41 protein-coding genes, 6 tRNA genes, 6 rRNA genes and 2 riboswitches (2 of these 55 only partly in view) are annotated in these 57671 nt (G+C 52.0%); of the genes, 13 read left to right on the top strand and 40 right to left on the bottom strand.

The window, feature by feature from the left end:
* The 4 genes from aceK to metA form a co-directional block, all read right to left on the bottom strand.
* Positions 1–1099 carry the 5' portion of a bifunctional isocitrate dehydrogenase kinase/phosphatase gene (gene aceK, locus QUE74_RS24930; RefSeq protein ID WP_001137226.1) on the bottom strand. Its footprint begins 626 nt before the window's first position, so 1099 of the gene's 1725 nt are visible here — the first part of the coding sequence; it begins with the start codon at positions 1097–1099; its stop codon lies off the left edge, out of view.
* Positions 1100–1322: 223 nt separating this feature from the next.
* The gene (gene aceA, locus QUE74_RS24925; RefSeq protein ID WP_000857849.1) at positions 1323–2627 is read right to left on the bottom strand and encodes an isocitrate lyase; all 1305 of its coding nucleotides are present in this window, start codon (positions 2625–2627) and stop codon (positions 1323–1325) included.
* A gap of 29 nt (positions 2628–2656) precedes the next feature.
* The gene (gene aceB, locus QUE74_RS24920) at positions 2657–4258 is read right to left on the bottom strand and encodes a malate synthase A (RefSeq protein WP_000138924.1); all 1602 of its coding nucleotides are present in this window, start codon (positions 4256–4258) and stop codon (positions 2657–2659) included.
* 268 nt (positions 4259–4526) lie between these two features.
* On the bottom strand, positions 4527–5456 hold the full coding sequence (gene metA / locus QUE74_RS24915; protein WP_001122782.1) for a homoserine O-acetyltransferase MetA: 930 nt from the start codon (positions 5454–5456) through the stop codon (positions 4527–4529).
* A gap of 156 nt (positions 5457–5612) precedes the next feature.
* Between metA and QUE74_RS24910 the strand changes: the two genes are divergently transcribed.
* Positions 5613–6056 (top strand): acetyltransferase, encoded by a 444-nt coding sequence (locus QUE74_RS24910; RefSeq protein ID WP_000236983.1) that lies wholly within the window; start codon positions 5613–5615, stop codon positions 6054–6056.
* A gap of 63 nt (positions 6057–6119) precedes the next feature.
* Here QUE74_RS24910 and QUE74_RS24905 read toward each other — a convergent pair whose 3' ends face one another.
* The 5 genes from QUE74_RS24905 to QUE74_RS24885 all read right to left on the bottom strand — a co-directional run bounded on the left by QUE74_RS24905 (position 6120) and on the right by QUE74_RS24885 (position 11678).
* Positions 6120–6503, bottom strand: a complete 384-nt coding sequence (locus QUE74_RS24905; RefSeq protein WP_001353546.1) for a YjaA family stress response protein — start codon at positions 6501–6503, stop codon at positions 6120–6122.
* Positions 6504–6579: 76 nt separating this feature from the next.
* Positions 6580–6695 (bottom strand): 5S ribosomal RNA (gene rrf / locus QUE74_RS24900).
* 95 nt (positions 6696–6790) lie between these two features.
* A 23S ribosomal RNA gene (locus tag QUE74_RS24895) occupies positions 6791–9695 on the bottom strand.
* 194 nt (positions 9696–9889) lie between these two features.
* Positions 9890–9965 (bottom strand) — tRNA-Glu (locus QUE74_RS24890).
* A gap of 171 nt (positions 9966–10136) precedes the next feature.
* A 16S ribosomal RNA gene (locus tag QUE74_RS24885) occupies positions 10137–11678 on the bottom strand.
* Together the 16S, 23S and 5S rRNA genes with 1 tRNA gene alongside form the textbook arrangement of a ribosomal RNA operon.
* A 616-nt stretch (positions 11679–12294) precedes the next feature.
* Between QUE74_RS24885 and purH the strand changes: the two genes are divergently transcribed.
* Positions 12295–13884 carry a bifunctional phosphoribosylaminoimidazolecarboxamide formyltransferase/IMP cyclohydrolase gene (gene purH, locus QUE74_RS24880; protein WP_001187581.1) on the top strand — a complete coding sequence of 530 codons (1590 nt, stop codon included), beginning with the start codon at positions 12295–12297 and terminating at the stop codon, positions 13882–13884.
* 11 nt (positions 13885–13895) lie between these two features.
* Positions 13896–15185 (top strand): phosphoribosylamine--glycine ligase, encoded by a 1290-nt coding sequence (purD, locus tag QUE74_RS24875; RefSeq protein WP_000866832.1) that lies wholly within the window; start codon positions 13896–13898, stop codon positions 15183–15185.
* On the opposite strand, the gene zraR is transcribed toward purD, so the two are convergent.
* Together zraR and zraS are read right to left on the bottom strand one after the other, a co-directional pair.
* Positions 15182–16507, bottom strand: coding sequence for a sigma-54-dependent response regulator transcription factor ZraR (gene zraR / locus QUE74_RS24870; RefSeq protein ID WP_000148560.1), 1326 nt, complete (start codon positions 16505–16507; stop codon positions 15182–15184). The genes purD and zraR overlap by 4 nt on opposite strands.
* On the bottom strand, positions 16504–17880 hold the full coding sequence (gene zraS / locus QUE74_RS24865) for a two-component system sensor histidine kinase ZraS (protein ID WP_001211884.1): 1377 nt from the start codon (positions 17878–17880) through the stop codon (positions 16504–16506). Before zraS ends, zraR begins: the two co-directional genes overlap by 4 nt.
* Positions 17881–18117: 237 nt before the next feature.
* Here zraS and zraP point away from each other — a divergent pair, with 237 nt between their 5' ends.
* Positions 18118–18537 carry a zinc resistance sensor/chaperone ZraP gene (gene zraP, locus QUE74_RS24860; RefSeq protein WP_001296714.1) on the top strand — a complete coding sequence of 140 codons (420 nt, stop codon included), beginning with the start codon at positions 18118–18120 and terminating at the stop codon, positions 18535–18537.
* A gap of 1 nt (position 18538) precedes the next feature.
* On the opposite strand, the gene QUE74_RS24855 is transcribed toward zraP, so the two are convergent.
* From QUE74_RS24855 to nudC, 6 genes are all read right to left on the bottom strand, one after another.
* Positions 18539–19234 (bottom strand): DUF1481 domain-containing protein, encoded by a 696-nt coding sequence (locus tag QUE74_RS24855; protein ID WP_001300651.1) that lies wholly within the window; start codon positions 19232–19234, stop codon positions 18539–18541.
* A 12-nt stretch (positions 19235–19246) separates the two neighbouring features.
* Positions 19247–19519, bottom strand: coding sequence for a nucleoid-associated protein HU-alpha (hupA, locus tag QUE74_RS24850; RefSeq protein ID WP_001044513.1), 273 nt, complete (start codon positions 19517–19519; stop codon positions 19247–19249).
* A gap of 186 nt (positions 19520–19705) precedes the next feature.
* Positions 19706–20296 carry a YjaG family protein gene (locus QUE74_RS24845; protein ID WP_000941119.1) on the bottom strand — a complete coding sequence of 197 codons (591 nt, stop codon included), beginning with the start codon at positions 20294–20296 and terminating at the stop codon, positions 19706–19708.
* A gap of 42 nt (positions 20297–20338) precedes the next feature.
* Entirely contained in the window at positions 20339–21010 is a 672-nt protein-coding gene (gene nfi, locus QUE74_RS24840; RefSeq protein ID WP_000362376.1) for a deoxyribonuclease V, read from the bottom strand.
* Positions 21011–21166: 156 nt separating this feature from the next.
* The gene (gene hemE, locus QUE74_RS24835) at positions 21167–22231 is read right to left on the bottom strand and encodes a uroporphyrinogen decarboxylase (RefSeq protein WP_000137657.1); all 1065 of its coding nucleotides are present in this window, start codon (positions 22229–22231) and stop codon (positions 21167–21169) included.
* A gap of 39 nt (positions 22232–22270) precedes the next feature.
* The gene (nudC, locus tag QUE74_RS24830; protein WP_000373940.1) at positions 22271–23044 is read right to left on the bottom strand and encodes an NAD(+) diphosphatase; all 774 of its coding nucleotides are present in this window, start codon (positions 23042–23044) and stop codon (positions 22271–22273) included.
* A gap of 94 nt (positions 23045–23138) precedes the next feature.
* Between nudC and rsd the strand changes: the two genes are divergently transcribed.
* The 7 genes from rsd (at position 23139) to thiH (ending at position 29212) form a co-directional block, all read left to right on the top strand.
* Complete coding sequence (gene rsd, locus QUE74_RS24825) at positions 23139–23615, top strand: sigma D regulator (RefSeq protein WP_000934302.1); 477 nt, start codon at positions 23139–23141, stop codon at positions 23613–23615.
* 51 nt (positions 23616–23666) lie between these two features.
* Positions 23667–23767: riboswitch (TPP riboswitch) on the top strand.
* Positions 23768–23847: 80 nt separating this feature from the next.
* On the top strand, positions 23848–25743 hold the full coding sequence (thiC, locus tag QUE74_RS24820; RefSeq protein ID WP_001276913.1) for a phosphomethylpyrimidine synthase ThiC: 1896 nt from the start codon (positions 23848–23850) through the stop codon (positions 25741–25743).
* Complete coding sequence (thiE, locus tag QUE74_RS24815; RefSeq protein ID WP_000284575.1) at positions 25743–26378, top strand: thiamine phosphate synthase; 636 nt, start codon at positions 25743–25745, stop codon at positions 26376–26378. Before thiC ends, thiE begins: the two co-directional genes overlap by 1 nt.
* On the top strand, positions 26371–27126 hold the full coding sequence (thiF, locus tag QUE74_RS24810) for a thiazole biosynthesis adenylyltransferase ThiF (RefSeq protein WP_000999746.1): 756 nt from the start codon (positions 26371–26373) through the stop codon (positions 27124–27126). Before thiE ends, thiF begins: the two co-directional genes overlap by 8 nt.
* Positions 27110–27310, top strand: coding sequence for a sulfur carrier protein ThiS (gene thiS, locus QUE74_RS24805; RefSeq protein WP_001166248.1), 201 nt, complete (start codon positions 27110–27112; stop codon positions 27308–27310). Before thiF ends, thiS begins: the two co-directional genes overlap by 17 nt.
* 1 nt (position 27311) lies before the next feature.
* Complete coding sequence (thiG, locus tag QUE74_RS24800; RefSeq protein WP_000944128.1) at positions 27312–28082, top strand: thiazole synthase; 771 nt, start codon at positions 27312–27314, stop codon at positions 28080–28082.
* Entirely contained in the window at positions 28079–29212 is a 1134-nt protein-coding gene (thiH, locus tag QUE74_RS24795; protein ID WP_000847470.1) for a 2-iminoacetate synthase ThiH, read from the top strand. Before thiG ends, thiH begins: the two co-directional genes overlap by 4 nt.
* A 409-nt stretch (positions 29213–29621) precedes the next feature.
* Here the strand turns inward: thiH and yjaZ are convergent, their stop codons facing one another.
* The 14 genes from yjaZ to QUE74_RS24725 all read right to left on the bottom strand — a co-directional run bounded on the left by yjaZ (position 29622) and on the right by QUE74_RS24725 (position 44560).
* The gene (yjaZ, locus tag QUE74_RS24790) at positions 29622–30161 is read right to left on the bottom strand and encodes a stationary phase growth adaptation protein YjaZ (RefSeq protein WP_001306870.1); all 540 of its coding nucleotides are present in this window, start codon (positions 30159–30161) and stop codon (positions 29622–29624) included.
* 212 nt (positions 30162–30373) lie between these two features.
* Complete coding sequence (gene rpoC / locus QUE74_RS24785) at positions 30374–34597, bottom strand: DNA-directed RNA polymerase subunit beta' (protein WP_000653947.1); 4224 nt, start codon at positions 34595–34597, stop codon at positions 30374–30376.
* A gap of 76 nt (positions 34598–34673) precedes the next feature.
* Entirely contained in the window at positions 34674–38702 is a 4029-nt protein-coding gene (gene rpoB / locus QUE74_RS24780) for a DNA-directed RNA polymerase subunit beta (protein ID WP_001353730.1), read from the bottom strand.
* A 319-nt stretch (positions 38703–39021) separates the two neighbouring features.
* Positions 39022–39387, bottom strand: coding sequence for a 50S ribosomal protein L7/L12 (rplL, locus tag QUE74_RS24775; protein ID WP_000028878.1), 366 nt, complete (start codon positions 39385–39387; stop codon positions 39022–39024).
* A 66-nt stretch (positions 39388–39453) separates the two neighbouring features.
* Entirely contained in the window at positions 39454–39951 is a 498-nt protein-coding gene (gene rplJ, locus QUE74_RS24770) for a 50S ribosomal protein L10 (RefSeq protein WP_001207201.1), read from the bottom strand.
* 412 nt (positions 39952–40363) lie between these two features.
* Positions 40364–41068 (bottom strand): 50S ribosomal protein L1, encoded by a 705-nt coding sequence (rplA, locus tag QUE74_RS24765; protein ID WP_001096680.1) that lies wholly within the window; start codon positions 41066–41068, stop codon positions 40364–40366.
* Between the two features lie 3 nt (positions 41069–41071).
* Entirely contained in the window at positions 41072–41500 is a 429-nt protein-coding gene (gene rplK, locus QUE74_RS24760; protein WP_001085926.1) for a 50S ribosomal protein L11, read from the bottom strand.
* Between the two features lie 159 nt (positions 41501–41659).
* Entirely contained in the window at positions 41660–42205 is a 546-nt protein-coding gene (gene nusG / locus QUE74_RS24755) for a transcription termination/antitermination protein NusG (RefSeq protein WP_001287516.1), read from the bottom strand.
* Between the two features lies 1 nt (position 42206).
* Entirely contained in the window at positions 42207–42590 is a 384-nt protein-coding gene (secE, locus tag QUE74_RS24750) for a preprotein translocase subunit SecE (protein WP_001275702.1), read from the bottom strand.
* A gap of 229 nt (positions 42591–42819) precedes the next feature.
* Complete coding sequence (tuf, locus tag QUE74_RS24745; protein WP_000031784.1) at positions 42820–44004, bottom strand: elongation factor Tu; 1185 nt, start codon at positions 44002–44004, stop codon at positions 42820–42822.
* A 114-nt stretch (positions 44005–44118) separates the two neighbouring features.
* A tRNA-Thr gene (locus tag QUE74_RS24740) sits at positions 44119–44194 on the bottom strand.
* A 6-nt stretch (positions 44195–44200) separates the two neighbouring features.
* Positions 44201–44275: transfer RNA gene (locus QUE74_RS24735), tRNA-Gly, on the bottom strand.
* A gap of 116 nt (positions 44276–44391) precedes the next feature.
* Positions 44392–44476 (bottom strand) — tRNA-Tyr (locus QUE74_RS24730).
* An 8-nt stretch (positions 44477–44484) separates the two neighbouring features.
* Positions 44485–44560, bottom strand: a tRNA-Thr gene (locus QUE74_RS24725).
* A gap of 361 nt (positions 44561–44921) precedes the next feature.
* Here QUE74_RS24725 and coaA point away from each other — a divergent pair.
* Positions 44922–45872 carry a type I pantothenate kinase gene (coaA, locus tag QUE74_RS24720; protein ID WP_000023085.1) on the top strand — a complete coding sequence of 317 codons (951 nt, stop codon included), beginning with the start codon at positions 44922–44924 and terminating at the stop codon, positions 45870–45872.
* A 28-nt stretch (positions 45873–45900) separates the two neighbouring features.
* On the opposite strand, the gene birA is transcribed toward coaA, so the two are convergent.
* The 8 genes from birA to btuB form a co-directional block, all read right to left on the bottom strand.
* On the bottom strand, positions 45901–46866 hold the full coding sequence (gene birA, locus QUE74_RS24715) for a bifunctional biotin--[acetyl-CoA-carboxylase] ligase/biotin operon repressor BirA (protein WP_000654643.1): 966 nt from the start codon (positions 46864–46866) through the stop codon (positions 45901–45903).
* The gene (murB, locus tag QUE74_RS24710) at positions 46863–47891 is read right to left on the bottom strand and encodes a UDP-N-acetylmuramate dehydrogenase (protein ID WP_001016657.1); all 1029 of its coding nucleotides are present in this window, start codon (positions 47889–47891) and stop codon (positions 46863–46865) included. The genes birA and murB overlap by 4 nt, the downstream gene beginning before the upstream one ends.
* A 136-nt stretch (positions 47892–48027) precedes the next feature.
* Positions 48028–48143, bottom strand: a 5S ribosomal RNA gene (gene rrf, locus QUE74_RS24705).
* Between the two features lie 95 nt (positions 48144–48238).
* A 23S ribosomal RNA gene (locus QUE74_RS24700) occupies positions 48239–51143 on the bottom strand.
* 194 nt (positions 51144–51337) lie between these two features.
* A tRNA-Glu gene (locus QUE74_RS24695) sits at positions 51338–51413 on the bottom strand.
* 171 nt (positions 51414–51584) lie between these two features.
* Positions 51585–53126: ribosomal RNA gene (locus QUE74_RS24690) — 16S ribosomal RNA — on the bottom strand.
* A 372-nt stretch (positions 53127–53498) separates the two neighbouring features.
* Positions 53499–54356: a glutamate racemase gene (murI, locus tag QUE74_RS24685; RefSeq protein ID WP_001696387.1), complete on the bottom strand. Its 858-nt coding sequence runs from the start codon at positions 54354–54356 to the stop codon at positions 53499–53501.
* Positions 54301–56145 carry a TonB-dependent vitamin B12 receptor BtuB gene (gene btuB / locus QUE74_RS24680; RefSeq protein WP_001355358.1) on the bottom strand — a complete coding sequence of 615 codons (1845 nt, stop codon included), beginning with the start codon at positions 56143–56145 and terminating at the stop codon, positions 54301–54303. The genes murI and btuB overlap by 56 nt, the downstream gene beginning before the upstream one ends.
* A 65-nt stretch (positions 56146–56210) precedes the next feature.
* Positions 56211–56400: riboswitch (cobalamin riboswitch) on the bottom strand.
* Positions 56401–56513: 113 nt separating this feature from the next.
* Here btuB and trmA point away from each other — a divergent pair.
* Positions 56514–57614, top strand: a complete 1101-nt coding sequence (gene trmA / locus QUE74_RS24675; protein WP_000187034.1) for a tRNA (uridine(54)-C5)-methyltransferase TrmA — start codon at positions 56514–56516, stop codon at positions 57612–57614.
* Positions 57615–57653: 39 nt separating this feature from the next.
* Here the strand turns inward: trmA and QUE74_RS24670 are convergent, their stop codons facing one another.
* Positions 57654–57671, bottom strand: the 3' portion of a protein-coding gene (locus QUE74_RS24670) for a YijD family membrane protein (protein WP_000806411.1). It continues 342 nt past the right edge of the window; only the last 18 of its 360 coding nucleotides appear in the window; the start codon falls outside the window, past its right edge — the gene reads right to left on this strand; the stop codon is at positions 57654–57656.

Here is a 57671-nt window from a genome sequence, read left to right as displayed (position 1 = left end):
CCACGCGATCGTGCTCTTTAACCAGTTGGTAGCAGGCACGAACGTGAGCGGCAGACATCTCTTTCTGCGGCGCGAACTTGTCTTTAATCACTTTGAACACCCGGTCAAAACCTGGCAGCGTGAACACCAGCATCACCATCCCACGAATACCCGGCGCTTCAATAAACTGCTCATTACAGCCCTGTAGATAAACGAGATATTCGCGGTAGCTCTCGGTTTTAGCGTGCTTCTGGCAGCCGATAGCCATATACAATTCTGCGGTCGTTTTACCTGGCAGAATTTCCCGTAGCCACTCGACCAGTGCTGCGGGCAGCGGTGCATAAACCATAAAATAGGAGCGTGCGAAGCCAAAGACGATGCTCGCTTCGGCGGTCGTCGTCAGGCAAGTATCAATAAATAACTCGCCGTCGTCCGTCTGGTGGATCGGCAGCAAAAATGGCAATGTGCCGAAAGGCGTGATCAGTTTGCCCACCAGCCAGGCGGCTTTATTGCGATAAAACAGTTCGTTCGCCACCTGTAAATGGCTTTCCGCGAGGTTGTCTGTCCCCAGCGTTTCCGTCAGATGGCGAACGATGTAATGAATGTCACGGCTTTTATTTTGCCAGCGCAGACGCAACGGCAGATCGCTGATAACGCGCATCAGCAGAGATTCCCAGCCGTGATCGGGGTGAAAGTCTTTCGCCAGCGGGCGGGGAATGGTACGAAAACGGCGCTCTGGCTGGGAGCTAAAGATAAAAAGCCGCTCGGGAGTAAGCGAGCGGTGGTCAAATAACCGACAGTACACGGAGTTAAAAAAGCTCTCCGCAATCTCGAAACGCGGGTAGTCCGGCAACAGCCGGGTGTAATGCTCTTTAACGCGCAGTAAAAATGCCGCGTCCGTGCTTTGACCGTTAGTAATGCAGCGCAGTTGCTCCACCACCAGACCCACGTGATGATCGTAAAGATGGATACGGTTTTTCATCGCCTGCTGGACAGCGTGCCAGTCGGCTTGTTCGAAACGCTGCTGCGCCCCGGAAGTCACTTCGAGGAATCGACCATACTGAGCGTCGAAGCCTTGCAGAATGGTTTGTGCAATCAGTAATTCCAGGCCACGCGGCATTTATTGCCCTCATCAGGAGCAGTGAATTGCCGGATAAGACGCGCAAATCGTCGCATCAGGCGTTGATTGCCGGATGCGGCGTGAACGTCTTATCCAGCCTACGGTCAGCAACGGTTGTAGGCCTAATAAGACGCGCAAGCGTCGCATCAGGCATCGTGCACCGATTGCCGGATGCGGCGTGAACGCGTTATCCGGCCTACAATCAGCAACGTGTATCAGTTGCTTAGAACTGCGATTCTTCGGTGGAGCCGGTCAGCGCGGTGACTGAAGACGTGCCGCCCTGAATAATGGTCGTCACTTTATCGAAATAACCTGTACCCACTTCCTGCTGGTGAGATACGAAGGTGTAGCCATCTTTCGCGGCGGCAAATTCCGGTTGCTGCACTTTTTCAACATAGTGCTTCATACCTTCGCCCTGGGCATAGGCGTTTGCCAGGTCGAACATGTTAAACCACATGCTGTGGATGCCTGCCAGGGTGATGAACTGGAACTTGTAGCCCATATCCGACAGCTGCTGCTGGAAGCTGGCAATAGTTTTGTCGTCGAGATTTTTCTGCCAGTTGAAGGACGGCGAGCAGTTATAAGCCAGCAGTTTGCCTGGATATTTCGCGTGGATAGCTTGTGCAAAGCGACGCGCCAGTTCCAGATCCGGCGTAGAGGTTTCACACCAAACCAGGTCAGCATATGGCGCATACGCCAGGCCACGGCTGATTGCTTGCTCAATGCCTGCATGAGTACGGAAGAAGCCTTCGTTGGTGCGCTCGCCGGTAATAAATTCGCTGTCATACGGGTCGCAATCGGAGGTGATCAAATCCGCCGCATCAGCATCGGTACGTGCAACCAGCAGGGTTGGAACGCCCGTAACGTCGGCAGCCAGACGCGCCGCAACCAGTTTCTGGATTGCTTCCTGAGTTGGCACCAGTACTTTACCGCCCATATGACCGCATTTCTTCACTGATGCCAGCTGATCTTCGAAGTGAACTGCCGCTGCACCGGCTTCAATCATCGCTTTCATCAGTTCAAAGGCATTCAGGACACCGCCAAAACCGGCTTCCGCATCGGCAACGATCGGCAGGAAGTAATCGACATAGCGCGGATCGCCCGGCTCAATGCCCGCGGACCATTGGATCTGATCCGCACGGCGGAAGGTGTTGTTGATCCGCTCCACCACAGCTGGCACCGAGTTTGCCGGATAGAGCGACTGATCCGGATACATGCTGGCCGCCAGGTTAGCGTCCGCCGCTACCTGCCATCCCGACAGATAGACTGCTTCAATACCCGCTTTCGCCTGTTGCAGCGCCTGACCGCCAGTCAGTGCACCGAGGCTGTTGATGTAGCCTTTTTTCGACTCGCCATGCAGCAGACGCCACATTTTCGCCGCGCCCAGTTGCGCCAGCGTGCATTCAGGATTGACTGAACCGCGTAATTTCACCACATCTTCCGCGCTGTATGGGCGAGTAATGCCTTCCCAACGCGGTTGAGTCCACTCTTTCTGTAATTCTTCAATTTGTTGTGTACGGGTTTTCATGTGCAGATGCTCCATAGTTATGTGGTGGTTTACGCTAACAGGCGGTAGCCTGGCAGGGTCAGGAAATCAATTAACTCATCGGAAGTGGTGATCTGTTCCATCAAGCGTGCGGCATCGTCAAAACGCCCCTGGGAGAAACGTTCTTCGCCCAGTTCGCTGGCAATGACTTTCATCTCTTCGCCCAGCATCTGGCGGAACAAGGCTTTGGTCACCGGTTTGCCATTACTCAACGTTTTTTGGTGATGGATCCACTGCCAGATGGAGGTACGGGAAATTTCAGCCGTCGCCGCATCTTCCATCAGGCCATAAATCGGCACGCAGCCGTTGCCGGAGATCCATGCTTCGATGTACTGCACAGCCACGCGAATGTTGGCGCGCATACCTTCTTCGGTGCGTTCACCATCACAAGGTGCCAGCAGCTGATCGGCAGTAATCGGCGCGTCTTGTTCGCGCATCACTTCAAGCTGATTTTTACGGGAGCCGAGAATGTCGTTGAATACCGCCATTGCCGTATCCGCAAGGCCCGGGTGGGCAATCCATGTGCCATCGTGACCGTTATTGGCTTCCAGCGATTTATCCGCTTTTACTTTGTTGAGCACCTGGTTATTGCGCTCTTCATCTTTGCTCGGAATAAACGCTGCCATGCCGCCCATCGCAAATGCGCCGCGTTTATGGCAGGTTTTGATTAACAGGCGTGAATAGGCATTAAGGAACGGTTTATCCATCGTCACAGCCTGTCTGTCTGGCAGGACGCGATCGGGATAGTTTTTCAACGTTTTGATATAGCTGAAGATGTAATCCCAACGACCGCAGTTCAGACCAACAATATGGTCACGCAGCGCGTGAAGGATTTCATCCATCTGGAACACGGCGGGCAGCGTTTCAATCAGCAACGTCGCCTTGATGGTGCCGCGCGCCAGATTAAAGCGATCTTCTGCATAGCTGAAGACTTCGCTCCACCAGGCCGCTTCCTGCCAGGACTGGGTTTTTGGCAGATAGAAATAGGGGCCACTGCCTTTTGCCAGTAAGGCCTGGTAGTTGTGAAAGAAGTAGAGCGCAAAATCAAACAGGCTGCCAGGGATTGCCTCACCACGCCAGGTGACATGTTTTTCCGGCAAGTGCAGACCGCGTACCCGACAAATCAACACCGCTGGATTGGGCTTGAGCTGGTAAATTTTGCCTGCTTCATTGGTGTAACTGATGGTGCCATTAACTGCATCGCGCAGGTTAATTTGCCCATCGATCACTTTGTTCCAGTCCGGGGCCAGTGAATCCTCAAAATCGGCCATAAAGACTTTCACATTGGCGTTGAGCGCGTTGATCACCATCTTGCGCTCTACGGGTCCGGTAATCTCTACCCGACGATCTTCTAAGTCCGCAGGAATACCACGAATTTTCCAGTCAACATCACGAATGGAAGCTGTTTCCGAAATAAAATCAGGCAATGTTCCGTTATCGATATCCTGCTGCTGCTGAATGCGCGCTGCCAGAAGTTTATTGCGTTGTGGCGTAAAATGCGTCACCAGCTCAGTCAGAAACTCTACCGCTTCGGCAGTAAGAATTTGCTTCTCCTGCTCGCCATACGGCCTTGTGAAAACCAGTTCATCGGTTGTTGTTGCCTGTTCAGTCATCGTGCTGCTCCTCGTCATGGATCCGAAAACTTCCCCACTGTGAACGAAGGATCGTTGTGCGCTTTTCGTTCAGCACAACTAAGACTACTCATTTAAAATGCAAAATCAAAAACAATTTCCATTTTAATTAAAAATACTTAATAACTTATTGATAACAATATAAATAAAATTTGTTCACCTACTAAGGTGCGTTTCGGAAATAAAAAAGGCACCCGAAGGTGCCTGAGGTAAGGTGCTGAATCGCTTAACGATCGACTATCACAGATGATTAATCCAGCGTTGGATTCATGTGCCGTAGATCGTATGGCGTGATCTGGTAGACGTAATAGTTGAGCCAGTTGGTAAACAGCAAATTACCGTGACTACGCCAGCTCGCTCGCGGTGTATTTTGCGGATCATTATGCGGGAAATAGTTATACGGTACATCCGGGTCTAGTCCGGCTTCCACATCGCGGAAAAATTCCTGCGCCAGCGTTTGCGCATCATATTCGGGATGGCCCGTCACAAAGGCAATGCGCTTATCTTTGCTGGCAAACAGATAGGCATCCCCTTCTTCTGTCTCCGCCAGAATTTCCAGATCGGTGTAATCACGAATCAGCGCTGCCGGAAAGTCAGCATAGCGCGAATGCGGTGCCAGGAATGAATCATCAAAGCCACGCGTCAGAAGCGCATGAGGATGGAGAATATGATGCTCGTAAACGCCAGATAGTTTGTCGGTGCGGGTTTGCTTAGGAATGCCGTAGAGGATATTGAGCGCGGCCTGGACCGCCCAACAGACAAACAGCGTCGAGGTGACGTGATCTTTCGACCACTCCAGCACCTGTTTGATCTGCGGCCAGTAAGCGACATCATTAAACTCCACCAGGCCCAGCGGCGCGCCGGTAACTATCAGACCGTCAAAGTTTTGTTCCTGAATATCTTCAAAGTTACAGTAGAAGTTATTCAGATGCTCTGCGGGCGTGTTGCGCGATTCACGGGAATCGATGCGCAACAGCTGAATATCGACCTGCAAAGGTGAGTTTGAAAGCAGGCGCAGAAACTGATTTTCAGTTTCGATCTTCTTCGGCATCAGGTTAAGGATAAGCACCTTTAGCGGACGAATTTCCTGACCAGACGCGCGAGAAGTTGTCATCACAAAGACGTTTTCTTCACGCAAGAAATTGACGGCGGGTAGCTCGTCCGGCACACGAATCGGCATAACCTGATTACCTCACTACATACGCTTATACGTTTAGACATCCAGATAGCTGAAGATAACCAGAAAATTTGCCAATGTCGAGCCTGCATGTTGAAGGTGAGAAAGTTTCAAGGAAAAGGCTACGTTAGAATATAAGAATGACGAAAAGGAGAGAAAATGGTTATTAGTATTCGCCGCTCACGGCATGAGGAAGGGGAAGAACTGGTTGCGATTTGGTGCCGTTCTGTCGATGCCACTCACGATTTTTTATCAGCAGAGTATCGGGCCGAGCTGGAAGAGCTGGTACGTTCCTTCCTGCCGGAAGCGCCGTTGTGGGTCGCGGTTAATGAGCGGGATCGGCCGGTTGGGTTTATGTTGTTAAGTGGGCAGCATATGGATGCGCTGTTTATCGATCCTGATGTGCGCGGCTGCGGCGTGGGTCGGATGCTGGTGGAACATGCGCTCTCGATGGCACCGGAACTGACAACCAATGTTAATGAGCAAAATGCCCGGGCGGTAGGGTTCTATAAGAAGTTGGGATTTAAGGTTACGGGACGCTCTGAGGTGGACGATTTGGGGAAACCGTATCCGTTGCTGAATCTGGCGTATGTGGAGGCGTAGGCATTTTTTTTCTCATCCCGGTGAGCTGAACTTCAGGTTTCGTACCCACCAATGGTGACATGATTATTTCTGCTTAAGCATTGCCATGACCGCACTATCACTGAGCACCACTGATTGCGCATGGATGTGGAAATGGCGATATTTCATTAACGTTGCACCAGCGACCACTTCATGAAGAATGCGTTCCTCAACCTGTGACAAACCGCCCTCATTCATTTCCAGCGCGCTCACAACAATATCCATACGTTTTGCTGGCAAAAAAGAGTACCAGGGTGAACGTGGGTGGAGTTGCAAAACAAGATCTTGCAGAACTTTTTCTGCAACAAAGAAATTGGCGATTAACAGGCGCTGGTTACTGAAGGCAGCCTCTCCTGACACTTCACGTTTGCTTTCAAGATCGCGAACAGTAATTTGATTACGACGAATTTGGATATACAGAACTGACATGAGATTCCCTTCATCATGCAAATAATTGATATGCAAAAAACCCCGGCCTTATGGACCGGGGTTTTTCTAATTTGATGCCTGGCAGTTCCCTACTCTCGCATGGGGAGACCCCACACTACCATCGGCGCTACGGCGTTTCACTTCTGAGTTCGGCATGGGGTCAGGTGGGACCACCGCGCTAAGGCCGCCAGGCAAATTCTGTTTCATCAGACCGCTTCTGCGTTCTGATTTAATCTGTATCAGGCTGAAAATCTTCTCTCAATCCGCCAAAACATCTTCGGCGTTGTAAGGTTAAGCCTCACGGTTCATTAGTACCGGTTAGCTCAACGCATCGCTGCGCTTACACACCCGGCCTATCAACGTCGTCGTCTTCAACGTTCCTTCAGGACCCTTAAAGGGTCAGGGAGAACTCATCTCGGGGCAAGTTTCGTGCTTAGATGCTTTCAGCACTTATCTCTTCCGCATTTAGCTACCGGGCAGTGCCATTGGCATGACAACCCGAACACCAGTGATGCGTCCACTCCGGTCCTCTCGTACTAGGAGCAGCCCCCCTCAGTTCTCCAGCGCCCACGGCAGATAGGGACCGAACTGTCTCACGACGTTCTAAACCCAGCTCGCGTACCACTTTAAATGGCGAACAGCCATACCCTTGGGACCTACTTCAGCCCCAGGATGTGATGAGCCGACATCGAGGTGCCAAACACCGCCGTCGATATGAACTCTTGGGCGGTATCAGCCTGTTATCCCCGGAGTACCTTTTATCCGTTGAGCGATGGCCCTTCCATTCAGAACCACCGGATCACTATGACCTGCTTTCGCACCTGCTCGCGCCGTCACGCTCGCAGTCAAGCTGGCTTATGCCATTGCACTAACCTCCTGATGTCCGACCAGGATTAGCCAACCTTCGTGCTCCTCCGTTACTCTTTAGGAGGAGACCGCCCCAGTCAAACTACCCACCAGACACTGTCCGCAACCCCGATAAGGGGCCTACGTTAGAACATCAAACATTAAAGGGTGGTATTTCAAGGTCGGCTCCATGCAGACTGGCGTCCACACTTCAAAGCCTCCCACCTATCCTACACATCAAGGCTCAATGTTCAGTGTCAAGCTATAGTAAAGGTTCACGGGGTCTTTCCGTCTTGCCGCGGGTACACTGCATCTTCACAGCGAGTTCAATTTCACTGAGTCTCGGGTGGAGACAGCCTGGCCATCATTACGCCATTCGTGCAGGTCGGAACTTACCCGACAAGGAATTTCGCTACCTTAGGACCGTTATAGTTACGGCCGCCGTTTACCGGGGCTTCGATCAAGAGCTTCGCGTTACCGCTAACCCCATCAATTAACCTTCCGGCACCGGGCAGGCGTCACACCGTATACGTCCACTTTCGTGTTTGCACAGTGCTGTGTTTTTAATAAACAGTTGCAGCCAGCTGGTATCTTCGACTGATTTCAGCTCCACGAGCAAGTCGCTTCACCTACATATCAGCGTGCCTTCTCCCGAAGTTACGGCACCATTTTGCCTAGTTCCTTCACCCGAGTTCTCTCAAGCGCCTTGGTATTCTCTACCTGACCACCTGTGTCGGTTTGGGGTACGATTTGATGTTACCTGATGCTTAGAGGCTTTTCCTGGAAGCAGGGCATTTGTTGCTTCAGCACCGTAGTGCCTCGTCATCACGCCTCAGCCTTGATTTTCCGGATTTGCCTGGAAAACCAGCCTACACGCTTAAACCGGGACAACCGTCGCCCGGCCAACATAGCCTTCTCCGTCCCCCCTTCGCAGTAACACCAAGTACAGGAATATTAACCTGTTTCCCATCGACTACGCCTTTCGGCCTCGCCTTAGGGGTCGACTCACCCTGCCCCGATTAACGTTGGACAGGAACCCTTGGTCTTCCGGCGAGCGGGCTTTTCACCCGCTTTATCGTTACTTATGTCAGCATTCGCACTTCTGATACCTCCAGCATACCTCACAGTACACCTTCGCAGGCTTACAGAACGCTCCCCTACCCAACAACGCATAAGCGTCGCTGCCGCAGCTTCGGTGCATGGTTTAGCCCCGTTACATCTTCCGCGCAGGCCGACTCGACCAGTGAGCTATTACGCTTTCTTTAAATGATGGCTGCTTCTAAGCCAACATCCTGGCTGTCTGGGCCTTCCCACATCGTTTCCCACTTAACCATGACTTTGGGACCTTAGCTGGCGGTCTGGGTTGTTTCCCTCTTCACGACGGACGTTAGCACCCGCCGTGTGTCTCCCGTGATAACATTCTCCGGTATTCGCAGTTTGCATCGGGTTGGTAAGTCGGGATGACCCCCTTGCCGAAACAGTGCTCTACCCCCGGAGATGAATTCACGAGGCGCTACCTAAATAGCTTTCGGGGAGAACCAGCTATCTCCCGGTTTGATTGGCCTTTCACCCCCAGCCACAAGTCATCCGCTAATTTTTCAACATTAGTCGGTTCGGTCCTCCAGTTAGTGTTACCCAACCTTCAACCTGCCCATGGCTAGATCACCGGGTTTCGGGTCTATACCCTGCAACTTAACGCCCAGTTAAGACTCGGTTTCCCTTCGGCTCCCCTATTCGGTTAACCTTGCTACAGAATATAAGTCGCTGACCCATTATACAAAAGGTACGCAGTCACCCCATAAAGAGGCTCCCACTGCTTGTACGTACACGGTTTCAGGTTCTTTTTCACTCCCCTCGCCGGGGTTCTTTTCGCCTTTCCCTCACGGTACTGGTTCACTATCGGTCAGTCAGGAGTATTTAGCCTTGGAGGATGGTCCCCCCATATTCAGACAGGATACCACGTGTCCCGCCCTACTCATCGAGCTCACAGCATGTGCATTTTTGTGTACGGGGCTGTCACCCTGTATCGCGCGCCTTTCCAGACGCTTCCACTAACACACACACTGATTCAGGCTCTGGGCTCCTCCCCGTTCGCTCGCCGCTACTGGGGGAATCTCGGTTGATTTCTTTTCCTCGGGGTACTTAGATGTTTCAGTTCCCCCGGTTCGCCTCATTAACCTATGGATTCAGTTAATGATAGTGTGACGAATCACACTGGGTTTCCCCATTCGGAAATCGCCGGTTATAACGGTTCATATCACCTTACCGACGCTTATCGCAGATTAGCACGTCCTTCATCGCCTCTGACTGCCAGGGCATCCACCGTGTACGCTTAGTCGCTTAACCTCACAACCCGAAAATGTTTCTTTCGATTCATCATCGTGTTGCGAAAATTTGAGAGACTCACGAACAACTTTCGTTGTTCAGTGTTTCAATTTTCAGCTTGATCCAGATTTTTAAAGAGCAAATATCTTAAACATGACTCGTAAGTCATCTTTAACGATATCAAGGTCGGCGACTTTCACTCACAAACCAGCAAGTGGCGTCCCCTAGGGGATTCGAACCCCTGTTACCGCCGTGAAAGGGCGGTGTCCTGGGCCTCTAGACGAAGGGGACACGAAAATTGCTTATCACGCGCTGCGTGATATTTTCGTGTAGGGTGAGCTTTCATTAACAGAAAGCGAACGGCCTTATTCTCTTCAGCCTCACTCCCAACGCGTAAACGCCTTGCTATTCACTTTTCATCAGACAATCTGTGTGAGCACTGCAAAGAACAGTTCTTTAAGGTAAGGAGGTGATCCAACCGCAGGTTCCCCTACGGTTACCTTGTTACGACTTCACCCCAGTCATGAATCACAAAGTGGTAAGCGCCCTCCCGAAGGTTAAGCTACCTACTTCTTTTGCAACCCACTCCCATGGTGTGACGGGCGGTGTGTACAAGGCCCGGGAACGTATTCACCGTGGCATTCTGATCCACGATTACTAGCGATTCCGACTTCATGGAGTCGAGTTGCAGACTCCAATCCGGACTACGACGCACTTTATGAGGTCCGCTTGCTCTCGCGAGGTCGCTTCTCTTTGTATGCGCCATTGTAGCACGTGTGTAGCCCTGGTCGTAAGGGCCATGATGACTTGACGTCATCCCCACCTTCCTCCAGTTTATCACTGGCAGTCTCCTTTGAGTTCCCGGCCGGACCGCTGGCAACAAAGGATAAGGGTTGCGCTCGTTGCGGGACTTAACCCAACATTTCACAACACGAGCTGACGACAGCCATGCAGCACCTGTCTCACGGTTCCCGAAGGCACATTCTCATCTCTGAAAACTTCCGTGGATGTCAAGACCAGGTAAGGTTCTTCGCGTTGCATCGAATTAAACCACATGCTCCACCGCTTGTGCGGGCCCCCGTCAATTCATTTGAGTTTTAACCTTGCGGCCGTACTCCCCAGGCGGTCGACTTAACGCGTTAGCTCCGGAAGCCACGCCTCAAGGGCACAACCTCCAAGTCGACATCGTTTACGGCGTGGACTACCAGGGTATCTAATCCTGTTTGCTCCCCACGCTTTCGCACCTGAGCGTCAGTCTTCGTCCAGGGGGCCGCCTTCGCCACCGGTATTCCTCCAGATCTCTACGCATTTCACCGCTACACCTGGAATTCTACCCCCCTCTACGAGACTCAAGCTTGCCAGTATCAGATGCAGTTCCCAGGTTGAGCCCGGGGATTTCACATCTGACTTAACAAACCGCCTGCGTGCGCTTTACGCCCAGTAATTCCGATTAACGCTTGCACCCTCCGTATTACCGCGGCTGCTGGCACGGAGTTAGCCGGTGCTTCTTCTGCGGGTAACGTCAATGAGCAAAGGTATTAACTTTACTCCCTTCCTCCCCGCTGAAAGTACTTTACAACCCGAAGGCCTTCTTCATACACGCGGCATGGCTGCATCAGGCTTGCGCCCATTGTGCAATATTCCCCACTGCTGCCTCCCGTAGGAGTCTGGACCGTGTCTCAGTTCCAGTGTGGCTGGTCATCCTCTCAGACCAGCTAGGGATCGTCGCCTAGGTGAGCCGTTACCCCACCTACTAGCTAATCCCATCTGGGCACATCCGATGGCAAGAGGCCCGAAGGTCCCCCTCTTTGGTCTTGCGACGTTATGCGGTATTAGCTACCGTTTCCAGTAGTTATCCCCCTCCATCAGGCAGTTTCCCAGACATTACTCACCCGTCCGCCACTCGTCAGCAAAGCAGCAAGCTGCTTCCTGTTACCGTTCGACTTGCATGTGTTAGGCCTGCCGCCAGCGTTCAATCTGAGCCATGATCAAACTCTTCAATTTAAAAGTTTGATGCTCAAAGAATTAAACTTCGTAATAAATTACGTGTTCACTCTTGAGACTTGGTATTCATTTTTCGTCTTGCGACGTTAAGAATCCGTATCTTCGAGTGCCCACACAGATTGTCTGATAAATTGTTAAAGAGCAGTTGCGACGCGGCTTTCAGCTCACTGTCGCGAGGTGGCGTATATTACGCTTTCCTCTTTCAGAGTCAACCCTGAATTTCAGGATTTTTCTCTTCAACCGAACCGGCTGTTTGTGTGAAGTGATTCACATCCGCCGTGTCGATGGAGGCGCATTATAGGGAGTTCTCCGCAGGCCGCAATAGAAAAATTGCAGAAAAATGACTGACTGCTGCATTCCCCAGCAAAACCCCGCTTTATACCTTTTTACGCACAGAGTTATCCACAACCATCAATGTAATTTCTGTATTTTTCCCACGGTAAACACTGTCAAAATTGTGATCACCATTGAAAGAGAAAAATTCGCGAGCGTTGCGCAAACGTTTTCGTTACAATGCGGGCGAAAAATAAGGATGCCCCGTTAGGGGCGTTAGCTGAGTTTTTCGCGAAAAATTCAGCTAACGCTCTCTGTAATAGTCAAATCCAGGGGATTTACCATGCAACAACGTCGTCCAGTCCGCCGCGCTCTGCTCAGTGTTTCTGACAAAGCCGGTATCGTCGAATTCGCCCAGGCACTTTCCGCACGCGGTGTGGAGCTGCTGTCTACAGGGGGCACTGCCCGTCTGTTAGCAGAAAAGGGTCTGCCGGTAACCGAAGTTTCCGATTACACCGGTTTCCCGGAGATGATGGATGGACGCGTGAAGACCCTGCATCCGAAAGTGCATGGTGGCATTCTGGGCCGTCGCGGCCAGGACGATGCCGTTATGGAAGAACATCAGATCCAACCTATCGATATGGTGGTTGTTAACCTCTATCCGTTCGCCCAGACCGTGGCCCGTGAAGGTTGCTCTCTGGAAGATGCGGTTGAGAACATCGATATCGGTGGTCCAACGATGGTGCGCTCCGCCGCCAAGAACCATAAAGATGTCGCAATCGTGGTGAAGAGCAGCGACTACGACGCCATTATTAAAGAGATGGATGCCAACGAAGGATCGCTGACGCTTGCAACCCGTTTCGATCTCGCTATCAAAGCCTTTGAACATACCGCCGCCTACGACAGCATGATTGCCAACTACTTCGGCAGCATGGTTCCGGCTTATCACGGTGAAAGCAAAGAAGCCGCCGGTCGCTTCCCGCGTACGCTGAACCTGAACTTCATTAAGAAGCAGGATATGCGCTACGGCGAGAACAGCCACCAGCAGGCTGCCTTCTATATAGAAGAGAATGTGAAAGAAGCCTCCGTTGCCACCGCAACCCAGGTTCAGGGTAAAGCCCTCTCTTATAACAACATCGCCGATACCGATGCGGCGCTGGAGTGCGTGAAAGAGTTCGCCGAGCCGGCATGTGTGATTGTGAAGCACGCCAACCCTTGCGGTGTGGCTATCGGCAATTCCATTCTTGATGCTTACGATCGCGCGTATAAAACCGACCCCACCTCGGCGTTCGGCGGCATTATCGCCTTTAACCGCGAGCTGGATGCTGAAACCGCACAGGCCATCATTTCTCGTCAGTTTGTTGAAGTGATTATTGCGCCGTCCGCCAGCGAAGAAGCGTTGAAAATCACCGCCGCTAAACAGAACGTACGTGTCCTGACATGTGGTCAGTGGGCCGAGCGTGTTCCAGGCCTTGATTTCAAACGCGTGAACGGCGGTCTGCTGGTTCAGGATCGTGACCTGGGGATGGTTGGTGCAGAAGAACTGCGCGTCGTCACCAAACGTCAGCCGACCGAACAGGAGCTGCGTGATGCGCTATTCTGCTGGAAGGTGGCGAAGTTCGTGAAATCTAACGCCATTGTCTACGCCAAAAACAATATGACCATCGGTATTGGCGCAGGCCAGATGAGCCGCGTGTACTCCGCGAAAATCGCCGGTATTAAAGCTGCCGATGAAGGCCTGGAAGTGAAAGGTTCGTCAATGGCTTCTGACGCATTCTTCCCGTTCCGCGACGGTATTGATGCCGCGGCCGCTGCGGGCGTGACCTGCGTAATCCAGCCTGGCGGTTCTATCCGTGATGACGAAGTGATTGCCGCCGCCGACGAGCACGGTATTGCGATGCTCTTCACCGACATGCGCCACTTCCGCCATTAATGGAGCGACAGATGAAAGTATTAGTGATTGGTAATGGCGGGCGCGAGCACGCGCTGGCCTGGAAAGCGGCCCAGTCGCCGCTGGTTGAGACTGTTTTTGTTGCTCCGGGTAACGCAGGCACTGCACTGGAACCCGCGCTGCAAAACGTCGCTATCGGCGTGACCGATATCCCGGCACTGCTAGATTTCGCGCAAAATGAAAAGGTAGATTTAACCATCGTCGGCCCGGAAGCGCCGCTGGTGAAAGGCGTGGTCGATACCTTCCGCGCCGCCGGGCTGAAAATCTTCGGACCAACCGCAGGCGCCGCACAACTGGAAGGCTCGAAAGCGTTTACCAAGGATTTCCTGGCCCGCCATAAGATCCCTACGGCGGAATACCAGAACTTCACCGAGGTAGAACCTGCACTGGCGTATCTGCGTGAGAAAGGCGCGCCAATCGTCATTAAAGCGGACGGTCTGGCTGCCGGGAAAGGCGTTATCGTAGCGATGACGCTGGAAGAAGCCGAAGCGGCCGTTCACGACATGCTGGCAGGCAACGCTTTTGGCGACGCGGGTCATCGTATTGTTATCGAAGAGTTCCTCGACGGCGAAGAAGCGAGCTTTATCGTGATGGTGGACGGTGAGCATGTGCTGCCAATGGCCACCAGCCAGGATCACAAACGCGTAGGCGATAAAGATACCGGGCCGAACACGGGCGGTATGGGCGCTTACTCCCCTGCGCCAGTGGTGACCGATGAAGTTCATCTGCGCACGATGGAACGTATCATCTGGCCAACCGTGAAAGGTATGGCGGCGGAAGGCAACACCTACACCGGTTTTCTCTATGCGGGCCTGATGATCGACAAACAGGGTAATCCGAAGGTTATCGAATTTAACTGCCGCTTTGGCGATCCGGAAACCCAGCCGATTATGCTACGCATGAAGTCCGATCTGGTTGAGCTTTGCCTGGCGGCCTGTGAAGGTACGCTTGACGAGAAAACGTCCGAGTGGGATGAACGCGCTTCTCTCGGCGTGGTGATGGCTGCGGGTGGATATCCGGGCGATTACCGCACCGGCGATGTGATCCACGGCCTGCCGCTGGAAGAAGTGTCTGACGGCAAAGTGTTCCACGCGGGCACAAAACTGGCGGATGACGAGCAGGTGGTAACCAGCGGCGGGCGCGTACTGTGCGTCACCGCGCTGGGTCATACCGTGGCAGAAGCGCAGAAACGCGCTTATGCCTTAATGACCGATATCCATTGGGACGATTGCTTCTGCCGGAAGGATATCGGCTGGCGCGCCATCGAACGCGAGCAGAACTAACGCGACAGTTTTGCCAATAGCGTTTTGCGCGTAATCCCTAACTGACGGGCGGCTTCGGTTTTGTTGCCGCCCGTTTTCTCCAGCGCCGCCAGAATCACTTCCTTTTCGACTTCCACCAGCGGCTGAATATCCTGACTTTGCACCAGCGGGATCGGCGTACTGGCAATCGCCAGCGGCAGCTCGCGTTCGGAAATATATTCCCCGGTCAGCAGCACCACCGCCCGTTCCACCGCGTTTTCCAGTTCACGAATATTTCCCGGCCAGTCGTAGTGAATCAGCAGATCCATCGCCTGGGGAGTAAACCCTTTTACCGCCTTGCGATTGCGTTCGGCAAAGCGCTGCAGAAAATGGTTAGCCAGCAGTGGAATATCTTCCCGCCGTTGCCGTAGCGAAGGTACTTCAATCGCCACCACATTCAGGCGATAGTAGAGATCCTGACGAAAACGCCCGGCCTTTACCTCAGCGGCAAGATCGCGATGAGTCGCCGCAATCAGCCGGACATCAACCGAGATAGTCTGATTGCTACCGACACGCTGGACTTCGCGCTCCTGAATCGCACGCAGTAGACGAACCTGCATCATCAGTGAGATATCGCCAATTTCATCGAGAAACAGCGTGCCGCCGTCTGCCTCCACAAAGCGCCCTTCCCGCCGTTTGTCGGCTCCGGTAAACGCCCCTTTTTCGTGACCGAACAATTCAGATTCCAGTAAGGATTCGTTGAGTGCCGCACAGTTGAGCGTTACCAGCGGCTTTTCACTCCGTGCGCTACTGGCGTGAATCGCCCTGGCGACCAGCTCTTTACCGGTGCCGGAATCGCCGTGGATCAGCACCGTGGCTTCCGATGGCGCGACAAGGGCGATTTCACTGAGCAGGTGTTGCATCGCCGGGCTTTTACCGACCATACCGAACTGGCTGGCAGACACCGCAGGCGTTTCAGCATCAACACTGTGCGTATGCGCAAGCGCCTTTTCCAGGGTTGCCTGCAGGTTATCGAAATCCAGCGGCTTGATGAGATAATCCAGCGCCCCGGTTTTCAACGCCTCTACCGCCGTCTCGACGCTGGAGTACGCGGTCATAATCAGTACCGGAATTGCCGGATTTAACGCTTTGATCTCTTTCAGCGTGGCGATGCCATCCATCTCTGCCATTCGCACATCACAAAGCACAAGATCAAAAACCTGTTCCCGCACTTGCTCCAGCGCCTGTCGCCCGCTGTTTGCCAGCACGACGTTATAGCCCCAGCCGCGCAGCAATGCCTGCAAGATAGTGCAGTGGCTAATGTCATCATCCACCACCAGAATATCGATATTATCGTGCGTCATCCTTGTGGGTCCTTACGCGTAATATTGACCGGAAGCCAGAGGGTGAACGTTGCACCTTTCCCCTCCTGGCTTACGACCTGAATTGTACCACCGTGTTGTTCAACAATATTATGCACAACCGCCAGCCCCAGTCCGGTGCCTTCGGCTTTGGTGGTGAAGTACGGGGTGAAGATGGCTTCAAGCTGATCCGCCGCAATTCCCTTACCGCTGTCGGTTACGTTTATTTTAACGCCTGCGCTGCTTTCGCTGGCCGTCACGCTAATCACGCCATGCTGACCAATAGCCTGAATAGCATTGAGATAGAGATTCAACAGGACCTGAGTCAGTCGGTCCGGATCGGCCTGTATCTTCGGCAATGCGTCGTTGGCGGTAAAGCGTAATTGGATCTCCCTACTGTTTGCATCCTGGCTTACCAGTTGTAATGAGTGGTTAATCAGCGTGTTGAGATCCACCGCCTTCAAAGCAAGATGCGTTGGCTTAACCAGCTCCAGCAGCTCGCTTACCACGCGGTTTAAACGGTCGGCTTCTTTCGCCATCACCTGCGCCAATTGATGTGCTTCTCCTCCTGCTGGTGCGCGTTCGGCAAAATATTTCGCCAGCCCTTTAATCGAGGAAAGCGGGTTACGGATTTCATGGGCGACGCCTGCGGCCAGATGTCCCAGCGCCACCAGCTTCTCTTTGCGCTTCATTTCATCCTGTAACAGCTGGCGCGAGCGAAGATAGCGGCGATACCAGAAGAATGACAACACGCTTGCCAGCAAGACCGTCGCCAGGGCGAAGAGGATAATCAGGGTGTTTCTCTGCTCACGCTCTTCGGCACTCACAATGTTACTGGCGTCGAAAGCGATAAAAATTGCTTGTGGTGTCGTGGCATACTGCTGCATATGGCGCATCCGGTGCATTCCAGCAGCAAACATCGGTTGAAACTGGCGATAAATTTCCAGAACAGGCTCGCCGTCTGCGCTATCGATCCGCCGCCACGCTTCTTCGTCTCCCGGATGTAACTGCTGCATTTCCTGCGGGGAATAAAGCTGTTTTCCCACCATGCCGGAGTTGCTATGCATCACGATTGTTCCTTGTTCATCCGTGACCGCAAACCAACGCACTCCTGGCTGCCCAGCCATTTCTTCCAGTAAAGCCTGCTGCTGCGCATGATGCATGCGCATCCCCATACCGACGCGCGAGCCGGATTCGAGAGCGCGGATAAGTACACTGCCTTTTTCCAGCAGAGTTTGTCTGGCGGCGGCAGTCTCGCGCCCATAATCGCGAATCACGGTCACCGCAAACAACCCCACCAGTCCAACAATGACTACGGGAAGGATCGCGCTTAACCATTTTGCTGAGGCATCTTTTGATCGCTGCATAAAACGCATCTTCTTCTTTGCCTGTTCATCCCTTTTTGACAGCAGAAATCATGCCATCTTTTATTAGCACTTACCCTGCGCTTTAACACAAAGGCTTAAGTTTCAATGAGTAAAAATGACTCGCTACACACAGCTGGCGAGTCATTTTTACTCGTTTATCATGTCATATTGCCCGTCATATCAGCGTTTCGCCGTTGGCACGAAAGATGCAATACACAAAGTAAGACAACCACTGGAGGATTAACCATGAAACGGAACACGAAAATTGCCCTGGTGATGATGGCGCTTTCAGCAATGGCGATGGGATCGACATCTGCATTTGCTCACGGCGGACACGGTATGTGGCAGCAAAATGCCGCGCCTTTGACCAGCGAACAACAGACAGCGTGGCAGAAAATCCATAATGACTTTTACGCTCAAAGCAGCGCACTGCAACAGCAACTGGTGACGAAGCGTTATGAATACAATGCCCTGTTAGCCGCGAACCCACCGGATAGCAGCAAAATTAACGCGGTCGCCAAAGAGATGGAGAATTTGCGTCAGTCGTTAGATGAGTTACGGGTGAAACGAGATATTGCGATGGCTGAAGCGGGTATTCCGCGCGGTACCGGAATGGGTTACGGCGGCTGCGGTGGTGGCGGTCATATGGGTATGGGCCACTGGTAAATCAGAACGTTTTCTCGTTGGGTTGCCAGCGACAGAAATCAGAGTTTGCCACTAACAGTAATTGCGAACCTTCGGGCGCTTCCAGCCATGCCACGCTGACATCAACAGAAGAGCGGCTCTGGCGGCGCTCGATATGCGCTATCGCCTGCGAATCTAAATCAGGTTTAATGGTTTGCCCTTCGCAGGTGGTCACGGTCTGTTCCATCGCATGCCAGCGCCCCTGGCGCAGCACGACTCTCCCCTGACGTAAGGCATCGCTAATCTGGCGGATCTGATCAGCACGATAACGGTATAAATCGATTTGGTCGTTAGAAAGCTGCTGCTTTTCCCCATCGGATTCACGTTGCATAAAGCTCAGATCGCCGCGATCGTCAAAACGCGCGCGAATGTTCACCGGCGGTTTGCTGTAAACATTGATATTGATGAGCGTGAGGTTATCGCCCTGCCAGCGATACTCTCGCGTCGTGGTATCGCCACTGCGCCACGGGCTAAACACAGCAAGCAGATGCACATTATCGCCACTGTCTTTTCGCCAGATACGTACCGCGCCCTGATCTTCAGCAAATCCACTGGCGGTAAAGGGAGGAAGTGAAGAGTTGTGGCTACAGGCAGTGAGAAACAGAGCGCCCGCCAGCATCAATGATCGACGCCAGAAAGACAAAAGGGGTGAAACCACCCCTTCGTTAAAACTGTTCACTGCCACGCAATCTTACTTAACTGCGTCTTTCAGTGCCTTGCCAGAAACAAATGCCGGCACGTTAGCTGCGGCAATTTTGATTTCTTTACCGGTCTGCGGGTTGCGGCCAGTACGCTCAGCGCGGTGGTTCACTTTGAAGGTACCGAAACCAACCAGTTGTACAGCATCGCCTTCTTTCAGAGACTCAGTAATTGCAGCCAGAGTGGACTCCAGAGCAGCTTTAGCCTGGGTTTTGGACAGTTCTGCTTTCTCTGCAATTACATCAATCAGTTGAGTCTTGTTCATAAGTTATCCTTACAATGTGTTTATCGCTTGCTAAGCATCGAGTGCGACGGAAATGCCAGAATAGCACTCTCCTGCATACACGCACCGATAGCCACTTTTTTTCGCCCCCCAAATGTAGACCAGACGGGGGGCGAAAGGGAAGACTCCAGGTATGACAAATCAGGCGTTAAATCACGTTTTCTGGTCTTATTGCTGAAAAATTATACCAATATTGCTCTCGCCCGCCTCACGCAGGTCTGCCCTAAGGCCTTTTATCAGCTCGATATCGCGTTCTTCGCACTCAGCTAAAAGTCGGAATATTTCCCACTGAATGTCCCACTCTTGCTCTACAGCTGGGTTTTCTTTGAGCTCTTCATCGCTCATTTCACGGCCAGCCTGAGTCATTTCCAGCATCGCCACGGTCGTGATGGAGGTCTTACTCACTTCTACCGCGTGTTCGAGCGTTTCGCCACTTAAACGCGAATGGACCAGTTCACTTAACGCCACGCAAGCATCGATTGCCGGATAAACGCCGTACAGATCGAAATCGTCGGCTGAAGGAATCGCTTCTTCAAATTTCTCCAGTTGGCTGTCGAAATTTACTTTTGCGTCTTTGACGGTCAGCGTTTCCCAGATGAGATCGAGAATACGGCGGTAAATTTGCCCATCACCAAAACCAGTTTGCTGACAGAATACGGCGTAATTAGGGTACATACGTTCGCATAAGCAGGCCATAAAAGTGACGTGCTGCCAGCTTTCCAGGCGCTCCAGACGCAGATGAATTGGGTTTTGTAACATGTTGAGTTCTCAAATACGGAAATTATCCGCAGTTTACCTGAATTAGGGCTGATTTGCTGTATAGCGCACGAATGCAGGACGTTCCGAGGCCACCGCGTCTGCCCAGCGCGTTGGCTCCGGCAGACGATAGCCTTTCATGCAGCGTTGTACCCAGGCCAGCGCACTATCCATGCTGACACGATGGCCAGTTGCGATAAATAGCGGGTTACAGCGCGCTTTACTGCGCCAGACCCAGGCCAGCTGCTCGCCTTTATCCATCAACGGTGCCAGCGCGCCCGGTTCGCTGGAGAGCGGCTCGAATTTACCGCATAACCGCTTTTTCGCTACGCCAATGGTCGGCACATCCACCAGCAAACCAAAGTGGCTGGCGACGCCAAGACGGCGAGGATGCGAGATCCCGTGACCATCGACAAACACTAAATCCGGCTTTTGCGACAGCATCTCCCACGCTGCCAGCAGCGCAGGATATTCGCGGAAGGAAAGAAAACCTGGAATGTAAGGCATGGTGGTGGCGATGCGTGCCACTTTATACTCCACCAGCTCAAGAGAGGGGTATTTCAGCAGCACCATCGCCGCTCGCGTCACGTCTCCGCCCTGCTCAAACCCGACATCGGCTCCGGCGATCAGATCCGGCGGATCTTTATCAAGTCGATCCTCACGGATCACAGAGGAAGCCAGTTCGATTTGTTGAGCGCGTAATGACGCGAGATCCATAATCGCTCCTTAGAGCCTGGTTCAACAGGCGTAATTGTTGAAGGCAGTTTGAGGCCGGACAGCGCGGAAAAACCGGAGCGTACACGTAGTACGTGAGGATTTTGAGCACTGCCCGGCCTCAAAATGGCAAATAAAATAGCCTGATGGACCAGGCTCTTAGCGGTGATACTGTTCAGACAGTCGATGCACAGCCTCCACAAACACGCCAGCATGTTCTGGCGGCACATCCTGGTGAATGCCGTGACCAAGGTTAAATACATGACCTTCGCCGTGACCGAAACCTGCAAGTATAGTCGCGACTTCTTCTTCAATGCGGGCAGGTGGCGCGTATAGCATCGACGGATCCATATTACCCTGCAGCGCGACTTTATTGCCCACGCGGCGGCGCGCATCGGCGATATCCGTTGTCCAGTCGAGACCCAGCGCATCGCAACCCGTTTCCGCCATAGCTTCCAGCCACTGTCCACCGCCTTTGGTAAACAGGGTGACCGGTACACGGCGACCGTCGTTTTCACGCAGTAAACCATCAACTATTTTATGCATGTAATAGAGCGAGAACTGTTGATAATCGCGCCCGGTGAGCACGCCGCCCCAGGTATCGAAGATCATCACGGCCTGAGCACCAGCTTTAATTTGCGCATTCAGATACAAAGTGACGCTTTTCGCCAGTTTATCGAGCAGAGCGTGCAGCGCCTGTGGATCGGCATACATCATCTTTTTGATCACGGTGAACGCTTTGCTGCTGCCACCTTCCACCATATAGGTCGCCAGCGTCCACGGGCTGCCGGAAAAACCAATCAGCGGCACTTCGCCTTTCAGTTCGCGGCGAATAGTACGCACCGCGTTCATCACATAGCCCAGCTCATCTTCCGGGTCCGGAATTGGCAGTTTATCAACGTCAGCTTTGCAGGTGACTGGCGAGGTAAAACGCGGACCTTCTCCGGCTTCAAAATAGAGCCCTAACCCCATCGCGTCCGGCACGGTGAGGATATCGGAAAAGAGGATTGCCGCATCCAGCGGATAGCGACGCAGCGGTTGCAAAGTCACTTCGCACGCCAGCTCTGCATTTTTGCACAGCGACATAAAATCGCCCGCCTGGGCGCGCGTGGCTTTATATTCCGGTAGATAGCGACCCGCCTGGCGCATCATCCATACTGGAGTGACATCAACGGGCTGGCGCAGCAGCGCCCGCAGATAACGATCGTTTTTGAGTTCGGTCATTTTGGCTGTTCCTTAGTGCGTCAGGCGGTCAGTGTATCATCACTCATACTCTGCCCGACACATCGCCACCGTATCTTCTATCAGACGGCGCGCCACGGTGCCGGGCGGCGGAAGTAACGGTAAATCATCGTAGCGATACCAGTTCGCCTCGAGCAGCTCTTTCGGATCAATCACGATGTCGCCGCTGTCATATTCCGCCATAAATGCGGTCATCAGCGACTGGGGAAACGGCCACGGCTGGGAAGTCACGTACCGCAAGTTTTTAACTTTAATTCCGCTCTCTTCCATCACTTCCCGCGCGACCGCCTGCTCGAGGGTTTCGCCCACTTCGACGAATCCGGCAAGTACCGTATGGACACCGTTACGATGGCGGGTATGCTGGGCGAGGAGGATCGAATCATCGCGACGGATGGCAACAATAATGCAGGGGGCGATTTGCGGGTAGTAACGCTCACGGCAATGGCTGCACAGCATCGCCCATTCGGTTTTGCTTGGATACATTTCATGCCCGCAGTAACCACAGTATTTATGCGATCGGTAAAACTCCGCCAGTTGCACGCCACGTCCGGCCAGTTGAAACAGCCCAACATCGAGATCAATGACCTGACGTACCGACCCCATATCGTGACGCCGCTGCTGTTGTACTAACCAAACAGGTTCCCCCTGCCATTCGCCGATTTGTAGTGCGCGCTGACCCACAAGATCGAAATTTGCCGCTTCGCCATATGGCAATTCTCCCTTCGGCAACCATAATTTTTGTTCATGGCTGACGACCCACCAGCCGTGATCTAATTTTTCAATTATACGATCCATAGCTCTTGCACTACCTTTGCATCACTGGCATGTTTAACATGGTTTTTACATTTCTCACTGAGCAGTTTTTGAATACAAACTTGCGGAGTCAATCATGCTTAACCAGCTCGATAACCTGACGGAGCGCGTCAGAGGAAGTAACAAACTGGTTGATCGCTGGCTACATGTACGTAAGCATCTGCTCGTGGCTTACTACAATCTGGTTGGCATTAAGCCTGGCAAAGAATCGTACATGAGGCTAAACGAAAAAGCCCTTGATGATTTTTGTCAGAGCCTGGTCGATTACTTGTCTGCCGGACATTTCAGTATTTATGAGCGCATTCTTCATAAACTGGAAGGCAATGGGCAACTCGCACGCGCCGCGAAGATTTGGCCACAACTCGAAGCCAATACCCAACAGATTATGGATTACTACGATTCCAGCCTGGAAACCGCTATCGATCATGATAATTACCTTGAGTTTCAACAGGTTTTATCTGACATCGGCGAGGCCCTGGAAGCGCGCTTTGTGCTGGAAGATAAGCTGATTCTGCTGGTGCTTGACGCCGCCCGCGTCAAACATCCTGCTTGAGTTCTGCGCTGTTAACGCGTAATTTACATTCAACGCCCCGTTTGCGGGGCTAATTTCTTGTCGGAGTGCCTTAACTGGCTGAGACCGTTTATTCGGGATCCGCGGAACCTGATCAGGCTAATACCTGCGAAGGGAACAAGAGTTAATCTGCTATCGCATCGCCTTTGCGGCGATCGTCTCTTGCTTCATCCGTCGTCTGACAAGCCACGTCCTTAACTTTTTGGAATGAGCTATGTCTGCAACAAAACTGACCCGCCGCGAACAACGCGCCCAGGCCCAACATTTTATCGACACCCTGGAAGGCACCGCCTTTCCGAACTCAAAACGCATTTACATCACTGGCACACAACCCGGCGTGCGCGTGCCGATGCGTGAGATCCAGCTTAGCCCGACGCTAATCGGCGGTAGCAAAGAACAGCCGCAGTACGAAGAAAACGAAGCGATTCCGGTCTACGACACCTCCGGTCCGTATGGCGATCCACAGATCGCCATTAACGTGCAGCAAGGACTGGCAAAACTGCGCCAGCCGTGGATCGATGCGCGCGGCGATACCGAAGAACTTACCGTGCGCAGTTCCGATTACACTAAAGCGCGACTAGCAGATGATGGCCTCGACGAGCTACGTTTTAGCGGCGTATTAACCCCAAAGCGCGCCAAAGCAGGACGCCGCGTCACCCAACTGCACTACGCCCGCCGGGGCATCATCACGCCCGAAATGGAATTCATCGCCATTCGCGAGAATATGGGTCGCGAGCGCATACGTAGCGAAGTTTTGCGCCACCAGCATCCGGGAATGAGCTTTGGCGCACGTCTGCCGGAAAATATCACTGCGGAATTTGTCCGTGATGAAGTTGCTGCCGGACGTGCGATTATCCCGGCCAACATTAATCATCCGGAATCGGAGCCAATGATTATTGGCCGTAACTTCCTGGTAAAAGTTAACGCCAATATCGGCAACTCGGCGGTCACCTCTTCCATCGAAGAAGAAGTGGAAAAGCTGGTATGGTCTACGCGCTGGGGGGCGGATACAGTGATGGATCTTTCCACCGGTCGCTATATTCACGAAACTCGCGAATGGATTTTGCGTAACAGCCCGGTACCGATTGGTACAGTGCCGATCTACCAGGCGCTGGAGAAGGTTAATGGGATCGCTGAAGATCTTACCTGGGAAGCGTTCCGCGACACGCTGCTGGAACAAGCCGAGCAAGGTGTGGATTACTTCACTATCCATGCGGGCGTACTGCTGCGCTATGTGCCGATGACCGCGAAACGCCTGACTGGTATCGTCTCTCGCGGCGGTTCGATTATGGCGAAATGGTGCCTCTCCCATCATCAGGAAAATTTCCTCTATCAACACTTCCGCGAAATTTGTGAAATCTGTGCCGCTTATGACGTTTCGTTGTCGCTGGGCGACGGCCTGCGCCCTGGTTCTATACAGGACGCCAACGATGAAGCGCAGTTTGCCGAGCTACATACGCTGGGCGAACTGACCAAAATCGCCTGGGAATATGACGTGCAGGTGATGATTGAAGGTCCAGGCCACGTGCCGATGCAGATGATCCGCCGCAATATGACCGAGGAGTTAGAGCACTGCCACGAAGCACCGTTCTATACCCTCGGGCCGCTAACTACTGATATTGCGCCGGGTTATGACCACTTCACATCGGGGATTGGCGCGGCGATGATTGGCTGGTTTGGCTGCGCGATGCTCTGTTACGTAACGCCAAAAGAGCATCTGGGTCTGCCTAATAAAGAAGATGTTAAGCAGGGGCTTATCACCTATAAGATTGCCGCCCACGCCGCCGACCTGGCGAAAGGGCATCCGGGCGCGCAAATTCGCGATAACGCCATGTCGAAAGCCCGCTTCGAATTTCGCTGGGAAGACCAGTTTAATCTGGCCCTCGACCCGTTTACCGCCCGCGCTTATCACGATGAAACCCTGCCACAAGAGTCCGGTAAAGTCGCCCATTTTTGCTCCATGTGTGGGCCGAAATTCTGCTCGATGAAAATCAGCCAGGAAGTGCGTGACTATGCCGCCGCGCAAACCATTGAAGTGGGAATGGCGGATATGTCGGAGAACTTCCGTGCCAGTGGTGGAGAAATCTACCTGCGTAAGGAGGAAGCGTGATGTATCAGCCTGATTTTCCTCACGTACCTTTTCGTTTAGGACTGTACCCGGTAGTGGACAGCGTACAGTGGATCGAACGTCTGTTGGATGCAGGCGTGCGTACTCTCCAGCTGCGCATCAAAGATCGGCGCGATGAAGAGGTGGAAGCCGATGTCGTAGCAGCAATTGCGCTGGGCCGCCGCTATAACGCACGGCTGTTTATCAACGATTACTGGCAGCTGGCGATTAAGCATCAGGCGTATGGCGTCCATTTGGGGCAGGAAGATTTGCAATCTACCGATCTCAATGCCATCCGCGCGGCAGGCCTGCGGCTGGGCGTTTCGACACATGATGATATGGAGATCGACGTCGCGTTGGCAGCACGTCCTTCTTATATCGCGCTAGGACATGTGTTCCCGACGCAAACCAAACAGATGCCTTCTGCACCGCAGGGGCTGGAACAGCTGGCACGGCATGTTGAGCGCCTGGCGGATTATCCCACCGTGGCGATTGGCGGTATCAGTCTGCCGCGCGCGCCTGCGGTGATAGCAACGGGTGTCGGCAGTATCGCCGTTGTCAGCGCCATTACTCAAGCCGCAGACTGGCGTTTGGCAACAGCACAGTTGCTGGAAATTGCAGGAGTTGGCGATGAATGACCGTGACTTTATGCGTTATAGCCGCCAAATCCTGCTCGACGATATCGCTCTTGACGGGCAGCAAAAACTGCTCGACAGCCAGGTGCTGATTATCGGTCTGGGTGGGTTGGGTACACCTGCTGCGCTATACCTGGCGGGAGCTGGTGTCGGGACGCTGGTACTGGCAGATGACGACGATGTGCATTTGAGCAATCTGCAACGACAAATCCTCTTTACGACTGAAGATATCGATCGCCCGAAATCGCAGGTCAGCCAACAGCGACTGACACAGTTGAATCCCGACATTCAACTGACAGCATTACAACAACGGTTAACGGGTAAGGCGTTAAAAGATGCGGTAGCACGGGCCGATGTGGTACTCGACTGTACCGACAACATGGCGACTCGCCAGGAGATTAATACCGCCTGCGTAGCACTTAACACACCGCTTATCATCGCCAGCGCGGTCGGATTTGGTGGTCAGTTGATGGTGCTGACACCGCCCTGGGAACAGGGGTGTTACCGCTGCCTGTGGCCGGATAACCAGGAGCCAGAACGCAACTGCCGCACGGCGGGCGTGGTTGGCCCGGTGGTCGGGGTCATGGGCACGTTACAGGCACTGGAAGCAATTAAGCTATTGAGTGGTATAGAGACCCCTGCGGGATATCTTCGACTGTTTGACGGTAAATTAAACCAATGGCGCAACCTGGCGTTGCGCCGTGCCAGCAGTTGCCCAGTATGCGGAGGAAGCAATGCAGATCCTGTTTAACGATCAACCGATGCAGTGCGTCGCCGGACTAACTGTTCACGAACTGCTGGAGCAACTCGATCAACAACAAGCAGGTGCGGCACTGGCAATTAATCAGCAAATCGTCCCGCGGGAGCAATGGGCGCAACATATCGTGCAGGATGGCGACCAGATCCTGCTTTTTCAGGTTATTGCAGGGGGTTGAGATGTTACGTATTGCGGGCAAAACGTTTGATTCACATCTGTTTACCGGCACCGGGAAATTCGCCTCTTCACAATTGATGGTGGAGGCGATCCGCGCTTCCGGCAGCCAACTGGTGACGCTGGCGATGAAACGTGTCGACTTGCGCCAACACAACGATGCTATCCTCGATCCACTTATCGCGGCGGGTGTGACACTACTGCCAAATACTTCTGGGGCGAAAACTGCGGAAGAAGCCATTTTCGCCGCTCATCTGGCACGTGAAGCGTTAGGCACAAACTGGCTAAAATTAGAGATTCACCCTGACGCCCGCTGGCTGTTGCCCGATCCCATCGAAACCCTGAAAGCCGCCGAAATGTTGGTGCAACAGGGATTTGTCGTGCTGCCTTACTGCGGTGCCGATCCAGTGTTGTGCAAACGTCTGGAGGAAGTGGGCTGTGCAGCAGTAATGCCGCTCGGCGCACCAATTGGCTCTAATCAGGGACTGGAAACCCGCGCCATGCTGGAGATTATTATCCAGCAAGCCACGGTTCCGGTGGTCGTTGATGCTGGCATTGGCGTTCCCAGCCATGCCGCGCAGGCGCTTGAAATGGGAGCCGATGCGGTGTTAGTGAATACGGCGATTGCCGTCGCGGACGATCCCGTCAACATGGCGAAGGCATTTCGTCTGGCGGTAGACGCCGGCCTGCTGGCACGTCAGTCCGGGCCGGGCAGTCGCAGTCATTTTGCTCATGCCACTAGCCCGCTGACCGGATTTCTGGAGGCATCGGCATGAAAACCTTCAGCGATCGCTGGCGACAACTGGACTGGGACGACATCCGCCTGCGTATCAACAGCAAAACGGCTGCTGACGTAGAGCGGGCGCTCAATGCCTCGCAACTCACTCGCGACGATATGATGGCATTGCTATCACCTGCCGCCAGTGAATACCTGGAACCACTGGCTCAACGGGCGCAGCGTCTGACCCGTCAGCGATTTGGCAACGTCATCAGCTTCTACGTCCCGCTTTATCTCTCTAATCTTTGCGCTAACGACTGCACTTACTGCGGATTTTCCATGAGCAATCGCATCAAGCGTAAAACGCTGGATGAAGCGGATATCGCCAGGGAAAGCGCCGCTATCCGGGAGATGGGCTTTGAACATCTATTGCTGGTCACTGGTGAACATCAGACGAAAGTGGGGATGGATTACTTTCGTCGTCATCTCCCTGTCCTGCGTGAACAGTTCTCTTCACTACAGATGGAAGTACAGCCACTGGCGGAAGCGGAATACGCCGAGTTAAAGCAACTTGGTCTGGATGGGGTGATGGTTTATCAGGAGACATATCACGAGGCGACATACGCCCACCATCATCTGAAAGGGAAAAAACAGGACTTCTTCTGGCGGCTGGAAACGCCGGATCGGCTGGGCCGTGCGGGGATAGATAAGATAGGCCTCGGCGCGCTAATCGGCCTTTCCGACAGCTGGCGCGTTGACTGCTATATGGTTGCCGAACATTTGCTATGGCTGCAACAACATTACTGGCAAAGCCGTTACTCTGTCTCCTTCCCGCGCCTGCGCCCGTGTACTGGCGGGATTGAGCCAGCGTCGATTATGGATGAACGCCAGTTAGTGCAAACTATCTGCGCCTTCCGCCTACTTGCGCCGGAGATTGAACTGTCACTCTCCACGCGGGAATCACCGTGGTTTCGCGATCGCGTTATTCCGCTGGCGATCAATAACGTCAGCGCCTTCTCGAAAACGCAACCAGGTGGTTATGCCGACAATCATCCCGAGCTGGAACAGTTCTCACCGCACGACGATCGCAGACCAGAAGCGGTGGCCGCCGCGTTAACCGCTCAGGGTTTGCAGCCGGTGTGGAAAGACTGGGACAGCTATCTGGGACGCGCCTCGCAAAGGACATGAGACAAAATGTAAGAACGTAAATTTATTCCGAGCAGCTACGGAAGATGAAAAACGCAAGGTTGTTGAAAGCGTTGCGTTTTTTTATGTTAGTACCGTCAGCAGGAATGTTGTCCAGGGCGAAAAGCTTCTTCCTCGTTTCGCCCTGCCTTTCTTAAAAATTCCGTAATGCAAAGTCTGAAGCCATCGCCTGTTGAGCAATGAAAGAGATCTGATTGTAAGAGAGTAAATACTCAACTATCATAGAGACGAAAATAAGAACACATGTTCTCATCTTCCAGGATGCAGCAGACTGAAGAAATTCAGACATCCCGCAACCTGCGATTATCGCAAGGTCAAGGCAAAGTCCGGTAATGGCGTTCTGAATACCAGAGATAATTCTCTGGCGAAACCCACCTTAAGGTGGGTTTTGTTATTTTGATGGCTGAGGAAGCTGCTTATTTCTCAATAAGTTGTAGGCAATGGTGAAAAATTTCACTGATTTACCTTTCTGTTTTTCAGAAATGGGATAAGCGCTAGTTACATGCAAACGAAGTTTTTTCTTTTCCCTGAAAGCCCTGAACGCAACAAAGTAAAATGCCTTGTCTCCTCCGTTTAAATCCACTTCAATCACGGCATAGCTACCATACCCAGCATGAATAACGTTGCTTTCTGGCAGCGCCAAAATGGTTCTTTTTAAGTGTATGCGCGCTAAGTTATAACGGTGCTGGCAGAAGGGACGAGATTCTTTAGGCGCGTGGTACATTAACGATTGTTTTTCTTCGTTAGTCTGATGTTCATAATCTTTTGTGAAGCAGTGAAGAGAGTAGGTAACCCAGAAGCGATACTCTAAAGGCTCTTTGCCCTCATGATGCTGAACGTAGACAGCCTGATGAGCATCAAGAAATGATAAATCACGAATATCACCATCCGGATGTCCAAAAGGTCGCCACTTCTCCACTTCCTGTTTCATTATCGTTCCTTAAGAAAGTCACACAGGAATAGTATCGAATTCTTGCCGAGCTTGACTCAATTAGTTCAGTCAGTTTCAGGATATTAGTCATCTCTACATTGATTATGAGTATCCAGAAATTCATTAAATATTCTGACAAATGCTCTTTCCCTAAACTACCCCCATAAAAAAACCCGCCGAAGCGGGTTTTTACGTTATTTGCGGATTAACGATTACTCGTTATCAGAACCGCCCAGACCTGCGTTCAGCAGTTCTGCCAGGCTGGCAGATGCGTCTTCTGCAGTCACCTGCGGTGCAGCCGGAGCTTCACCCGCAGCACGGCGACGCATACGATCCTGGTGGTACGCGTAACCGGTACCTGCCGGGATCAGACGACCCACGATAACGTTCTCTTTCAGGCCGCGCAGTTCGTCGCGTTTGCCCGCAACGGCTGCTTCGGTCAGCACGCGAGTGGTCTCCTGGAACGATGCCGCGGAGATGAAGGACTCGGTTGCCAGAGACGCTTTGGTGATACCCAGCAGATCGCGGGAGTAAGTTGCACCCACTTTGCCGTTCGCTTCCAGTTCGCGGTTTGCGATCTTGACGCGAGAGTATTCAACCTGTTCGCCTTCCAGGAAGTCGGAGCTGCCCGCGTTAACGATGGTAGCTTTACGCAGCATCTGACGAACGATAACTTCGATGTGTTTATCGTTAATCTTAACGCCCTGCAGACGGTATACGTCCTGTACTTCATTAACGATGTAACGAGTCACAGCATGAACACCACGCAGACGCAGAATGTCATGCGGCGCTTCCGGACCGTCGGAAATTACGTCACCACGTTCTACACGTTCACCTTCGAACACGTTGAGCTGACGCCATTTCGGAATCATCTCTTCATACGGCTCGCTACCGTCTACCGGGGTGATAACCAGACGACGTTTACCTTTGGTTTCTTTACCGAAGGAAACCACACCGCTGATTTCAGCCAGGATTGCCGGCTCTTTCGGACGACGTGCTTCGAACAGGTCCGCAACGCGTGGCAGACCACCGGTGATGTCCTTGGTACCGCCAGATTCTTGCGGAATACGCGCCAGGGTGTCACCGGAGCTGATCTGTACGCCATCTTCCAGCTGAACAATCGCTTTACCCGGCAGGAAGTACTGCGCAGGCATGTCGGTACCCGGGATCAGAACGTCGTTACCCTGAGCATCAACGATTTTCAGTGCCGGACGCAGATCTTTACCACCTGCGGTACGTTCTGCGGAATCCAGAACCACCAGCGAAGACAGACCGGTCAATTCGTCGGTCTGACGAGTAATGGTCTGGCCGTCGATCATGTCAGTAAAGCGTACAAAACCGCTTACTTCGGTGATAACCGGCATGGTGTGCGGGTCCCAGTTTGCAACGGTCTCGCCGCCAGCAACCTGTTCGCCATCGCCTTTCGCCAGTACTGCACCGTAAGGCACTTTATAGCTTTCTTTGGTACGACCGAATTCGTCGATCAATTTCAGTTCGGTGTTACGGGAAGTGATAACCAGTTTACCGCTGGAGTTCACAACCGACTTCACGTTGCTGAGCTTGATGCTACCTTTGTTTTTCACCTGGATGCTGGATTCAGCAGCCGCACGAGATGCCGCACCACCGATGTGGAACGTACGCATGGTCAGCTGTGTACCCGGTTCACCGATGGACTGTGCCGCGATAACACCGATTGCTTCACCTTTGTTGATGATGTGGCCACGTGCCAGGTCACGACCGTAGCAGTGCGCACATACACCAAAGTCGGTGTCACAAGATACAACAGAACGTACTTTAACCGCGTCGACAGAGTTCTCTTCCAGCAGGTCACACCACTGTTCGTGCAGCAGCGTGTTGCGCGGAACGAGGATATCAGCAGTACCCGGCTTCAGAACGTCTTCAGCAGTTACACGACCCAGTACGCGATCGCGCAGCGGCTCTTTAACGTCACCACCTTCGATAACCGGAGTCATCATGATACCTTCATGAGTACCACAATCGTCTTCGGTAACCACCAGGTCCTGCGCCACGTCAACCAGACGACGAGTCAGGTAACCGGAGTTCGCAGTTTTCAGTGCGGTATCCGCCAGACCTTTACGAGCACCGTGGGTTGAGATGAAGTACTGGAGTACGTTCAGACCTTCACGGAAGTTCGCGGTGATTGGCGTTTCGATGATGGAGCCATCCGGCTTCGCCATCAGACCACGCATACCCGCCAGCTGACGAATCTGTGCCGCAGAACCACGCGCACCGGAGTCGGCCATCATGTAGATGCTGTTGAAGGAAACCTGCTTCTCTTCCTGACCGTCACGGTTAATAACGGTTTCAGTTTGCAGATTATCCATCATCGCTTTGGATACACGATCGTTCGCCGCAGCCCAGATATCGATAACTTTGTTGTAGCGTTCGCCCGCAGTTACCAGACCAGACTGGAACTGCTCCTGAATCTCAGCAACTTCAGCTTCTGCCTCGGAGATGATTTCGTGTTTCTTCTCCGGGATGACCATGTCATCGATACCAACAGATGCACCAGAACGCGCTGCATATGCAAAGCCGGTGTACATGATCTGGTCCGCAAAAATAACGGTCGGTTTCAGACCGAGAATGCGGTAGCAGGTGTTCAGCATTTTGGAGATTGCTTTCTTACCCAGCGCCTGGTTGACGATGGAGTAAGGCAGACCTTTCGGTACAATCATCCACAGAATAGCACGGCCAACGGTCGTATCTTTCAGGCTGGTTTTCGCTACTAATTCACCGTTAGCATCTTTTTCATACTCGGTGATACGCACTTTAACGCGCGCATGCAGAGAAGCCAGACCAGAGCGATACAGACGTTCTGCTTCTTTCGGGCCAGTCAGCACCATGCCTTCGCCTTTGGCGTTAACACAGTCGCGGGTCATGTAGTACAGACCCAGTACAACGTCCTGAGACGGAACGATGATTGGTTCGCCGTTCGCCGGGGACAGGATGTTGTTGGTAGACATCATCAGCGCACGCGCTTCCAGCTGGGCTTCCAGCGTCAGCGGTACGTGAACAGCCATCTGGTCACCATCGAAGTCGGCGTTATATGCCGCACAAACCAGCGGGTGCAGCTGGATAGCTTTGCCTTCGATCAGTACCGGTTCAAATGCCTGGATACCCAGACGGTGCAGAGTCGGTGCACGGTTCAGCAGTACCGGGTGTTCGCGGATAACTTCGTCCAGGATATCCCAAACGACAGCTTCTTCGCGCTCAACCATTTTCTTCGCAGCTTTAATGGTGGTAGCAAGACCACGCAGTTCCAGCTTGCCGTAGATGAACGGTTTGAACAGTTCCAGTGCCATTTTCTTCGGCAGACCGCACTGATGCAGACGCAGGTATGGACCTACGGTGATTACAGAACGACCGGAGTAGTCAACACGCTTACCGAGCAGGTTCTGACGGAAACGACCCTGTTTACCTTTGATCATGTCGGCCAAAGATTTCAGAGGACGCTTGTTAGAACCAGTGATCGCACGACCACGACGACCGTTATCCAGCAGGGCGTCTACCGCTTCCTGCAGCATACGTTTTTCGTTACGTACGATGATGTCCGGCGCAGCCAGATCCAGCAGACGTTTCAGACGGTTGTTACGGTTAATGACGCGACGATACAGATCGTTCAGGTCAGAAGTCGCGAAACGACCACCATCCAGCGGAACCAGCGGACGCAGATCTGGCGGCAGTACCGGCAGAACGGTCAGGATCATCCACTCTGGTTTGTTACCAGACTGAACGAACGCTTCCAGCAGTTTGATACGCTTGGTCAGCTTTTTACGCTTGGTTTCGGAGTTGGTTTCGTTCAGCTCTTCACGCAGCTGTTCGCACTCTTGCTCCAGATCCATGCTCTTCAGCAGAGCCTGGATTGCTTCCGCACCCATTTTCGCGTCGAATTCGTCACCGAACTCTTCCAGCGCGTCCAGATACTGCTCTTCAGTCAGGATCTGCTGACGCTCCAGGTTGGTCATACCGCCTTCGATAACCACATAGGATTCGAAGTACAGTACGCGTTCGATATCGCGCAGCGGCATATCGAGCAGCAGGCCGATACGGGACGGCAGCGATTTCAGGAACCAGATGTGCGCAGTCGGGGAAGCCAGTTCGATGTGGCCCATACGCTCACGGCGTACTTTAGTCTGGGTCACTTCAACGCCGCACTTCTCACAGATGACGCCACGGTGTTTCAGGCGCTTGTACTTACCGCACAGGCACTCGTAATCTTTTACCGGCCCAAAGATACGGGCGCAGAAAAGGCCGTCACGTTCTGGTTTGAACGTACGGTAGTTGATGGTTTCCGGCTTTTTAACTTCACCGAAAGACCATGAACGGATCATGTCTGGCGAAGCCAGAGCAATTTTGATCGCATCAAACTCTTCGGTTTTAGTCTGCGCTTTCAGAAACTTTAATAAATCTTTCACGGATTTGCTCCCGTCGGAGTTAGCACAATCCGCTGCCGGGTTTTACCCCGACAGCAGTGACCTGTTTGAGCGAGAATTACTCGTCTTCCAGTTCGATGTTGATACCCAGCGAACGAATCTCTTTCAACAATACGTTGAAGGATTCTGGCATGCCCGGCTCCATCTGATGGTTGCCGTCCACGATGTTTTTATACATCTTGGTACGACCGTTCACGTCATCAGACTTAACGGTGAGCATTTCCTGCAGGGTGTATGCTGCGCCGTATGCTTCCAGCGCCCACACTTCCATCTCCCCGAAACGCTGACCACCGAACTGTGCCTTACCACCCAGCGGCTGCTGAGTAACCAGGCTGTAAGAACCGGTGGAACGCGCGTGCATCTTGTCGTCGACCAGGTGGTTCAGTTTCAGCATGTACATGTAACCCACGGTTACCGGACGTTCGAACTGTTCACCAGTGCGACCGTCGTACAGGCGGATCTGACCAGAAGTCGGCAGGTCGCCAAGTTTCAGCAGTTCTTTAATTTCTGCTTCTTTCGCACCGTCGAAGACCGGCGTTGCGATTGGCATACCTTTGCGCAGGTTTTCAGCCAGACGCATAACTTCTTCATCGCTGAAGGTACTCAGGTCAACTTTCTGACGAACGTCAGCGCCCAGATCGTAAGCACGCTGGATGAATTCGCGCAGTTTCGCGACTTCTTGCTGCTGTTTCAGCATGGCGTTGATCTTGTCGCCGATACCTTTCGCAGCCATACCCAGGTGGGTTTCGAGGATCTGACCGATGTTCATACGAGACGGTACGCCCAGCGGGTTCAGTACGATGTCTACCGGCGTACCGTTTTCATCGTAAGGCATATCTTCGATCGGGTTGATCTTAGAAATTACACCCTTGTTACCGTGACGACCTGCCATCTTGTCACCAGGCTGGATACGGCGTTTAACCGCCAGATATACCTTAACAATCTTCAGCACGCCCGGTGCCAGATCATCGCCCTGGGTGATTTTGCGGCGTTTCGCTTCGAGTTTCTTCTCGAACTCGTGTTTCAGTTCGTCATACTGCTCAGCCAGCTGTTCCAGCTGATTTTGTTTCTCTTCGTCGGTCAGGCCCAGCTCCAGCCAGCGATCGCGCGGCAGTTTGTCGAGCTTCTCAGCTTCAACGCCACCGGCTACCAGCACAGCACGGATACGGCTGAACAGACCCGCTTCGAGGATCTGCAGTTCTTCAGACAGGTCTTTCTTCGCCTGTTTGAGCTGCATTTCTTCGATTTCCAGCGCACGTTTGTCTTTTTCTACGCCATCGCGAGTAAAGACCTGAACGTCGATAACCGTACCGGATACACCGTTTGGTACGCGCAGAGAAGAGTCTTTAACGTCAGACGCTTTCTCACCGAAGATCGCACGCAGCAGTTTTTCTTCTGGGGTCAGCTGAGTTTCACCTTTCGGCGTTACCTTACCAACCAGAATGTCGCCACCGGTTACTTCCGCACCAATGTAAACGATACCGGATTCATCCAGTTTGGAGAGCGCAGCTTCACCCACGTTCGGGATGTCAGCGGTGATCTCTTCTGGCCCCAGCTTGGTGTCACGGGACACACATGCCAGTTCCTGAATGTGAATGGTGGTGAAACGATCTTCCTGAACAACACGCTCGGATACGAGGATGGAGTCTTCGAAGTTGTAACCATTCCACGGCATGAACGCTACACGCATGTTCTGACCGAGCGCCAGTTCACCGAGATCGGTGGACGGACCGTCTGCCAGCACGTCGCCGCGCTCTACCGGTTCACCCAGAGACACACACGGCATCTGGTTGATACAGGTGTTCTGGTTAGAACGGGTGTATTTGGTCAGGTTGTAGATGTCGATACCCGCTTCGCCCGGATACATCTCGTCTTCGTTAACTTTGATAACGATACGGGAAGCATCCACGTACTGAACGACACCACCACGTTTAGCAACCGCAGTTACACCGGAGTCAACGGCAACAGCACGTTCCATACCCGTACCAACCAGCGGCTTATCAGCACGCAGAGTCGGAACGGCCTGACGTTGCATGTTCGCACCCATCAATGCACGGTTGGCGTCATCGTGTTCAAGGAACGGGATCAGGGACGCACCGACGGATACCACCTGCTGGGTGGATACGTCCATGTAGTCAACCTGGTCGCGGCTGAACAAGCTGGATTCGCCTTTGCTACGGCAAGTTACCAGGTCTTCTACGAAGTGGCCTTCTTCATCCAGGTTGGAGTTCGCCTGGGCGATAACGTAGTTGCCTTCTTCGATAGCAGACAGGTAGTGAATTTCGTCGGTTACAACACCGTCGATCACTTTACGGTACGGCGTCTCAAGGAAGCCATATTCGTTAGTCTGTGCGTACACGGACAGGGAGTTGATCAGACCGATGTTCGGGCCTTCAGGAGTTTCGATTGGACATACGCGACCGTAGTGAGTCGGGTGTACGTCTCGAACTTCGAAGCCTGCACGTTCACGGGTCAGACCGCCTGGGCCGAGTGCGGAGATACGACGCTTGTGCGTAATCTCAGACAGCGGGTTGTTCTGGTCCATAAACTGAGACAGCTGGCTGGAACCAAAGAACTCTTTCACTGCTGCGGAAATCGGTTTGGCGTTGATCATATCCTGAGGCATCAGGGTATCCAGATCGCCCAGAGACAAACGCTCTTTCACCGCACGCTCTACACGTACCAGGCCAACGCGGAACTGGTTTTCCGCCATTTCGCCAACGGAACGGATACGACGGTTACCGAGGTGGTCGATATCATCGACTTCGCCTTTACCGTTACGGATATCGATGAGCTTTTTCATAACATCAATGATGTCGTCTTTGCTCAGGATACCGGAACCTTCGATTTCGTCGCGCAGCAGAGAACGGTTGAACTTCATACGACCAACCGCAGACAAGTCATAGCGGTCTTCGGAGAAGAACAGGTTCTCGAACAGGCTTTCAGCGGCTTCACGAGTCGGCGGCTCGCCAGGGCGCATCATGCGGTAGATTTCTACCAGTGCGCTCAGACGATCGTTAGTTGGGTCGACACGTAAGGTTTCAGAGATATACGGGCCGTGATCCAGATCGTTGGTGAACAGCGTTTCGATACGCTTGTGACCAGACTGGCTCAGCTTAGCCAGCAGATCCAGGCTCAGCTCCATGTTCGCAGCACAGATCAGCTCACCAGTAGACTCATCAATGTAGTCTTTAGCAACCACTTTACCTGCGATGTACTCAACCGGGACTTCGATCAGTTTGACGTCGTCTTTTTCCAGCTGGCGAATGTGGCGCGCAGTAATGCGGCGGCCTTTTTCTACGTACACTTTACCGTTAGCTTCGATGTCAAAAGATGCGGTTTCACCACGCAGGCGTTCCGGCACCAGTTCCATCTGCAGCTTGTTATCACGGATTTCAAAGATAACTTTTTCAAAGAACAGGTCGAGGATCTGCTCTGTGGTGTAGTTCAGGGCACGCAGAATGATGGTCGCAGGCAGTTTACGGCGACGGTCGATACGTACGAACAGGTTGTCCTTCGGATCGAATTCGAAGTCCAGCCAGGAACCACGGTAAGGGATGATGCGCGCGTTATACAGCACTTTACCCGAAGAGTGGGTTTTACCTTTGTCGGAGTCAAAGAAGACGCCCGGACTACGGTGCAGCTGGGAAACGATAACACGCTCAGTACCGTTGATAACAAAGGTACCGTTGTCCGTCATGAGCGGAATTTCGCCCATGTAGACTTCTTGTTCTTTAATGTCTTTTACGGTGCCTTCCGGCGCTTCGCGCTCATAGATCACCAGACGCAGTTTAACGCGCAGCGGTGCGGAATAGGTCACGCCACGGATTTGACATTCCTGGACGTCAAACACCGGTTCGCCAAGGCGGTAGCTGACGTATTGCAGCTCGGAATTACCGCTGTAGCTCTGAATCGGGAATACGGAACGGAAAGCAGCTTCCAGACCATACTGCCCTTCAGGATCTTGCTCGATAAATTTCTGAAACGAGTCAAGCTGGATAGAAAGGAGATAAGGTACATCCAGAACTTGTGGACGTTTACCAAAATCCTTACGAATACGTTTTTTCTCGGTATAGGAGTAAACCATAGGGTTCCTCAGCTCGCTGACAAGTCGACCCATCTGTCCATTGAGCGGACAGTTTGTGCAACACTATTTTGTTGACCGGAAAATGGAACACTTTCCGCAATGCCTGTTGCTATCACGCTTAAACCATTTCATTGCGATTTACACAGAACGGGCGTCCTGTCGCAGTATATTAAGTCGTCGATAGAAACAAGCATTGAAAGGCACAGCAGTAGTCAAACAGTGTGAAACGCTACTGGCGCCTTACAGCGCAAAAAGGCTGGTGACTAAAAAGTCACCAGCCATCAGCCTGATTTCTCAGGCTGCAACCGGAAGGGTTGGCTTATTTAACTTCAACTTCAGCGCCAGCTTCTTCCAGAGCTTTTTTCAGTGCTTCTGCGTCGTCTTTGCTCACGCCTTCTTTCAGAGCAGCCGGTGCAGATTCTACCAGGTCTTTAGCTTCTTTCAGACCCAGGCCAGTTGCGCCACGTACTGCTTTGATAACAGCAACTTTGTTAGCGCCAGCAGCTTTCAGAATTACGTCGAATTCAGTTTTTTCTTCAGCAGCTTCAACCGGGCCAGCAGCTACAGCTACAGCAGCAGCAGCGGAAACACCGAATTTTTCTTCCATTGCAGAGATCAGTTCTACAACGTCCATTACAGACATAGCTGCAACTGCTTCAATGATTTGATCTTTAGTGATAGACATTTAAATTGTTCCTGAATATCAGAATAAGTTTATACGTAAGCGAATGCGTTAAAAAGATAACTGCGATTAAGCAGCTTCTTTCGCATCGCGTACAGCAGCCAGAGTACGAACCAGTTTGCCAGCCGAAGCTTCTTTCATGGTTGCCATCAGGCGTGCAATTGCTTCTTCGTAGGTCGGCAGAGTTGCCAGGCGGTCGATCTGAGACGCCGGGATCAGCTCACCTTCAAAGGCAGCGGCTTTGACCTCAAATTTTGCATTCGCTTTCGCGAACTCTTTGAACAGACGAGCAGCTGCGCCCGGGTGTTCCATAGAGTATGCAATCAGGGTCGGACCAACAAACGCGTCTTTCAGGCACTCGAACGGAGTACCTTCAACAGCACGGCGCAGCAGGGTGTTACGAACAACACGCATGTATACGCCAGCTTCGCGACCTGCTTTACGCAGTTCAGTCATTTTATCTACAGTTACGCCACGGGAATCCGCAACTACTGCAGACAGCGCGCCTTTGGCTACTTCGCTGACTTCAGCAACAATCGCTTGTTTGTCTTGAAGATTTAAAGCCATTAGCTTTGCTCCTGGATGTTTGCCAGAGAAAATCTCTGGAACTCACTTCACTCCTCCAAACGGAGAGAGCGTCTTAATTACGGTGAGCAGAAACAAGCCAGAATATAAAAGAATAATCTTAGCGTTCTGTCACCGTCTACGCAGGGGATTAAGTTTCTTGCGAAACTCCTGCGGTCTTCGACGGAGGCCTGGATAGGCCAGGCTCCAACGAACAAATCTTTTCTATCCGTCGCTATTCAGCTTGTAGCGGCGTTGGCTTCCTTCGTTCGCACCAATCACATAGTTAGCTATGCTCCTGGCGACTCACTCAGTTGCCGCCTTGCTACAACCCGAATATCTCGGATATACGTCTGCATTAAGCATTATACGTGGGGGTAAGATTGTAGACAAAATCACCGCCCACGTAAAGGCATTAGTTTACAGAAGCGCTCAGGCCAGCCTGGTCAACTGCAACACCTGCACCCATGGTGGTGGAGATGCTAACTTTCTTGATGTACACGCCTTTCGCCTGAGTCGGTTTTGCTTTTTTCAGCGCAACCAGCAGAGCTTCCAGGTTTTCTTTCAGTTTGTCAGCGTCAAAGTCCACTTTACCGATGGTGGTGTGGATGATGCCGTTTTTGTCGTTACGGTAACGAATCTGGCCAGCTTTAGCGTTTTTAACCGCTTCAGCAACGTTCGGCGTTACAGTACCCACTTTCGGGTTTGGCATCAGGCCGCGCGGACCCAGAACCTGGCCCAGCTGGCCAACAACGCGCATTGCATCCGGAGAAGCAATAACAACGTCAAAGTTCATTTCGCCTTTCTTGATCTGGTCAGCCAGATCTTCCATACCTACCAGTTCAGCACCTGCAGCTTTAGCAGCTTCAGCATTTGCACCTTGGGTAAATACAGCTACGCGAACGGAACGGCCAGTACCGTGCGGCAGTACAGTTGCACCACGTACGTTCTGGTCAGATTTACGAGCGTCGATGCCGAGGTTAACAGCTACGTCCACGCTTTCTACGAATTTAGCAGTCGCCAGCTCTTTCAGCAGAGCGATAGCTTCGTTGATGTCGTACTGTTTGGTTGCATCAACTTTCTCGCGGATAACACGCATGCGCTTGGTCAGTTTAGCCATTTCTTAGTCCTCCACTACCAGGCCCATGGAACGTGCAGTACCTTCGATGGAGCGAGTCATCGCTTCAATGTCGGCACCAGTCATGTCGGCAGCTTTGGTCTGCGCGATTTCCTGCAGCTGAGCGCGGGAAATTTTACCCACTTTGTCTTTGTTCGGCTTACCGGAACCAGACTTGATACCAGCCGCTTTTTTCAGCAGAACTGCTGCCGGCGGAGTCTTGGTAACGAAAGTGAAAGAACGGTCAGCGTAAACGGTGATTACTACCGGAATCGGCAGACCTTTTTCGATGGAATCAGTTTTTGCGTTGAACGCTTTGCAGAATTCCATGATGTTTACGCCCTGCTGACCCAGAGCCGGACCTACTGGCGGACTCGGGTTAGCCATACCAGCTGCAACCTGCAGCTTGACATAGGCTTGTACTTTCTTAGCCATTATAAATTCCTCAAGTTGGGTGATAACGCCTCTGAGAGGCTCCCCGTGATATAAAAAAATCGTTTTACGGGCAAGGCCCATAAAAACAAAAGGCGCGAAATTGTATTCCAATCTCGCGCCTTGTGCAACGATTAAATCGCCGCTTTTTTGATCGCTGGGTTAGGCTTTTTCAACCTGGCTGAAGTCCAGCTCTACCGGGGTCGCACGACCGAAGATAGAAACAGACACTTTCAGACGAGATTTCTCGTAATCCACTTCTTCAACAACACCGTTGAAGTCAGCGAACGGACCATCATTAACACGGACCATTTCACCCGGTTCAAACAACGTTTTCGGACGCGGCTTATCACCAACCTGCTGCAGGCGGTTCATAATCGCATCGACTTCTTTATCGCTGATTGGCGCAGGACGATCGGAAGTACCGCCGATGAAGCCCATCACACGCGGTACGCTGCGCACCAGGTGCCAGCTCGCGTCGTTCATCACCATCTGAACGAGGACGTAGCCAGGGAAGAATTTACGTTCGCTTTTGCGACGCTGACCGCCACGGATTTCAACCACTTCTTCGGTTGGTACCATGACTTCACCAAACAAATCTTCCATGTTGTGTAATTTGATATGCTCACGCAGCGACGTTGCTACGCGGCCTTCAAAACCGGAAAACGCCTGAACGACGTACCAGCGCTTTTTAGGAGCTTCAGACATCTCAGAACCTCAGGCCAGTGATAAAGGATACCAGGCGAACCAGAATACCATCCAGTCCCCACAGGATCAGTGACATTACTGCGGTAACCGCAGCCACAATCAGCGTGGTGTGCAATGTTTCCTGGCGAGTCGGCCAAATGACCTTACGGACTTCGGTACGCGCTTCACGGGCAAAAGCAACGGTTGCTTTTCCTTTTGTCGTTAACAGCGCGACACCACCCGCTGCAGCAATCAGAATTACTACGGCCAGCGCACGCAGCGGCAGCATAATGTCGCGATAAAGGTAGTTGCCGACAATTGCTACCAGGAGCAATGCCACCACAACGACCCACTTCATCGCTTCCAGGCCGCGCCCGCTTCCTTGAGCTTCGGTATTCGCACTCATAAACCAACCTGTCAGAAGTATTCTACAAACATTTTCACCCCGCGATCGCGAGGCAAACCAAATCGAAACGCGTATTAGCTTTTCGGATTATACGCCCTCAACAGAGCCTGTCTCAGCAATGATTATGACAAAGAAAATCACTGATGAGCCAGGTTCTGGTACGAAAGCGTGCAAAAAGGGCATCAAATGATGCCCTTTTAGTGCGCATTGCGTCAAATGTTATCGGCAATTAGCTCAGAACTTTTGCTACAACGCCCGCGCCAACGGTACGGCCGCCTTCACGGATTGCGAAACGCAGACCGTCGTCCATCGCGATCGGGTGGATCAGGGTAACAACCATTTTGATGTTGTCGCCCGGCATTACCATCTCTACGCCTTCCGGCAGTTCGATGGTACCAGTCACGTCAGTAGTACGGAAGTAGAACTGCGGACGGTAGCCTTTGAAGAACGGAGTATGACGACCGCCTTCATCTTTGGACAGAATGTACACTTCAGATTCGAACTTGGTGTGCGGCTTGATGGTGCCCGGCTTAGCCAGTACCTGACCACGTTCGATTTCTTCACGTTTGATACCACGCAGCAGAACACCTACGTTCTCACCAGCACGGCCTTCGTCCAGCAGTTTGCGGAACATTTCAACGCCAGTACAGGTAGACTTCTGAGTCTCTTTGATACCAACGATTTCAACTTCTTCACCAACTTTGATGATACCGCGTTCTACACGACCGGTAACAACGGTACCACGACCGGAGATGGAGAATACGTCTTCGATCGGCAGCAGGAACGGCTTGTCAATCGCACGCTCTGGTTCCGGAATGTAAGAATCCAGGAAGCCAGCCAGTTCCAGGATTTTCGCTTCCCACTCTGCGTCGCCTTCCAGCGCTTTCAGAGCAGAACCACGAACGATCGGAGTGTCGTCGCCCGGGAAATCGTACTGAGACAGAAGTTCACGAACTTCCATTTCAACCAGTTCCAGCAGCTCTTCGTCATCAACCATGTCGCATTTGTTCAGGAACACGATGATGTACGGAACGCCTACCTGACGACCCAGCAGGATGTGCTCACGAGTCTGCGGCATCGGGCCGTCAGTCGCAGCAACTACCAGGATCGCGCCGTCCATCTGAGCAGCACCGGTGATCATGTTTTTAACATAGTCGGCGTGCCCCGGGCAGTCTACGTGTGCGTAGTGACGGGTCGGGGTGTCATATTCAACGTGAGAAGTGTTGATGGTGATACCACGAGCTTTTTCTTCCGGCGCGTTATCGATCTGGTCGAATGCGCGAGCAGCACCGCCGTAGGTTTTAGCCAGTACGGTAGTGATTGCAGCGGTCAGCGTTGTTTTACCATGGTCAACGTGGCCGATAGTACCGACGTTAACGTGCGGTTTTGTACGTTCAAACTTTTCTTTAGACATCGATTGTCCCTCTAAGACACGGATAAATCGGTGATATCACCACATCAACCAGGCAACATGCCCGACTTGTTGAATGCAATAAACAGAAGGAAAAAACAGGGAGGAGAAAAGAAGTGGTGCTGATAGGCAGATTCGAACTGCCGACCTCACCCTTACCAAGGGTGCGCTCTACCAACTGAGCTATATCAGCACATCTTGGAGCGGGCAGCGGGAATCGAACCCGCATCATCAGCTTGGAAGGCTGAGGTAATAGCCATTATACGATGCCCGCATCCTGGAACTCGGCTACCTGATTTTCATTCTGCACTGAATATCGAGAGAAGCTCTCTTTATTCGAGCCGGTAAGCGAACTTATCGTCTCGGGCTACGCCATCGCGTGGCCGAAATTGGTGGTGGGGGAAGGATTCGAACCTTCGAAGTCTGTGACGGCAGATTTACAGTCTGCTCCCTTTGGCCGCTCGGGAACCCCACCGGACTTGATGGTGCCGACTACCGGAATCGAACTGGTGACCTACTGATTACAAGTCAGTTGCTCTACCTACTGAGCTAAGTCGGCATCAAGTAGCGCGCATTCTATGGAGACATGCGAGTTCATGCAACTAAAAAATTGCATAATTTGTTTTATTGGTCACATTTTATGCGACACGATGAAGAAACAGTCGAACAGAGGGCAAATTAGCACACTTTTTCAACATCATTGTTCTCAACAATGCGCTCCTTCTAAAGCGCAATTCTTTTTATCAGATGGAATATCTGTCACATTGCTTTTCAACGATAGCTTCCTGGGAGAGATTTTTTCTTATTATTCCTCCCCATCTGGTGTTACCCTCCTGCCCATTAACCCATTCAACAGAACTGTGACGCGCCATGGCAAATATCGTTTTGCCGATAGAGCTATGACCGCCAGAAACATGCTTATGAGTATAAAAGAGCAAACGTTAATGACGCCTTACCTACAGTTTGACCGCAACCAGTGGGCAGCTCTGCGTGATTCCGTACCTATGACGTTATCGGAAGATGAGATCGCCCGTCTCAAAGGTATTAATGAAGATCTCTCGTTAGAAGAAGTTGCCGAGATCTATTTACCTCTGTCACGTTTGCTGAACTTCTATATAAGCTCGAATCTGCGCCGTCAGGCAGTTCTGGAACAGTTTCTTGGTACCAACGGGCAACGCATTCCTTACATTATCAGTATCGCAGGTAGCGTCGCGGTGGGGAAAAGTACAACCGCCCGTGTATTGCAGGCACTATTAAGCCGTTGGCCGGAGCATCGTCGTGTTGAGCTGATCACTACAGATGGCTTCCTTCACCCTAATCAGGTGCTGAAAGAACGTGGTCTGATGAAGAAGAAAGGCTTCCCGGAATCGTATGATATGCATCGCCTGGTGAAGTTTGTTTCCGATCTCAAATCCGGCGTGCCAAACGTTACGGCACCTGTTTACTCGCATCTTATTTATGATGTGATCCCGGATGGAGATAAAACGGTTGTTCAGCCTGATATTTTAATTCTTGAAGGGTTAAATGTCTTACAGAGCGGGATGGATTATCCACACGATCCACATCATGTTTTTGTTTCTGATTTTGTCGATTTTTCGATATATGTTGATGCACCGGAAGACTTACTTCAGACGTGGTATATCAACCGTTTCCTGAAATTCCGCGAAGGGGCTTTTACAGACCCGGATTCCTATTTTCATAACTACGCGAAATTAACTAAAGAAGAAGCGATTAACACTGCCATGACATTGTGGAAAGAGATCAACTGGCTGAACTTAAAGCAAAATATTCTACCTACTCGTGAGCGCGCCAGTTTAATCCTGACAAAGAGTGCTAATCACGCGGTAGAAGAGGTCAGACTACGCAAATAATTTAAAGGGGAGCTAATGCTCCCCTTTCTTATTTTTCTGCACTACGCAGGGATATTTCACCGCCCATCCAGGGTTTTATTATTCCATCCTGCTCAAGCAATAAAGCGCCTTGTTTGTCTATTCCGCGTGAAATGCCAAATATTTCTTTATCACCAATGATAAGTTTCACTGGGCGATTAATAAAATTATCCAGTTTTTCCCAGCGCGACAGATAAGGTGCCAATCCTTCTTGCTCGAAGAGTTCCAGCGCCGCACGTAATTCACGTATTAGCATGGCCGCCAACGCATTACGATCGAGATTGATCCCAGCTTCCTGCAGCGTGATCCACCCCTGATTAACGATATTCTCTTCAACACGACGCATTGCCATGTTGATCCCGGCACCAATGACTATTTGCGCCGCATCGCCGGTTTTGCCAGTCAGCTCCACAAGAATACCTGCCAGCTTGCGATCCTGCAGATAGAGGTCATTCGGCCATTTAACACGAACTTTATCAGCGCCCAACTTGCGTAATACTTCCGCCATCACGATACCGATAACCAGACTTAAACCAATCGCCGCAGCCGGGCCTTGTTCCAGACGCCAGAACATCGACAAATATAAGTTTGCGCCAAAAGGTGAAAACCATTTCCGACCTCGGCGACCACGTCCTGCCTGCTGGTATTCAGCAACGCAGGCATCACCCGATTTAAGCTCTCCGATACGATCAAGAAGGTACTGATTCGTGGAGTCAATAACTGGCAGCACGGCTACACTACCGCTATCCAGCTGACTCAATATCTGTTCAGCATTAAGTAACTGGATGGGCTCAGGCAGGCTGTATCCTTTACCCGGAACGGTAAAGACATCAACGCCCCAGTCACGCAGTGTTTGAATATGTTTATTAATGGCCGCCCGGCTCATTCCTAACGTTTCACCCAGCTGCTCACCAGAGTGAAATTCGCCATTCGCTAATAGCGTGATTAATTTTAGCGGAACGGTATTATCCTTCATGAAATCGTCTCCACTGCGCTAACTTCACCTGATGTACCAATAAAGCGAACTTCTGGCTCAAGCCAGACATTAAATTTTTCACCCACTTTCTGTCTTACATGATGTGCCAGGTGCACAATATCTTCGCTTTTTGCATTGCCTTCATTAATGAGAACTAACGCCTGTTGACGGTGTACCGCAGCCCCACCAATTTGTGTTCCTTTTAGCTGGCACTGATCGATAAGCCAACCAGCGGCCAGTTTTACTGAACCATCCGTCTGGGGATAATTTGGTGCTGTTGGAAATTGTGCCAGTAATGCTTTAGCCGTTTCGGCAGATACAACAGGGTTTTTGAAGAAACTACCGGCATTGCCATTCACTTTTGGATCAGGGAGTTTGGTGGTGCGCATATGACACACCGCATCAAATACTTGCTGTGGCGTTACGGTTGTAGGATCCAGACGAGTTAAGTCACCATACGTTAGTACAGGTTGCCACTCTTTTGGCAGGCGCAGACCTACGGCTACAATGGCGAAGCGGTCCTGGTATTCATGTTTAAAAATACTGTCGCGATAGCCAAAACGGCACTCTTTGGCAGTTAAGCGCACTTGCTTGCCTGTCGCCAGTTCAACACAGTCAACATAAGCGCAAACTCGCTGTAATTCTACGCCATAAGCACCAATATTCTGGATAGGTGATGAGCCGACACAACCAGGAATTAACGCCAGATTTTCCAGACCTGGCATACCTTCCTGCAAAGTGTATTTTACCAGGCGATGCCAGTTTTCTCCGGCTCCTACATGTAAATACCACGCATCAGGTTCATCATGAATTTCGATACCTTTGATCCGGTTGATGATCACCGTGCCGCGATAGTCTTCCAGAAAAAGTACATTACTTCCTTCACCCAGAATAAGAACGGGTTGCCCTTCTGCGGTTGCATGCTGCCAGGCATTGAGTAGTTGTTGTTCGTCTTCGGCACATACAATGTGCTGAGCATTATGATCAATGCCAAATGTGTTCCAGGGTTTTAAGGAGTGGTTCATAGCTGCTTTCCTGATGCAAAAACGAGGCTAGTTTACCGTATCTGTGGGGGGATGGCTTGTAGTTATGACGACAGGAAGAGTTTGTAGAAACGCAAAAAGGCCCAGTCTTCCGACTGGGCCTTCTGCTTAATTTGATGCCTGGCAGTTCCCTACTCTCGCATGGGGAGACCCCACACTACCATCGGCGCTACGGCGTTTCACTTCTGAGTTCGGCATGGGGTCAGGTGGGACCACCGCGCTAAGGCCGCCAGGCAAATTCTGTTTCATCAGACCGCTTCTGCGTTCTGATTTAATCTGTATCAGGCTGAAAATCTTCTCTCAATCCGCCAAAACATCTTCGGCGTTGTAAGGTTAAGCCTCACGGTTCATTAGTACCGGTTAGCTCAACGCATCGCTGCGCTTACACACCCGGCCTATCAACGTCGTCGTCTTCAACGTTCCTTCAGGACCCTTAAAGGGTCAGGGAGAACTCATCTCGGGGCAAGTTTCGTGCTTAGATGCTTTCAGCACTTATCTCTTCCGCATTTAGCTACCGGGCAGTGCCATTGGCATGACAACCCGAACACCAGTGATGCGTCCACTCCGGTCCTCTCGTACTAGGAGCAGCCCCCCTCAGTTCTCCAGCGCCCACGGCAGATAGGGACCGAACTGTCTCACGACGTTCTAAACCCAGCTCGCGTACCACTTTAAATGGCGAACAGCCATACCCTTGGGACCTACTTCAGCCCCAGGATGTGATGAGCCGACATCGAGGTGCCAAACACCGCCGTCGATATGAACTCTTGGGCGGTATCAGCCTGTTATCCCCGGAGTACCTTTTATCCGTTGAGCGATGGCCCTTCCATTCAGAACCACCGGATCACTATGACCTGCTTTCGCACCTGCTCGCGCCGTCACGCTCGCAGTCAAGCTGGCTTATGCCATTGCACTAACCTCCTGATGTCCGACCAGGATTAGCCAACCTTCGTGCTCCTCCGTTACTCTTTAGGAGGAGACCGCCCCAGTCAAACTACCCACCAGACACTGTCCGCAACCCCGATAAGGGGCCTACGTTAGAACATCAAACATTAAAGGGTGGTATTTCAAGGTCGGCTCCATGCAGACTGGCGTCCACACTTCAAAGCCTCCCACCTATCCTACACATCAAGGCTCAATGTTCAGTGTCAAGCTATAGTAAAGGTTCACGGGGTCTTTCCGTCTTGCCGCGGGTACACTGCATCTTCACAGCGAGTTCAATTTCACTGAGTCTCGGGTGGAGACAGCCTGGCCATCATTACGCCATTCGTGCAGGTCGGAACTTACCCGACAAGGAATTTCGCTACCTTAGGACCGTTATAGTTACGGCCGCCGTTTACCGGGGCTTCGATCAAGAGCTTCGCGTTACCGCTAACCCCATCAATTAACCTTCCGGCACCGGGCAGGCGTCACACCGTATACGTCCACTTTCGTGTTTGCACAGTGCTGTGTTTTTAATAAACAGTTGCAGCCAGCTGGTATCTTCGACTGATTTCAGCTCCACGAGCAAGTCGCTTCACCTACATATCAGCGTGCCTTCTCCCGAAGTTACGGCACCATTTTGCCTAGTTCCTTCACCCGAGTTCTCTCAAGCGCCTTGGTATTCTCTACCTGACCACCTGTGTCGGTTTGGGGTACGATTTGATGTTACCTGATGCTTAGAGGCTTTTCCTGGAAGCAGGGCATTTGTTGCTTCAGCACCGTAGTGCCTCGTCATCACGCCTCAGCCTTGATTTTCCGGATTTGCCTGGAAAACCAGCCTACACGCTTAAACCGGGACAACCGTCGCCCGGCCAACATAGCCTTCTCCGTCCCCCCTTCGCAGTAACACCAAGTACAGGAATATTAACCTGTTTCCCATCGACTACGCCTTTCGGCCTCGCCTTAGGGGTCGACTCACCCTGCCCCGATTAACGTTGGACAGGAACCCTTGGTCTTCCGGCGAGCGGGCTTTTCACCCGCTTTATCGTTACTTATGTCAGCATTCGCACTTCTGATACCTCCAGCATACCTCACAGTACACCTTCGCAGGCTTACAGAACGCTCCCCTACCCAACAACGCATAAGCGTCGCTGCCGCAGCTTCGGTGCATGGTTTAGCCCCGTTACATCTTCCGCGCAGGCCGACTCGACCAGTGAGCTATTACGCTTTCTTTAAATGATGGCTGCTTCTAAGCCAACATCCTGGCTGTCTGGGCCTTCCCACATCGTTTCCCACTTAACCATGACTTTGGGACCTTAGCTGGCGGTCTGGGTTGTTTCCCTCTTCACGACGGACGTTAGCACCCGCCGTGTGTCTCCCGTGATAACATTCTCCGGTATTCGCAGTTTGCATCGGGTTGGTAAGTCGGGATGACCCCCTTGCCGAAACAGTGCTCTACCCCCGGAGATGAATTCACGAGGCGCTACCTAAATAGCTTTCGGGGAGAACCAGCTATCTCCCGGTTTGATTGGCCTTTCACCCCCAGCCACAAGTCATCCGCTAATTTTTCAACATTAGTCGGTTCGGTCCTCCAGTTAGTGTTACCCAACCTTCAACCTGCCCATGGCTAGATCACCGGGTTTCGGGTCTATACCCTGCAACTTAACGCCCAGTTAAGACTCGGTTTCCCTTCGGCTCCCCTATTCGGTTAACCTTGCTACAGAATATAAGTCGCTGACCCATTATACAAAAGGTACGCAGTCACCCCATAAAGAGGCTCCCACTGCTTGTACGTACACGGTTTCAGGTTCTTTTTCACTCCCCTCGCCGGGGTTCTTTTCGCCTTTCCCTCACGGTACTGGTTCACTATCGGTCAGTCAGGAGTATTTAGCCTTGGAGGATGGTCCCCCCATATTCAGACAGGATACCACGTGTCCCGCCCTACTCATCGAGCTCACAGCATGTGCATTTTTGTGTACGGGGCTGTCACCCTGTATCGCGCGCCTTTCCAGACGCTTCCACTAACACACACACTGATTCAGGCTCTGGGCTCCTCCCCGTTCGCTCGCCGCTACTGGGGGAATCTCGGTTGATTTCTTTTCCTCGGGGTACTTAGATGTTTCAGTTCCCCCGGTTCGCCTCATTAACCTATGGATTCAGTTAATGATAGTGTGACGAATCACACTGGGTTTCCCCATTCGGAAATCGCCGGTTATAACGGTTCATATCACCTTACCGACGCTTATCGCAGATTAGCACGTCCTTCATCGCCTCTGACTGCCAGGGCATCCACCGTGTACGCTTAGTCGCTTAACCTCACAACCCGAAAATGTTTCTTTCGATTCATCATCGTGTTGCGAAAATTTGAGAGACTCACGAACAACTTTCGTTGTTCAGTGTTTCAATTTTCAGCTTGATCCAGATTTTTAAAGAGCAAATATCTTAAACATGACTCGTAAGTCATCTTTAACGATATCAAGGTCGGCGACTTTCACTCACAAACCAGCAAGTGGCGTCCCCTAGGGGATTCGAACCCCTGTTACCGCCGTGAAAGGGCGGTGTCCTGGGCCTCTAGACGAAGGGGACACGAAAATTGCTTATCACGCGCTGCGTGATATTTTCGTGTAGGGTGAGCTTTCATTAACAGAAAGCGAACGGCCTTATTCTCTTCAGCCTCACTCCCAACGCGTAAACGCCTTGCTTTTCACTTTCTATCAGACAATCTGTGTGAGCACTGCAAAGCACAGTTCTTTAAGGTAAGGAGGTGATCCAACCGCAGGTTCCCCTACGGTTACCTTGTTACGACTTCACCCCAGTCATGAATCACAAAGTGGTAAGCGCCCTCCCGAAGGTTAAGCTACCTACTTCTTTTGCAACCCACTCCCATGGTGTGACGGGCGGTGTGTACAAGGCCCGGGAACGTATTCACCGTGGCATTCTGATCCACGATTACTAGCGATTCCGACTTCATGGAGTCGAGTTGCAGACTCCAATCCGGACTACGACGCACTTTATGAGGTCCGCTTGCTCTCGCGAGGTCGCTTCTCTTTGTATGCGCCATTGTAGCACGTGTGTAGCCCTGGTCGTAAGGGCCATGATGACTTGACGTCATCCCCACCTTCCTCCAGTTTATCACTGGCAGTCTCCTTTGAGTTCCCGGCCGGACCGCTGGCAACAAAGGATAAGGGTTGCGCTCGTTGCGGGACTTAACCCAACATTTCACAACACGAGCTGACGACAGCCATGCAGCACCTGTCTCACAGTTCCCGAAGGCACCAATCCATCTCTGGAAAGTTCTGTGGATGTCAAGACCAGGTAAGGTTCTTCGCGTTGCATCGAATTAAACCACATGCTCCACCGCTTGTGCGGGCCCCCGTCAATTCATTTGAGTTTTAACCTTGCGGCCGTACTCCCCAGGCGGTCGACTTAACGCGTTAGCTCCGGAAGCCACGCCTCAAGGGCACAACCTCCAAGTCGACATCGTTTACGGCGTGGACTACCAGGGTATCTAATCCTGTTTGCTCCCCACGCTTTCGCACCTGAGCGTCAGTCTTCGTCCAGGGGGCCGCCTTCGCCACCGGTATTCCTCCAGATCTCTACGCATTTCACCGCTACACCTGGAATTCTACCCCCCTCTACGAGACTCAAGCTTGCCAGTATCAGATGCAGTTCCCAGGTTGAGCCCGGGGATTTCACATCTGACTTAACAAACCGCCTGCGTGCGCTTTACGCCCAGTAATTCCGATTAACGCTTGCACCCTCCGTATTACCGCGGCTGCTGGCACGGAGTTAGCCGGTGCTTCTTCTGCGGGTAACGTCAATGAGCAAAGGTATTAACTTTACTCCCTTCCTCCCCGCTGAAAGTACTTTACAACCCGAAGGCCTTCTTCATACACGCGGCATGGCTGCATCAGGCTTGCGCCCATTGTGCAATATTCCCCACTGCTGCCTCCCGTAGGAGTCTGGACCGTGTCTCAGTTCCAGTGTGGCTGGTCATCCTCTCAGACCAGCTAGGGATCGTCGCCTAGGTGAGCCGTTACCCCACCTACTAGCTAATCCCATCTGGGCACATCCGATGGCAAGAGGCCCGAAGGTCCCCCTCTTTGGTCTTGCGACGTTATGCGGTATTAGCTACCGTTTCCAGTAGTTATCCCCCTCCATCAGGCAGTTTCCCAGACATTACTCACCCGTCCGCCACTCGTCAGCGAATCAGCAAGCTGATTCCTGTTACCGTTCGACTTGCATGTGTTAGGCCTGCCGCCAGCGTTCAATCTGAGCCATGATCAAACTCTTCAATTTAAAAGTTTGATGCTCAAAGAATTAAACTTCGTAATGAATTACGTGTTCACTCTTGAGACTTGGTATTCATTTTTCGTCTTGCGACGTTAAGAATCCGTATCTTCGAGTGCCCACACAGATTGTCTGATAAATTGTTAAAGAGCAGTGCCGCTTCGCTTTTTCTCAGCGGCGCGGGGTGTGCATGATACGCTTTCCCGCTCCAGAGTCAAGCATTTTTTTGCTTTTCTCTGTCGAGATTCTCAGGAGAATCTCGCTGACCCGGCGGCGTGTTTGCCGTTGTTCCGTGTCAGTGGTGGCGCATTATAGGGAGTTATTCCGGCCTGACAAGAGGAAATTTAAAATAATTTTCCGACCGCGCAACATTCAACCAAATCAGTCTAAAACTGCCAGTTTTTCGAGCGTTTCGAAGCCGTAGCGCTGTAAAACGGGCAATAATTGTTCAGCTTCTGGCGTCATTGCCATACAAAAGGCAATATTCGCATCGGCGGATTTTGCATCCGGGGCTTCATGTTCTAACAACCATGCCGTTCGGCGAGCAATCGCTGCGCCAGAATCCACCAGCCGTGTTCCCTCTGGCAGCACTTGTAACAGTTCTTCTTGTAGTAGAGGGAAGTGGGTACACCCCAGAACAACGGTATCTGGTGGCTCTTTCATTCTTAACCACGGGCGCAAGATACGCTTTAGTGCATCCAGAGAAACATCTTCGCCATGCAGCTTCGCTTCAGCCAACTCAACCATCTCTGCCGAGCCCAGCATTTCTATCTGGCATTCATTAGCGAAACGCGCGATCAGCTCATGAGTATAAGAACGTTTAACTGTTCCGCGGGTTGCCAGTAATCCGACAATGCCATTAGCTGTCAGACGTGCCGCTGGCTTAATCGCCGGCACGACACCAACAACCGGGAAGTCGAACTTTTCGCGTAATGCAGGAAGTGAAACGGTACTGGCGGTGTTGCAAGCGACCACTGCCAGCGCAAGGGGATAGCGTTCTTGCACTGCGGTGACAATTGCCACCACTCGCTCAACAATAAACTCTTCGCTTTTTTCGCCATACGGGAAAGCGACGTTATCGAAAGCATAAATGTAATGGAGATCCGGTAAGAGATGCCGGATCTCGTCATAGACCGACAACCCACCGACGCCGGAGTCAAACACCAGCACGGTGGGACGTGGTTCAGAAGGTGTAGCTGCCAGACAAGGTGTATTCCCGTCCTGCAGTTTGGTAGCCATAGACTGTCTCATAATCTTTGTCGAACAGGTTGGCTATTTTACCACGAACTGTCAGGTGAGAGGTGACCGGATACGCAACCGCAAGATCCCACAAGCTCACACCGCCCATTTTCACGGTTTGATACGGCCAGGAGGAGTAATCCTTATCATAGCGAGTGCCTAAATACTGATAAGTAATACCCCAGTCGAAGTCATACAACTGCCAGTCGAGCTGGTATTTCACCTGCTGTTTAGCACGGCGTAACAACGGCGTGTCGGTAATTGCATTGTGCGCATCGACATAATCATAACTCACAGTATGCGTCAGTGGTCCGGTATCAAAATTGGCGATCGCCTCGACGCCCTTAATTCGCGCTTTCCCTTCGTTATAGTATTTCAGGGTGTGATCATCGTAATCGATCAAGTCACTGACATCGTTACGATATCCAGAAATACGCCAGTTCACCCCAGCGGTTAAGCCTTCAAACGCGCCTTCCCACTGTTTGCTTTTCTCAGGTTCCAGATTTGGATTTCCGTAGAAGCCATACAGTTGTCCAAGATTTGGTGCCTTATAAGATGTCCCGTAGGAAGCAATGAAGCGATAGCCTTCGATGAATTCCCAACCAGCGCTGGTTTGCCAGGTTCCATGACGACCAAACTGTGAGTTATCGTCGCTGCGTGCTGCGCCTTCAAAGGTAAAATCGCCGACTTGTTGCAGCCCGGTCAGATAGATGCCGGTATTACGTTGATCATATCCATCCTCAACATAACCTGTACCCGGCGTCGTAGTCTGTTTCTGCCAGTCGACACCCGCACCAATACTACCGTGACCAACGATGACATTGTTTGCCCACTGGACGGTGTATTGCTTCATCTCATCGAGCGTCGCCGACGAATCATAACGACCATAATGCGGATCGTAGTTGTAATCTTTGCTATGGCTATAGCTGGTAATGAGTTGTGATTTAATCAGTTCGCCGTTATAGCGCAGCCCGGCGTCCCAACTTTGGCTATAGAGTTTACGGGTATCGAGCAACGGTGAGCCGGGAGAATAATATGCGTCATAATTGGTACGGTTATCATAGCCATAGCCGCGCACAAAACCGCTCCAGACATCAGTAAAGTTATGCTCCAGCGCGCCATAAAGCGTTTTACTTAAAAAACCATCGTTATCTGGCTGAGCTTGCGTTCCGGTATTACCATAGGCGACAACATCATAACCATGAGTATGGGCATAATCGCCCAACAGCGTTACCCGTGTCTTATCTCCCAGTTGTTGCTGTGTAGAAACATCATAGTTCTGATAGCTATTGCTTCCCCACCCTGCTGAAATTTCCGTTCCGGGTTGATCGCGCGTCGTGATGATATTCACGACCCCACCTATTGCATCGGAACCATAGACGGCGGAGCGCGGCCCACGGATATATTCAACACGCTGGACAAGCGCAATAGGGAACTGGCTAAGGTCGGCAGAACCACTCACCCCCGCCAGATTCAGGCGGACGCCATCAATTAATACCAGCACATGACTGGCATTTGTACCGCGAATAAAAATAGATGAGAGCTGACCTGAACCGCCGTTTTGGGTGATATCGACACCCGGAAGACGGCGCAGCACATCATTGACCGAGGTCGACTGCCAGCGGTCGATATCCTGACGCGTCACAACGGTGGTTGGTGCAAGCACAGTGCTGCGCGGCTGTTCAAAACGGTTAGCAGTAACGACGAGAGTATCCGGGCTGGTATCCTGTGCCCAAGCGGAAAAGGCTGTGACAGAACACGCCGTCAGCAGCGAAGCTTTTTTAATCATTGTAAAGCATCCACAATAGAAGAAGGATGCCGCAGGCTTCATCAATATTACGCGATGATGAGAACCAGATGCGACGTTAGCCGGCAGGTCTTCGGGCTTGGAGGGGTATATAAAATACTAAGAGATGATGACTTCCCACCGGATGGCAGTGTCCGCATAACGCAATCATCGCACCTTTCCTTACCGCTGCGCGTCAGCTCCAGATTTGCACTGGATTCCCTATTAACTCACAGGACCGGCGAGTGGATGCTACAGGTTGTAACAAGTTGCTGTCCAGACGTAGCTCACAAATAGGAATACATCAAGATCTGGACATCTGATGAGCAATCCCTACAATCGCCGCGTACATTTCATTTTCAGGATACATCATGACCCCCGAACACCTTCCAACAGAACAGTATGAAGCGCAGTTAGCCGAAAAAGTGGTACGTTTGCAAAGTATGATGGCGCCGTTTTCTGACCTGGTTCCGGAAGTGTTTCGCTCGCCGGTCAGTCATTACCGGATGCGTGCGGAGTTCCGCATCTGGCACGATGGCGATGACCTGTACCACATTATTTTTGATCAACAAACCAAAAGCCGCATCCGTGTAGATAGCTTCCCCGCCGCCAGTGAACTTATCAACCAGTTGATGACGGCGATGATTACGGGTGTGCGTAATAATCCCGTTCTGCGCCACAAGCTATTCCAGATTGATTACCTCACCACGCTGAGCAATCAGGCGGTGGTTTCCCTGCTGTACCATAAAAAGCTGGATGACGAATGGCGTCAGCAGGCGGAAGCTTTGCGCGATGCGTTGCGCGCACAAAATTTAAATGTGCATCTGATTGGTCGGGCAACGAAAACCAAAATCGCGCTGGATCAAGATTACATCGACGAACGTCTGCCGGTCGCAGGGAAAGAGATGATCTACCGTCAGGTAGAAAACAGCTTTACCCAGCCGAACGCGGCGATGAATATTCAGATGCTGGAATGGGCGCTGGACGTCACCAAAGGCTCAAAAGGCGATTTACTGGAGCTGTACTGCGGCAACGGTAACTTCTCATTAGCCCTGGCGCGCAATTTTGATCGGGTATTAGCCACCGAAATCGCCAAGCCTTCGGTCGCTGCCGCGCAATACAACATTGCCGCTAACCATATTGATAACGTCCAAATTATTCGTATGGCGGCAGAAGAATTTACTCAGGCGATGAATGGTGTGCGCGAGTTTAATCGCCTGCAAGGGATCGACTTGAAGAGTTATCAGTGCGAAACCATTTTTGTCGACCCACCGCGCAGCGGTCTGGACAGTGAAACCGAGAAAATGGTGCAGGCGTATCCACGTATTCTGTATATCTCCTGCAATCCGGAAACGTTATGCAAGAATCTGGAAACATTAAGCCAGACGCACAAGGTTGAACGTCTGGCTCTGTTTGATCAGTTCCCCTACACGCACCATATGGAGTGCGGCGTATTACTGACCGCGAAGTAAAATCTATGCCGGATGCGCCAGCATCCGGCATGATACCGATTACTCAGCAACTTCCTG

It is taken from the genome of Escherichia sp. 10290, assembly GCF_030295155.1.
Taxonomy (GTDB): Bacteria; Pseudomonadota; Gammaproteobacteria; order Enterobacterales; family Enterobacteriaceae; genus Escherichia; species Escherichia coli_F.
This window is presented reverse-complemented; position numbering and strand designations above follow the sequence as displayed.

Coding starts and splice junctions, on each gene's coding strand:
- aceA (WP_000857849.1), bottom strand. CDS start 2,627: ATGAAAACCCGTACACAACAAATTGAAGAATTACAGAAAGAGTGGACT.
- zraS (WP_001211884.1), bottom strand. CDS start 17,880: ATGCGTTTTATGCAGCGATCAAAAGATGCCTCAGCAAAATGGTTAAGC.
- rplL (WP_000028878.1), bottom strand. CDS start 39,387: ATGTCTATCACTAAAGATCAAATCATTGAAGCAGTTGCAGCTATGTCT.
- thiH (WP_000847470.1), top strand. CDS start 28,079: ATGAAAACCTTCAGCGATCGCTGGCGACAACTGGACTGGGACGACATC.
- murB (WP_001016657.1), bottom strand. CDS start 47,891: ATGAACCACTCCTTAAAACCCTGGAACACATTTGGCATTGATCATAAT.
- yjaZ (WP_001306870.1), bottom strand. CDS start 30,161: ATGAAACAGGAAGTGGAGAAGTGGCGACCTTTTGGACATCCGGATGGT.
- secE (WP_001275702.1), bottom strand. CDS start 42,590: ATGAGTGCGAATACCGAAGCTCAAGGAAGCGGGCGCGGCCTGGAAGCG.
- btuB (WP_001355358.1), bottom strand. CDS start 56,145: ATGATTAAAAAAGCTTCGCTGCTGACGGCGTGTTCTGTCACAGCCTTT.
- thiE (WP_000284575.1), top strand. CDS start 25,743: ATGTATCAGCCTGATTTTCCTCACGTACCTTTTCGTTTAGGACTGTAC.
- hupA (WP_001044513.1), bottom strand. CDS start 19,519: ATGAACAAGACTCAACTGATTGATGTAATTGCAGAGAAAGCAGAACTG.
- murI (WP_001696387.1), bottom strand. CDS start 54,356: ATGGCTACCAAACTGCAGGACGGGAATACACCTTGTCTGGCAGCTACA.
- thiC (WP_001276913.1), top strand. CDS start 23,848: ATGTCTGCAACAAAACTGACCCGCCGCGAACAACGCGCCCAGGCCCAA.
- trmA (WP_000187034.1), top strand. CDS start 56,514: ATGACCCCCGAACACCTTCCAACAGAACAGTATGAAGCGCAGTTAGCC.
- purD (WP_000866832.1), top strand. CDS start 13,896: ATGAAAGTATTAGTGATTGGTAATGGCGGGCGCGAGCACGCGCTGGCC.
- tuf (WP_000031784.1), bottom strand. CDS start 44,004: ATGTCTAAAGAAAAGTTTGAACGTACAAAACCGCACGTTAACGTCGGT.
- rplK (WP_001085926.1), bottom strand. CDS start 41,500: ATGGCTAAGAAAGTACAAGCCTATGTCAAGCTGCAGGTTGCAGCTGGT.
- nusG (WP_001287516.1), bottom strand. CDS start 42,205: ATGTCTGAAGCTCCTAAAAAGCGCTGGTACGTCGTTCAGGCGTTTTCC.
- rplA (WP_001096680.1), bottom strand. CDS start 41,068: ATGGCTAAACTGACCAAGCGCATGCGTGTTATCCGCGAGAAAGTTGAT.
- QUE74_RS24845 (WP_000941119.1), bottom strand. CDS start 20,296: ATGTTACAAAACCCAATTCATCTGCGTCTGGAGCGCCTGGAAAGCTGG.
- rsd (WP_000934302.1), top strand. CDS start 23,139: ATGCTTAACCAGCTCGATAACCTGACGGAGCGCGTCAGAGGAAGTAAC.
- purH (WP_001187581.1), top strand. CDS start 12,295: ATGCAACAACGTCGTCCAGTCCGCCGCGCTCTGCTCAGTGTTTCTGAC.
- rplJ (WP_001207201.1), bottom strand. CDS start 39,951: ATGGCTTTAAATCTTCAAGACAAACAAGCGATTGTTGCTGAAGTCAGC.
- nudC (WP_000373940.1), bottom strand. CDS start 23,044: ATGGATCGTATAATTGAAAAATTAGATCACGGCTGGTGGGTCGTCAGC.
- QUE74_RS24910 (WP_000236983.1), top strand. CDS start 5,613: ATGGTTATTAGTATTCGCCGCTCACGGCATGAGGAAGGGGAAGAACTG.
- metA (WP_001122782.1), bottom strand. CDS start 5,456: ATGCCGATTCGTGTGCCGGACGAGCTACCCGCCGTCAATTTCTTGCGT.
- zraR (WP_000148560.1), bottom strand. CDS start 16,507: ATGACGCACGATAATATCGATATTCTGGTGGTGGATGATGACATTAGC.
- coaA (WP_000023085.1), top strand. CDS start 44,922: ATGAGTATAAAAGAGCAAACGTTAATGACGCCTTACCTACAGTTTGAC.
- nfi (WP_000362376.1), bottom strand. CDS start 21,010: ATGGATCTCGCGTCATTACGCGCTCAACAAATCGAACTGGCTTCCTCT.
- aceB (WP_000138924.1), bottom strand. CDS start 4,258: ATGACTGAACAGGCAACAACAACCGATGAACTGGTTTTCACAAGGCCG.
- thiF (WP_000999746.1), top strand. CDS start 26,371: ATGAATGACCGTGACTTTATGCGTTATAGCCGCCAAATCCTGCTCGAC.
- rpoB (WP_001353730.1), bottom strand. CDS start 38,702: ATGGTTTACTCCTATACCGAGAAAAAACGTATTCGTAAGGATTTTGGT.
- birA (WP_000654643.1), bottom strand. CDS start 46,866: ATGAAGGATAATACCGTTCCGCTAAAATTAATCACGCTATTAGCGAAT.
- thiG (WP_000944128.1), top strand. CDS start 27,312: ATGTTACGTATTGCGGGCAAAACGTTTGATTCACATCTGTTTACCGGC.
- hemE (WP_000137657.1), bottom strand. CDS start 22,231: ATGACCGAACTCAAAAACGATCGTTATCTGCGGGCGCTGCTGCGCCAG.
- thiS (WP_001166248.1), top strand. CDS start 27,110: ATGCAGATCCTGTTTAACGATCAACCGATGCAGTGCGTCGCCGGACTA.
- zraP (WP_001296714.1), top strand. CDS start 18,118: ATGAAACGGAACACGAAAATTGCCCTGGTGATGATGGCGCTTTCAGCA.
- QUE74_RS24905 (WP_001353546.1), bottom strand. CDS start 6,503: ATGTCAGTTCTGTATATCCAAATTCGTCGTAATCAAATTACTGTTCGC.